General features: G+C 73.2%; 51 protein-coding genes (2 of these 51 running past the window's edge). 26 read left to right on the top strand and 25 right to left on the bottom strand.

Features of this window, described 5'->3' with window-relative positions; all coding sequences use genetic code 11:
* The 4 genes from E8M80_RS11775 to E8M80_RS11790 form a co-directional block, all read left to right on the top strand.
* Positions 1–131, top strand: partial view of a helix-turn-helix domain-containing protein gene (locus E8M80_RS11775; protein ID WP_137125883.1) — the end only. It extends 319 nt beyond the left edge of the window; 131 of the gene's 450 nt are visible here — the last part of the coding sequence; its start codon lies beyond the left edge, outside the window; it ends in the stop codon at positions 129–131.
* A 147-nt stretch (positions 132–278) separates the two neighbouring features.
* Positions 279–1,904 (top strand): ABC transporter substrate-binding protein, encoded by a 1,626-nt coding sequence (locus E8M80_RS11780; RefSeq protein WP_137125884.1) that lies wholly within the window; start codon positions 279–281, stop codon positions 1,902–1,904.
* 77 nt (positions 1,905–1,981) lie between these two features.
* Positions 1,982–2,371, top strand: a complete 390-nt coding sequence (locus tag E8M80_RS11785) for a DUF6152 family protein (RefSeq protein ID WP_137125885.1) — start codon at positions 1,982–1,984, stop codon at positions 2,369–2,371.
* A 9-nt stretch (positions 2,372–2,380) separates the two neighbouring features.
* Complete coding sequence (locus E8M80_RS11790; protein WP_137125886.1) at positions 2,381–2,854, top strand: DUF2214 domain-containing protein; 474 nt, start codon at positions 2,381–2,383, stop codon at positions 2,852–2,854.
* 141 nt (positions 2,855–2,995) lie between these two features.
* Here the strand turns inward: E8M80_RS11790 and E8M80_RS11795 are convergent, their stop codons facing one another.
* Genes E8M80_RS11795 through phnC form a run of 5 tightly spaced genes read right to left on the bottom strand, consistent with a single transcriptional unit; the run spans position 2,996 to position 7,067 of the window.
* Positions 2,996–3,397, bottom strand: a complete 402-nt coding sequence (locus E8M80_RS11795; protein ID WP_206035622.1) for a rhodanese-like domain-containing protein — start codon at positions 3,395–3,397, stop codon at positions 2,996–2,998.
* A gap of 59 nt (positions 3,398–3,456) precedes the next feature.
* Positions 3,457–4,341 (bottom strand): phosphonate ABC transporter, permease protein PhnE, encoded by an 885-nt coding sequence (gene phnE / locus E8M80_RS11800; protein ID WP_240789994.1) that lies wholly within the window; start codon positions 4,339–4,341, stop codon positions 3,457–3,459.
* Positions 4,338–5,243, bottom strand: a complete 906-nt coding sequence (gene phnE / locus E8M80_RS11805) for a phosphonate ABC transporter, permease protein PhnE (RefSeq protein WP_137125887.1) — start codon at positions 5,241–5,243, stop codon at positions 4,338–4,340. Before phnE (E8M80_RS11805) ends, phnE (E8M80_RS11800) begins: the two co-directional genes overlap by 4 nt.
* A complete protein-coding gene (gene phnD / locus E8M80_RS11810; RefSeq protein ID WP_137125888.1) occupies positions 5,240–6,238 on the bottom strand; it encodes a phosphate/phosphite/phosphonate ABC transporter substrate-binding protein in 999 nt (332 codons plus the stop codon). Before phnD ends, phnE (E8M80_RS11805) begins: the two co-directional genes overlap by 4 nt.
* A gap of 25 nt (positions 6,239–6,263) precedes the next feature.
* Complete coding sequence (gene phnC, locus E8M80_RS11815) at positions 6,264–7,067, bottom strand: phosphonate ABC transporter ATP-binding protein (protein WP_137125889.1); 804 nt, start codon at positions 7,065–7,067, stop codon at positions 6,264–6,266.
* 157 nt (positions 7,068–7,224) lie between these two features.
* Here phnC and E8M80_RS11820 point away from each other — a divergent pair, with 157 nt between their 5' ends.
* The 5 genes from E8M80_RS11820 to E8M80_RS11840 all read left to right on the top strand — a co-directional run bounded on the left by E8M80_RS11820 (position 7,225) and on the right by E8M80_RS11840 (position 12,773).
* Complete coding sequence (locus tag E8M80_RS11820) at positions 7,225–8,193, top strand: tripartite tricarboxylate transporter substrate binding protein (protein WP_137125890.1); 969 nt, start codon at positions 7,225–7,227, stop codon at positions 8,191–8,193.
* A gap of 256 nt (positions 8,194–8,449) precedes the next feature.
* Entirely contained in the window at positions 8,450–10,063 is a 1,614-nt protein-coding gene (locus tag E8M80_RS11825; protein ID WP_137125891.1) for an ABC transporter substrate-binding protein, read from the top strand.
* Positions 10,064–10,289: 226 nt separating this feature from the next.
* Complete coding sequence (locus tag E8M80_RS11830; protein WP_137125892.1) at positions 10,290–11,900, top strand: ABC transporter substrate-binding protein; 1,611 nt, start codon at positions 10,290–10,292, stop codon at positions 11,898–11,900.
* 181 nt (positions 11,901–12,081) lie between these two features.
* Positions 12,082–12,408: an NIPSNAP family protein gene (locus E8M80_RS11835; protein WP_137125893.1), complete on the top strand. Its 327-nt coding sequence runs from the start codon at positions 12,082–12,084 to the stop codon at positions 12,406–12,408.
* Positions 12,405–12,773 (top strand): CidA/LrgA family protein, encoded by a 369-nt coding sequence (locus E8M80_RS11840; RefSeq protein ID WP_137125894.1) that lies wholly within the window; start codon positions 12,405–12,407, stop codon positions 12,771–12,773. Before E8M80_RS11835 ends, E8M80_RS11840 begins: the two co-directional genes overlap by 4 nt.
* Before the next feature lie 176 nt (positions 12,774–12,949).
* Here the strand turns inward: E8M80_RS11840 and E8M80_RS11845 are convergent, their stop codons facing one another.
* The 9 genes from E8M80_RS11845 to E8M80_RS11885 form a co-directional block, all read right to left on the bottom strand.
* The gene (locus tag E8M80_RS11845) at positions 12,950–13,855 is read right to left on the bottom strand and encodes an EamA family transporter (RefSeq protein WP_137125895.1); all 906 of its coding nucleotides are present in this window, start codon (positions 13,853–13,855) and stop codon (positions 12,950–12,952) included.
* Positions 13,855–15,006 (bottom strand): mandelate racemase/muconate lactonizing enzyme family protein, encoded by a 1,152-nt coding sequence (locus tag E8M80_RS11850; protein ID WP_137125896.1) that lies wholly within the window; start codon positions 15,004–15,006, stop codon positions 13,855–13,857. The genes E8M80_RS11845 and E8M80_RS11850 overlap by 1 nt, the downstream gene beginning before the upstream one ends.
* Before the next feature lies 1 nt (position 15,007).
* Positions 15,008–15,979, bottom strand: a complete 972-nt coding sequence (locus tag E8M80_RS11855) for a tripartite tricarboxylate transporter substrate binding protein (RefSeq protein ID WP_137125897.1) — start codon at positions 15,977–15,979, stop codon at positions 15,008–15,010.
* 50 nt (positions 15,980–16,029) lie between these two features.
* On the bottom strand, positions 16,030–17,442 hold the full coding sequence (locus tag E8M80_RS11860) for an amidohydrolase family protein (protein WP_137125898.1): 1,413 nt from the start codon (positions 17,440–17,442) through the stop codon (positions 16,030–16,032).
* The gene (locus E8M80_RS11865) at positions 17,442–19,016 is read right to left on the bottom strand and encodes an ABC transporter substrate-binding protein (protein WP_137125899.1); all 1,575 of its coding nucleotides are present in this window, start codon (positions 19,014–19,016) and stop codon (positions 17,442–17,444) included. Before E8M80_RS11865 ends, E8M80_RS11860 begins: the two co-directional genes overlap by 1 nt.
* Positions 19,017–19,071: 55 nt before the next feature.
* The gene (locus E8M80_RS11870; RefSeq protein WP_137125900.1) at positions 19,072–20,055 is read right to left on the bottom strand and encodes a tripartite tricarboxylate transporter substrate binding protein; all 984 of its coding nucleotides are present in this window, start codon (positions 20,053–20,055) and stop codon (positions 19,072–19,074) included.
* 55 nt (positions 20,056–20,110) lie between these two features.
* On the bottom strand, positions 20,111–20,908 hold the full coding sequence (locus E8M80_RS11875; RefSeq protein WP_137125901.1) for a class I SAM-dependent methyltransferase: 798 nt from the start codon (positions 20,906–20,908) through the stop codon (positions 20,111–20,113).
* Between the two features lie 5 nt (positions 20,909–20,913).
* Positions 20,914–21,387 carry an L-2-amino-thiazoline-4-carboxylic acid hydrolase gene (locus E8M80_RS11880; protein ID WP_137125902.1) on the bottom strand — a complete coding sequence of 158 codons (474 nt, stop codon included), beginning with the start codon at positions 21,385–21,387 and terminating at the stop codon, positions 20,914–20,916.
* A gap of 67 nt (positions 21,388–21,454) precedes the next feature.
* Positions 21,455–21,850 (bottom strand): hypothetical protein, encoded by a 396-nt coding sequence (locus tag E8M80_RS11885; RefSeq protein ID WP_137125903.1) that lies wholly within the window; start codon positions 21,848–21,850, stop codon positions 21,455–21,457.
* A 159-nt stretch (positions 21,851–22,009) separates the two neighbouring features.
* On the opposite strand from E8M80_RS11885, the gene E8M80_RS25940 reads away from it, so the two are divergent.
* Positions 22,010–22,786: a DUF805 domain-containing protein gene (locus tag E8M80_RS25940; RefSeq protein WP_170979357.1), complete on the top strand. Its 777-nt coding sequence runs from the start codon at positions 22,010–22,012 to the stop codon at positions 22,784–22,786.
* Between the two features lie 18 nt (positions 22,787–22,804).
* On the opposite strand, the gene E8M80_RS11895 is transcribed toward E8M80_RS25940, so the two are convergent.
* Entirely contained in the window at positions 22,805–24,199 is a 1,395-nt protein-coding gene (locus tag E8M80_RS11895) for an amidase family protein (protein WP_137125904.1), read from the bottom strand.
* 133 nt (positions 24,200–24,332) lie between these two features.
* Between E8M80_RS11895 and E8M80_RS11900 the strand changes: the two genes are divergently transcribed.
* From E8M80_RS11900 to E8M80_RS11965, 14 genes are all read left to right on the top strand, one after another.
* Complete coding sequence (locus E8M80_RS11900) at positions 24,333–25,280, top strand: aldolase/citrate lyase family protein (protein ID WP_170979358.1); 948 nt, start codon at positions 24,333–24,335, stop codon at positions 25,278–25,280.
* 19 nt (positions 25,281–25,299) lie between these two features.
* Positions 25,300–26,460, top strand: coding sequence for an amidase (locus E8M80_RS11905; protein WP_137125906.1), 1,161 nt, complete (start codon positions 25,300–25,302; stop codon positions 26,458–26,460).
* Complete coding sequence (hpxZ, locus tag E8M80_RS11910; RefSeq protein ID WP_206035623.1) at positions 26,457–26,855, top strand: oxalurate catabolism protein HpxZ; 399 nt, start codon at positions 26,457–26,459, stop codon at positions 26,853–26,855. The genes E8M80_RS11905 and hpxZ overlap by 4 nt, the downstream gene beginning before the upstream one ends.
* A 66-nt stretch (positions 26,856–26,921) precedes the next feature.
* Entirely contained in the window at positions 26,922–29,378 is a 2,457-nt protein-coding gene (hrpB, locus tag E8M80_RS11915; RefSeq protein WP_137125907.1) for an ATP-dependent helicase HrpB, read from the top strand.
* A 31-nt stretch (positions 29,379–29,409) separates the two neighbouring features.
* Positions 29,410–30,462: a S1C family serine protease gene (locus tag E8M80_RS11920; RefSeq protein ID WP_137125908.1), complete on the top strand. Its 1,053-nt coding sequence runs from the start codon at positions 29,410–29,412 to the stop codon at positions 30,460–30,462.
* Positions 30,463–30,565: 103 nt separating this feature from the next.
* Complete coding sequence (locus E8M80_RS11925; protein ID WP_137125909.1) at positions 30,566–31,246, top strand: response regulator transcription factor; 681 nt, start codon at positions 30,566–30,568, stop codon at positions 31,244–31,246.
* A gap of 148 nt (positions 31,247–31,394) precedes the next feature.
* Complete coding sequence (locus E8M80_RS11930) at positions 31,395–32,666, top strand: HAMP domain-containing sensor histidine kinase (RefSeq protein WP_240789995.1); 1,272 nt, start codon at positions 31,395–31,397, stop codon at positions 32,664–32,666.
* A gap of 58 nt (positions 32,667–32,724) precedes the next feature.
* Positions 32,725–32,979: a hypothetical protein gene (locus E8M80_RS11935; protein WP_137125911.1), complete on the top strand. Its 255-nt coding sequence runs from the start codon at positions 32,725–32,727 to the stop codon at positions 32,977–32,979.
* Between the two features lie 82 nt (positions 32,980–33,061).
* Positions 33,062–34,639, top strand: coding sequence for a bifunctional phosphoribosylaminoimidazolecarboxamide formyltransferase/IMP cyclohydrolase (gene purH / locus E8M80_RS11940; RefSeq protein WP_137125912.1), 1,578 nt, complete (start codon positions 33,062–33,064; stop codon positions 34,637–34,639).
* Positions 34,640–34,826: 187 nt separating this feature from the next.
* On the top strand, positions 34,827–35,435 hold the full coding sequence (locus E8M80_RS11945; protein ID WP_137125913.1) for a carbonic anhydrase: 609 nt from the start codon (positions 34,827–34,829) through the stop codon (positions 35,433–35,435).
* A 70-nt stretch (positions 35,436–35,505) separates the two neighbouring features.
* On the top strand, positions 35,506–36,729 hold the full coding sequence (locus E8M80_RS11950) for a DNA recombination protein RmuC (RefSeq protein WP_137125914.1): 1,224 nt from the start codon (positions 35,506–35,508) through the stop codon (positions 36,727–36,729).
* Complete coding sequence (locus E8M80_RS11955; protein ID WP_137125915.1) at positions 36,726–37,976, top strand: NupC/NupG family nucleoside CNT transporter; 1,251 nt, start codon at positions 36,726–36,728, stop codon at positions 37,974–37,976. Before E8M80_RS11950 ends, E8M80_RS11955 begins: the two co-directional genes overlap by 4 nt.
* Before the next feature lie 262 nt (positions 37,977–38,238).
* Positions 38,239–39,570: an aspartate aminotransferase family protein gene (locus E8M80_RS11960; protein WP_137125916.1), complete on the top strand. Its 1,332-nt coding sequence runs from the start codon at positions 38,239–38,241 to the stop codon at positions 39,568–39,570.
* A 150-nt stretch (positions 39,571–39,720) separates the two neighbouring features.
* Positions 39,721–40,893, top strand: a complete 1,173-nt coding sequence (locus E8M80_RS11965; protein ID WP_137125917.1) for a M20 aminoacylase family protein — start codon at positions 39,721–39,723, stop codon at positions 40,891–40,893.
* Between the two features lie 321 nt (positions 40,894–41,214).
* On the opposite strand, the gene addA is transcribed toward E8M80_RS11965, so the two are convergent.
* The 5 genes from addA to tsaE all read right to left on the bottom strand — a co-directional run bounded on the left by addA (position 41,215) and on the right by tsaE (position 50,465).
* Positions 41,215–44,679: a double-strand break repair helicase AddA gene (gene addA / locus E8M80_RS11970; RefSeq protein WP_137125918.1), complete on the bottom strand. Its 3,465-nt coding sequence runs from the start codon at positions 44,677–44,679 to the stop codon at positions 41,215–41,217.
* 130 nt (positions 44,680–44,809) lie between these two features.
* A complete protein-coding gene (addB, locus tag E8M80_RS11975; protein WP_240789996.1) occupies positions 44,810–47,836 on the bottom strand; it encodes a double-strand break repair protein AddB in 3,027 nt (1,008 codons plus the stop codon).
* Positions 47,837–48,092: 256 nt separating this feature from the next.
* Positions 48,093–48,821, bottom strand: a complete 729-nt coding sequence (locus E8M80_RS11980; protein ID WP_137125920.1) for a nucleotidyltransferase family protein — start codon at positions 48,819–48,821, stop codon at positions 48,093–48,095.
* Positions 48,818–49,807: an aminoglycoside phosphotransferase family protein gene (locus tag E8M80_RS11985; protein ID WP_137125921.1), complete on the bottom strand. Its 990-nt coding sequence runs from the start codon at positions 49,805–49,807 to the stop codon at positions 48,818–48,820. The genes E8M80_RS11980 and E8M80_RS11985 overlap by 4 nt, the downstream gene beginning before the upstream one ends.
* Before the next feature lie 199 nt (positions 49,808–50,006).
* A complete protein-coding gene (tsaE, locus tag E8M80_RS11990; RefSeq protein ID WP_137125922.1) occupies positions 50,007–50,465 on the bottom strand; it encodes a tRNA (adenosine(37)-N6)-threonylcarbamoyltransferase complex ATPase subunit type 1 TsaE in 459 nt (152 codons plus the stop codon).
* A gap of 72 nt (positions 50,466–50,537) precedes the next feature.
* Between tsaE and E8M80_RS11995 the strand changes: the two genes are divergently transcribed.
* Entirely contained in the window at positions 50,538–51,560 is a 1,023-nt protein-coding gene (locus E8M80_RS11995; protein ID WP_137125923.1) for an NAD(P)/FAD-dependent oxidoreductase, read from the top strand.
* Positions 51,561–51,693: 133 nt separating this feature from the next.
* Here E8M80_RS11995 and E8M80_RS12000 read toward each other — a convergent pair whose 3' ends face one another.
* From E8M80_RS12000 to E8M80_RS12020, 5 genes are all read right to left on the bottom strand, one after another.
* Entirely contained in the window at positions 51,694–52,602 is a 909-nt protein-coding gene (locus E8M80_RS12000) for an MBL fold metallo-hydrolase (protein ID WP_137125924.1), read from the bottom strand.
* Positions 52,603–52,674: 72 nt separating this feature from the next.
* Positions 52,675–53,316, bottom strand: a complete 642-nt coding sequence (locus tag E8M80_RS12005) for a hypothetical protein (RefSeq protein ID WP_137125925.1) — start codon at positions 53,314–53,316, stop codon at positions 52,675–52,677.
* A gap of 10 nt (positions 53,317–53,326) precedes the next feature.
* Entirely contained in the window at positions 53,327–53,995 is a 669-nt protein-coding gene (locus E8M80_RS12010; RefSeq protein WP_137125926.1) for an SDR family NAD(P)-dependent oxidoreductase, read from the bottom strand.
* 25 nt (positions 53,996–54,020) lie between these two features.
* Positions 54,021–54,479 carry a hypothetical protein gene (locus E8M80_RS12015; protein WP_170979359.1) on the bottom strand — a complete coding sequence of 153 codons (459 nt, stop codon included), beginning with the start codon at positions 54,477–54,479 and terminating at the stop codon, positions 54,021–54,023.
* Between the two features lie 71 nt (positions 54,480–54,550).
* Positions 54,551–55,684, bottom strand: coding sequence for a M20 family metallopeptidase (locus E8M80_RS12020; RefSeq protein WP_137125928.1), 1,134 nt, complete (start codon positions 55,682–55,684; stop codon positions 54,551–54,553).
* A gap of 110 nt (positions 55,685–55,794) precedes the next feature.
* Here E8M80_RS12020 and E8M80_RS12025 point away from each other — a divergent pair, with 110 nt between their 5' ends.
* Positions 55,795–55,921, top strand: partial view of a MaoC family dehydratase gene (locus E8M80_RS12025; protein ID WP_137125929.1) — the 5' end (the start) only. 320 nt of this gene lie beyond the right edge of the window; 127 of the gene's 447 nt are visible here — the first part of the coding sequence; its start codon is at positions 55,795–55,797; the stop codon falls past the right edge of the window.

The following is a 55,921-nucleotide window of genomic DNA, read 5'->3' on the forward strand; positions in this document are numbered from 1 at the left end:
AGCGCATGTTCCTCGAACTCGCGCGGAACTTCGCGCTGATCGACAACGACAAGCACCAGGAAGCGCTGAGCCAGATGGCCCGCGCCCTGGCCGCGCAGTCGCAGGCGGCGCAGCGCGACCGGGACGACTGAGCCGCCCCGCCCCAGGCGCAAGAAGTGCCTGTTTTCTGGGCGGACGAAAATTACTTCGCGACTCCCTGCATCAATTCATGTCTGCCCGCACACATGCGGCGCATATCGGGCTAGGGCCGACGCGGGAGACAACCCGCGGAGACCTTGATGACCCATTCGTTCAGCCGCCGCCGCCTGCTCGGCGGCAGCGCCGCGCTTGGCGTTGCGGCCACCCTGCCCTTCGACGTGACCCAGGCGCAGACCGCCTCCGGCACGCTGCGCGTCGGCATGACCGCCGCCGCCATCCCGCTGAGCAACGGCGTGCCCGACCAGGGGGCGGAGGGCCACCGCTTCATGGGCATCACCGTCTATGACCAGTTGGCCATGTGGGACCTGTCGTCCTTCGACAGGCCGCCGGTGATCCGCCCGGGCCTCGCCACCGCCTGGAGCGTGGACCCGGCCGACCCGAAGCGCTGGATCATCACGCTCCGCGAGGGCGTGAAGTTCCATGATGGCAAGGTGCTGACGGCCGAGGACGTGGCGTTCTCCTTCGACCGCGCATTCCGCAGCGACGCGCCGCATTTCGACAACCGCGCCGCGGCGCAGGCGCGCATCCGCATGCCCACCATCGCGTCCTGGCGCGCCGAGGGCGAGAAGACCTTCATCGTCGAGACGCGCACGCCCGACAGCCTGGTGCCCTTCGGCCTGACCTGGATCGGCATCACGCATCGCGGCGCCTGGGAGGCCGCGGGGCGCAGCTGGGACACCTACCTGAACCGGGCGGTCGGCACCGGGCCCTACAAGCTCGAGGCCTTCAGCATCCGCGAACGCGCCGTGCTGGTCCGTAACCCCGACTACTGGGACGTAGCGCGCATTCCCAAACATGAACGCGTGATCCTGCTGCCACTGCCCGAGGCGAACACGCGCGTCGCCGCGCTGAGATCGAACCAGGTGGACTTCATCGAGGCGCCGCCGCCCGATGCCGTGCCCTCGCTGCGCCAGGCCGGCTTTCAGATCGTGACGAACACCTACCCGCACACCTGGACCTGGCATTTCAGCATGGTGGACGGGTCGCCCTGGCGCGACATCCGGGTGCGCCGCGCGGCGAACCTCGCGGTCGACCGGTCGGGCATGAAGACCATGCTGGGCGGGCTGATGGTGGAGGGCGCGGGGCTGCTGCCGCCGGGCCACCCATGGCATGGCCGCCCCTCCGACCCGGTGCGCACCGATGTCGTCGCGGCGCGCCGGCTGATGGCCGAGGCTGGCTTCACGGCGCGCAACCCGCTGCGCACCAAGGTGGCGATCTCGCCTTCGGGCTCGGGCCAGATGCAGCCGCTGCCGATGAACGAGGCGGTGCAGCAGAACCTCAAGGAGATCGGCATCGAGATCGACTTCGAGGTGGTGGAGTGGAACGCGCTGCTCGGTCTGTGGCGCGAGGGCGCGCGCGCGCTGGTGCCGCGCGGCATCACCGCGATCAACGTGTCCTATTCGGTGCACGACCCCTTCGCCGCGCTGGTCCGCTTCCTCAAGACCGAGATGGCGCCGCCGGCGTCGAACAACTGGGGCTTCTTCAGCGACCCCGGCTATGACGCCATCATGGATCGCCTCTACACCACCTTCGATTCGACGGCGCAGGACGCGCTGCTGGCCGAACTGCACGCGAAGGCGGTCGATGACAGGCTGTTCCTGTTCGTCGCGCACGACCTGAACCCGCGCGCCATGTCGCGGCGCGTGCAGGGCTTCGTGCAGGCGCAGTCCTGGTTCCAGGACCTGACGCCGATCGCGATGCGCTGACCTGCGCGCGGCGGGCCGGGGCGATTGACTCCGGCCCGCCGCGACACGACCTCCTGCGCATCCGCAAGGAGGGTCCCATGACGCCTGCCCCCACCCGCTTCCGCCGCCGCGCCCTGCTCGGCGCCGCCGCCGCGGCACTGCCGGCGACCGCCGCGCTCGCCCATCACGGCTGGTCCTGGGCCGAGGGCGAGCAGACCGAACTCCGCGGCACGATCCGCGAGGTCTATATCGGCGCGCCGCACCCGACGCTCCGCGTCGAGGCCGCGGACGGCATGTGGACCGTGGAACTCGGCAATCCGCGCCAGACCGCGGCCGCCGGCTTCAACGCGCAGTCCGCCGCGGCGGGCGATGCGGTGGTGGCGCTCGGCAACCGTTCCATCTCCCCGGCCGAACGCCGGCTCAAGGCCGTGCGCATCACGGTGCGCGAGCGCGCCTACGACATCTACCCGAGCCGCATCCGGTCCTGACGCCGCCCGATGGAGGCCCTGGCGGCGCTCGGGGCCTCGTCACCGGCGATCCTGCTGCGCGGCTCACCCACCGCCTACCTGCTGGTCAATGCGGCGCATGTGCTCGGCATCGGGCTGCTGATCGGCGCGATCGTGACGCTCGACCTGCGGCTGCTCGGCGCCTTCGCGGCGCATCCGCTGGCGCATCTCGGCCCGCCGCTGCGGCGCATGGCGATGGCGGGGCTGGGCCTGGCCGCTGCCACGGGGGCGCTGCTGTTCAGCACGCGGCCGCTGGCCTACGTGGAGAACCCCGCCTTCCTCGCGAAGATGGCGCTGCTCGGCCTGGCCCTGCTGAACGTCGCGCTGCTGCACGCGGGACCGCGCTGGCGGGACGCGATGGCGGGCGGCACGCCGCATGCGCGCCTTCGCGCGGCGGCGCTGGTGTCGCTGCTGGCCTGGCCGGGGGTGCTGCTGGCGGGGCGGTGGATCGGGTTCCTGCAGTAGGCGGGGGGAGAAGGGAACTTCTACCCCCGACCCCCCCCCCACAACCTTCTTTGTCATTTGGCGCCCCACCTCCCAGGACTGGCGCCAGGTGCCAGAGAAGGGAGCGGGATCGGGGGAGGTGCTCCTCCTCCGACCTTCGCATCACCCCTTCGGCGCCGGTACCTCGACCGCGCCGCCCGCCTGACGCCAAGCGCTGAAGCCCCCGCCCAGATGCGCGACGCCGTCCAGACCCATCTCCTGCGCCGTCCGCGCCGCGAGCGCCGAGCGCCAGCCACTCGCACAGTAGAAGACGAAGCGCTTCGGCTCCTGGAAGACAGGCTTGGCGTAGGGGCTGTCCGGATCGATCCAGAATTCCAGCATCCCCCGCGGGCAGGAGAAGGACCCGGGAATGCGCCCTTCGCGCTGGATCTCCCGCGGGTCGCGCAGGTCCACGAAGACCACGCCGTCATCGCCGTGCAGCGGCAGCGCCGCTTCGACCGGCACGGTCTCGACCAGTGCGTTCGCTTCCTCGAGCAGCGCCTTGTAGCCCTTCCTCATCGCCATGCGTCGCGTCTCCTTCGCCCGCCAGCATGCCGCCTGCGGGGCGGCGGCGGCAACCGGGCTCAGGGGCGCGGTCCGATCAGCCGGCGTCGGATGCGCCCCGAGATCCAGTCGATCGCGGCGACCGTCGCGATCATGAGGATGATGATGAAGGCCACCTCATCCCAGTGCCGGACGCGGATGCGCTCGGCGATCTGCAGCCCGATCCCGCCCGCGCCGACGACGCCGAGGATGGTGGCGGACCGCGTGTTGCTCTCGAAGAAATAGAGCGCCTGCGCCAGCAGCACGGGTGCCACCTGCGGCAGGATGCCGAAGCGGATGGCGGAAAGCCGCCCGCCGCCGGCGGCGACCACGCCTTCGGCCTGCCTCTTCTCGGCGTTTTCGATCGCTTCGGCGTAAAGCTTGGCCAGCACTGCGATGTCGGCCGTGAAGATCGCGAGCACGCCCGCCAGCGGCCCGAGCCCGACCGCGCGCACATAGGCCAGCGCCCAGATCAGCTGGTCGACGCCGCGGAACCCGTCCAGCACGCGGCGGAGCGAGAAGCGCCAGAGCGTGGCGGTCACGACGTTGCGCGCGCCGAGGAAGCCGAGCGGCACCGCCACCAGCGCGGCCATGAAGGTGCCGAGGAAGGCCATGGCGACGCTCTCGGCGATGCCCTTCAGGATCTCGACCCACAATTCCCCGGGCGAGGGCGGCACCATGAGGACGATGATGGTGCCGAGCCCCGCAAGCCCGTTCCACACCCGCGCGGGGGAGAAGCCGAACCACCAAAGCGCGCCCGCCAGCCAGGCCAGAAAGACCGCGAGCCCTGCGGCGCGCAGCGCCTGCCGCGTAGGGCTCGCACCGAAGGCCGTCGGCATGCGCGCGCGCCAGGCGGCGACATCCGCGCGGCCACGCGTCACGCCGGGGGCGTGTTCGGTCATCTCGCCGGAGGTGCGGTCGCTCACCGTGCCGCCTCCGCCTGCCCGATCGCCGCGTGGCGCAGCCGTTCCGACAGCAGGTCGACGCTCGCGACGGTCAGGATGATCAGCAGCACGATGGCGCTGACCTCCTCGTAGTAGTTGAAGGAGATCACCTTATAGAGTTCCTCCCCGATCCCGCCCGCGCCGACGAAGCCGATCACGGAGGCGGAGCGGATGTTCACCTCGAAGCGAAGCAGCAGGTAGGACAGCAGGTTCGGCAGCACCTGCGGCAGGATGGCGAAGCGGCAGGCATGCGCCCAGGACCCGCCCGCGGCGCGCACCGCCTCCCAGGGCTTCATGTCGGCGTTCTCGATGGCTTCGGCGAACAGCTTGCCGTTGGCGCCGGCGGTGTGCAGCGTAATCGCCAGGATGCCGGCCAGCGCGCCGACGCCGAAGGCCCAGACGAAGATCAGCGCGTAGACGATCTCGGGGATGGTGCGCAGCGCCTCGAGGATGCGGCGCGTCGCGTGGTAGACGGCGCCGCCGGGTGCCAGGTTGCGCGCGGCCGGGAAGGCCAGCAGCAGCGACAGCGCCGAGCCCGCCAGCGTGGCCAGCGCCGCCATGTTCGCCGTCTCGAACAGGAGCCAGGCCCATTCCGGCAGGCGGTAGAACCAGAAGGCGATCGAGCCCTCGGTCTCCGCATCCGCGAACAGCGCGGCCCAGCGGAGGTCGGGCAGGATGCGCGCGAAGTACTCACCGATACGCGGCAGCCCGTCGCGGATGCTGGAGGGATGCGCCTCACTGACCCAGGCCGCGACGACGAGGCACGCGAGCAGGATGACGCCACCGAGCAGCGCCTGCGCGCGCTTCGCGCGGCGCGCGGCCAGGAAGGCTTCCTCCCCGCGGGTGACCGCGGGGAGGATGGCCAGGACGGCCGGTGAGGTCACGAACGGCGGCGGCGCGCCGCGGCTTCCTCGCGCCGGATCTCGACGATCAGCTCGTAGTCCTGGTGGCGCACCTCGCGGTAGCCGGTGCCCGAGCCGCGCTCGACCTGGCGGTAGATCTCGGCATGCGCCTTGGGCAGCGCGAGGTGGAAGCGCTTCCAATCCTCCTTGAAGGCGGCGGGCAGATCGGTCCGCGCGGTGTGCGGGCCATTCACGATCGGCTCGCTGGTCCAGATGATGCGCATGTCGCGCATGTTGAGCATGCCCTTGTCCACCATCGCGCGCAGATTGCCGCGGGTGTAGCCCTGGATCACGTCGCCCTGGCCAGAGGCCCAGGTGACGGCGGCGTCGTACTGGCGCTGCAGCACGGCGACCACCGCCTGCTCATGCCCGCCGCCGAAGCCGGTGCGCGAGAAGTACTGGCCGCTTTCCACGCCGATGCCCTGGCGACGCAGCGCGAAGCGCGGGATCAGGTAGCCGGAGGTGGAATTGGGGTCGGCCCAGGCGAGCGAGCGGCCGCGCATCTGCTCGAGGCTGGTGATGCCGGTATCGGCGCGCGTGATCATCACCGCGACATAGGAGATGGAGCCGTCCGCCTCCTCGGCCGTGAGCAGCGGCTCGACACCGCCATTGGTGTCGAGCCACGCACCGGCATAGGCCGAGGCGCCCATGCCGGCGACCTCGATCTGCTTCGCGCCGAAAGCCTGCTGAACGCCCGCGTAGTCCGACGCCGGGAACAGCCGCGTCGGCACGCCGAAGGTCGCCTCCAGCAGGTCACGATAGGCGCCGAAGCGGCCCATGCGGTCGGCCTCGTTCTCGCCGCCGAGCAGGCCGACGCGCAGCTGCGGGACCTGTTCCGCCCAGGGGCGGCGGCCAGCAGCGGGGAAGCCTTCCGCGAAGGTTTCCGTGCGGCGGGCCGTCCAGGCCTGCGCGCGCAGCGCGGTCGGCAACAGGGCGGCGCCGGCGGCGAGGCCGGCGAGGTGGCGGCGGGTGATCATGGGGGCTTCTTCCGTTGGGGGTGGGTCAGGCGGGCACGGCAACGAGGCGCGGCGGCGCCGCGCCGACCACGGCGGCCGCTTCCTCGGCGAACTCCTCCTCGGTGACGCCGTAGATGTCGCGGATGCGCGCGGCGGTGAGCGCCGCCGGCAATCCGTCGAACACAACGCGGCCCGCATTCAGCGCGACGATCCGGTCGCAGTAGTCCCGCGCGGTCGTGAGGTCGTGCAGGTTGACCAGCACCGTGATGCCGTCGCGGTTCACGCCGCGCAGCGCGTCCATCACGGTGCGCGCATTGCGCGGGTCGAGGCTCGCGATCGGCTCGTCGGCCAGGATGATGCGCGGTTCCTGCAGCAGCGCGCGCGCGATGGCGACGCGCTGTTGCTGCCCGCCGGACAGCGTGTCGGCGCGCTGCAGCGCCGTCTCGGCCAGATCGAAGCGGTCCAGTGCGGCCAGCGCCATCGCCCGCTCCTCGGCCGTGAACATCCGCATCAGTGAGGTCATCAGCGGGCGGCGGTTCAGCCGCCCGACGAGCACATTGGTCAGCACGTCGAGCCGCTGTACCAGGTTGAACTGCTGGAAGATCATGGCGCAGCGCATGCGCCAGTCGCGCAGCGCGCGCCCCTTCAGCGCCGTGACCGCGACGCCCTCGAAGCGCACCGTGCCGGCGGAGGGCTCGGTCAACCGGTTCAGCATACGCAGCAGCGTGGACTTGCCGGCGCCAGAGCGACCGATCACGCCCACCATCTGCCCGGCGGGCACGACGAGATGCACGTCCTGCACCGCGGCCCTGTCGCCGAAACGGCGCGTCAGCCCTTCGATCTCCAGCATCGCCCACCCGCCTGTTCGTCCCGCCGACCTAGCAGCGCCGCGTGACGGGCGCGTGACGGATGCCTGACAGGCGGGTTGCAGTGGCGGCTTGATCCCGGCACGGCAACGCGGCGAGTATCCCGGCCGCAAGAAAGCCACGTCCACGGGAGGACACGCCATGACCCCCACGCGCCGCACGGCGATGCTCGCCGCCGCCGCCTTCGTCGCACCTGCTGTCGCGCGCGCGCAGCCGCGCTGGCCGGACCGCCCGGTGACGCTCGTCAACCCCTATGCGCCCGGCGGCTCGACCGATTTCTCGACGCGCCTGGTGGCAGCGCGGATGGAGGCGGTGCTCGGCCAGTCCGTGGTCGTGGAGGCCCGCCCCGGCGCCGGCACCGCGGTCGCCAACGCGCATGTCGCGGCGCAGCGGCCGGACGGCTACACGCTGCTGATGGGGACGACTTCGCTCGCGGTGCTGCCGGCGCTGCAGCCGGCCTCCCAGCCGCGGGACCCGGTCGCCGCCTTCGCGCCCTGCGGCCCGGCCACGAAATCCTACTTCGTGCTGCACGTGCACCCCGACCTGCCGGCGCGCACGACCGCCGAGCTGATCGCCTATGCCCGCGCCAACCCCGGCAAGCTGAGCTGGGGCAGTTCCGGCACCGGCGCGATCAACCACATGTCCTTCGAGCTGTTCCGCGCGCAGACGCGGATCGACGCCGTGCACGTGCCCTATCGCGGCGGCGCCCCGGCGCTGATCGACCTGCAGGCGGGACGCATCCAGGCCATGTTCTCGGCCACGCAGGAAGCCGGACCGTCGATGGAGGCGGGCAAGACGCGCGGCATCGCCGTGACCGCGCCGCGCGCCATTGCACGCCTGCCGAACCTGCCGCCGATCGCCGACGCGGTGCCCGGCTACGAGACGGTGTTCTGGCAGGGCGTCTTCGCCCCCGCCGGCACCCCCGCACCCGTCGTCGCGCAGATCGAGGCGGCGCTGAAGGCCGCGACCGCCGACGCCGGCGTCATCGAGCGCCTGGCCGGCGCCGGTATCGAGACCTGGCCGGGCGATGCGGCGACACTGCGCACGACACTGGCCCGCGACGTCGAGACCTGGACGCGCATCATCCGCGAGGCGAACATCCAGGCCTGATGGTTGGCGCGCGAAGGTTCACTTTCGTGCCCCTCGGGCGCCGGGCGGGCCGCAGGTCGGAACTCGTACGCTTGGCGTGGGGCGAGGCCAGGGCGGGGAGAAGGGACCTTCCCCCCCCCGTCCCCCCGACCTTCTTTGGGACCTGGGGCTCCGAGGTGCGGGGCAGCCGCGTGGGCTTGGCGCCGGCGCGGCACTTGCTAGGCTCCCGATCCGGGGCGGCGCGACCTATGCCGGCCCGCCACAACGGGAGAGGCCGATGACAACGACATCACGCCTGCTGGGCGGCGCCGTCGCCGCCGCCGTCGCGCTGGGCGCGACCGCCGCGGACGCGCAGCAACCGCGCACCCTGCGCATCGCCATGACCGCGACCGACGTGCCAACCACCACCGGCATGCCGAACAACGGCTTCGAGGGCATGCGCTTCCTCGGCTACCCGATCTTCGAATCCCTGGTGCTCTGGGACCTGTCGAACCCGCGCGAGCCCGCAGGGCTGCGCCCGGGGCTCGCGGAACGCTGGGAACAGGATGCCGCCGACCCCAAGGTCTGGCGCTTCCACCTCCGCCGCGGCGTAACCTTCCATGACGGCACCGCCTTCAACGCCGACGCCGTCGTCTGGAACCTCGACCGGTTCTTCCGCAACGACAGCCCGCAATTCGACGCGACGGGCAGCGCCATCACGCGCGGGCGAATCCCGGTGATGGAATCGTACCGCAAGATCGACGACCACACGGTCGAGCTGGTGACGACGCGACCCGTCTCCTACTGGCCCTACCTCGTCACCTACATCCTGATGACCTCGCCCAATTCCTGGGAACAGGGCGGGCGGGACTGGGGCCGGGTGGCGGCGCTGCCGCCGGCGGGCACCGGGCCGTTCCGCCTCAGCCGCTTCACGCCGCGGCAATCGGCGGAACTGACGCGCAACGACACCTACTGGAACGCGAACGGCCGCGCGCGGCTCGACCGCGTCCTGCTGCTGCCGATGCCCGAGGCGACGACGCGGCTCGCCGCGCTGCGCTCCGGCCAGGTGGACTGGATCGAGGTGCCGCCGCCCGACGCCATCGCGTCCCTGCGGTCCGCGGGCTTCACCATCAGCACCGGCTCCTATCCGCATGTCTGGCCCTGGGTCTTCGCCGCCGGGCGGGACGGCAGCGCCGTGCAGGACGTGCGCGTGCGCCAGGCGCTGAACTACTGCTTCGACCGTGCCGGCATGGTGCAGCTGCTGAACGGCACGGGCGAGCCATCGGTCGGCTTCTTCAAGGCGAACGACCCGAATTTCGGCAACCCGCAGAACCGCTACCGGCTCGACCCGGCGCGCGGCCGCGCGCTGCTGGCCGAGGCCGGCTTCACGGCGCAGCGGCCGCTGTCGATCCGCATCGGCATCTCGACCTCGGGCTCGGGGCAGATGCTGCCGCTGCCGATGAACGAGTTCCTGCAGCAGTCGCTGAAGGAGAATTGCGGCGTCGATGTCGCCTTCGAGGTGGTGGAGTGGAACACGCTGCTGGGCGCGCTGCGCGTCGCGCCCGACCAGCCGCAATGGCTGCGCGCGGATGCGGTGAACATCTCGCTGGTCTCCTCCGACCCGTCGCAGATGGCGCGCTGGTTCATGTCGGCCAACTTTTCCCCACGGGGCTCGAATTCGGGCCATTGGCGGGACGCGCAGTTCGACGCGGCCTTCGCGGCCCTCGAGACCGAGCGCGATCCCGCGCGCATCACGCAACTGCTGCGCACCGCGCATGAGCGGCTGGTGGACAACCCGCCCTGGCTCTGGATCGTGCACGACCTGAACCCGCGGGCGATGAGCCGGCGCGTGCGCGGCTTCACCCCGGCGCAGTCCTGGTTCCAGGACCTGACGACGGTGGAAGTGCAGTAGCGGGCCCGCTTTTTCGCCCTCAGGCGCCGGCGCCGCCATCCGGCGGCTTGGCTATCGCGCCGCGCACTGCCGCGCCGGGCGGACGTGTCGGCCTGGGCGCGGTCGCGCCTTGCGCTCCCGGATCGCGGCAGGGCCGCGATCCGCCTCCGACGGTGCGGCCCGCTTCTTGCGTCATCCCGTTGCGACGGGCGGCACCCCGCCGCCCCTGCAGCGGGGAGACCATTCCATGAGCAGGTTCCGGCGGATATCCGCCTATGCGCTGGGCGGGGCGATGCTCGTCGCGGCCGGCACGGCGCTGGCGCAGCAGCCGCGCACGCTCCGCATCGCCATGACGGCCTCCGACGTGCCGACCACGACCGGCATGCCGAACAACGGCTTCGAGGGCATGCGCTTCCTCGGCTACCCGATCTTCGAATCCATGGTGCTCTGGGACCTCTCGGATCCCTCGAAGCCCGCGGGGCTCCGCCCGGGCCTCGCGGAACGCTGGGAACAGGACCCGAACGACCCAAAGACCTGGATCTTCCATCTGCGCCGCGGCGTGACGTTCCATGACGGCACGCCGGTCAACGCCGATGCGGTGATCTGGAACTACGACCGCTTCTTCCGCAACGACAGCCCGCAATTCGAGCCGGCCGCGTCGGGCATCACGCGCGCGCGCACGCCGATCATGGCGTCCTACCGCAAGATCGACGAATTCACCGTCGCGCTGACGACGAACCGCGTCGCCTCCTACTTCCCCTACATGGTGGTCTACCACCTGCTCGCCTCCCCGCAGGCGTGGGAGACGGCTGGGCGGGACTGGGCGCGCGTCGCCAACGCGCCGGCCGGCACCGGCCCCTTCCGCCTGTCGCGCTTCGTGCCGCGGCAATCGGTGGAGCTGGCGCGCCATGACGGCTACTGGGACACGGCGCGCCGCGCGCGTCTCGACCGCATCCTTCTGCAGCCGATGCCCGAGGCGAACACCCGCCTCGCGGCGCTGCGCTCCGGCCAGGTGGATTGGATCGAGGTGCCGCCGCCCGATGCCATCCCCTCGCTCCGCGCCGCCGGCTTCAACGTCACCACCGGCTCCTACCCGCATGTCTGGCCGTGGTTCTTCCAGATGAACGGCGACCGCACGCCATTCCGCGACGTGCGCGTGCGCCAGGGGCTGAACTACTGCGTCGACCGCGCAGGCCTCGTGCAGCTGCTGAACGGCACGGCGGAGCCCTCGGTCGGCTGGCTGAAGCCGAACGACCCCGCCTTCGGCACGCCGGAGCACCGCTACCGGCTCGACCCCGCGCGCGGCCGCGCGCTGCTCGCCGAAGCGGGCTTCAACGCGCAGAACCCGCTCCGCTTCCGCGTCATGATCTCGACCAGCGGATCGGGCCAGATGCTGCCGCTGCCGATGAACGAGTTCCTGCAACAGAACCTGCGGGAGGCCTGCGGCGTCCAGGTCGAATTCGAGGTGACCGACTGGCAGAACCTGCTCAACGCCACACGGAGCGCCTGGGACGGGCCGATCGTGGCGAACATCCAGTCGCTCAACCCGTCCTCGCCGTCCTCGGACCCGTCGGTGATGGCGCGCTACTTCCTGCGTGCGTTTCAGCCGCCCAACGGCTTCAACTGGCCGGGCTTCTCGGACGACCGCTTCGAGGCCGCCTTCGCGCGGCTGGAAGCGGCGCGCACGCCGGCCGAGACCCAGGCCGCCTATGCCGAGGCGCATGCCCGCGTGGTCGACAACCCGCCCTGGTTGTTCATCGTGCACGACCTCAACCCGCGTGCGATGCATCGGCGGGTGACGGGCTTTACCTCGGCGCAGTCCTGGTTCCAGGACCTGGTTCCCGTGGGTCTTCAGTAGGCCCTCAGGCGCCGGGCGGGAAGGCTGGCCTGGGCGCGGTCGCGCCATGCGCTCCCGGCCCGAGGCGATGCCTCGGGCCGAGGTAGCGTTCGCCCTCACGCGCCCGGGGGTCGCATCCGCAGGGTCCGGCTTCCCCATCGGTGCGCGACGCGACACGATGCCGCCGAAGGAGGACCCGCCCATGATCGTCGACCTGCGCATCTACACATGCCTGCCCAACCGCGTGGCGGAATTCGTCGCGCTGTATGAGGACAAGGGCTGGCCGATCCAGCAGAAGCACCTCGGCAACTGCGTCGGCTGGTACACCACCATCGAGGGCGCGCTGAACACCATCGTCCACATGTGGGGCTACCAGGACCAGGCCGACCGCGAGCGGCGCCGCGCCGCCATGGCCGCCGATCCCGCCTGGGCCGACTACCTGGCCGAGGTCGGCAGGCGCGGCATCCTCGTCAACATGGAAAACCGCATCGTGAAGCCCGCACCCTTCTTCGCCGCACAGCGCGGATGATCTGCGGGCTCGCGGCGCTCCTTCTCTGCCAATTGGCTGGGGAGGCGCTGGCACGCGCCCTCGCGCTGCCCGTCCCCGGGCCCGTCATCGGCATGGCGCTGCTGTTCGCCGCGCTGCTTGCGCACCGCAGGCCCGGCCCGCCGGAGGATGTCGCGCGTGTCGCCGACGGCCTGCTCGCGCATCTCGGCCTGCTCTTCGTGCCGGCCTGCCGCGGCGTCGTGCTGCATCTGCCGCTGCTGGCGCGGGACCGGGCGCCGCTGTCGCTCACGATCCTCGTCGGTACGCTGGCGGCGATCGGCGCGACGGGACTGCTGGCGCAGGCGCTGCTGCTGCCGCTGCTCTGGCGCGTGTTCGGCGGGACGTGACGGCGGCGCCAGGCTCTGGGAGCGCGGCGGGAAGGTCGGGGGAGGTGAACCTCCCCCAAGCCCCCTCCCTTCCTTGGAACCTGGCGCCACACCTGGGAGGCCCGGCGCCAAGTGCGAAAGAAGGTTGAGGGGGGTGCGGGGGGAGAAGTTCTCTTCTCCCCTCGCCGCTTGCCCCGTCACCGCCCCAGCAGCACCAGCACCACCCCCGCCACCACCACCAGCGCGCCGATCACGTCGCTGCGCTTCATGCGTTCCTTTAGGAAGAAGCGGCTGAACAGCAGGGTGAACAGGATCTCGACTTGCCCCACCGCGCGCACCAGCGCCACGGGGGCGTAGGCGAAGCCCGTGAACCAGCAGGCCGAGCCGCAGGCCGACAGCGCCCCCACCTGCGCCGACGACCGCCAGCTGCGGAACAGCATCGGCACCGAGGCGGGCTCGCGCGCCAGCAGCCAGGACCCCTGCATCAGCGTCTGCAGCGTGTTGATCACGACCAGCGTCTCGAGCGCGCGCAGCGTCGCGTCCGGCCCGTCCAGCTCCTGCGTCGCCGCGCGGATGGCGATCGCGCAGAGCGCGAAGGCGAAGCCCGCGCCAAGCCCATAGACCGCCGAGGGCTGCGCCGTCGCCGCCAGCATGTCCCGCAGCGAGGAGACCCGCCCGGCGAGCGACAGGTACAGCGTGCCGCCCACCGACACCGCGATTCCCGCCCAGGCCAGCGCCGTGAATCCCTCGCCCAGGAAGATCAGCGCGATGAAGGCTGCCTGCACCGCCTCGGTCTTGGAATAGGCCGTGCCCACCGCGAAGCCGCGCTGCGCGAAGGACATGATCAGCAGGTTGGTGCCGATGATCTGCCCGAGCCCGCCCAGCACGCAATACAGCAGGTAGGTCCAGGACGGCGCCGAGAGGCTGCCGCCCATCAGCGCGAGATAGAGCACCACCAGCAGGACGCCGACCGGCACGCCATAGAGGTAGCGCACCACCGCCGCCGCATTGACCGACATCTGCCCGCGCAGTCGCTGCTGCAACGCGGTGCGCCAGGTCTGGAACAGCCCGGCGAGGAGAGTCGCGGCAACCCAGATCGGCATCAGCCCAGCCGCGGGTCCAGCCAGGGCCGCGGCATCGGTTGCCAGGGCGTGAGCCGCGCGCCGGCCTCGTCGATCGCGTTGCCGAGGCCCGGCGCCGCGGAAAGTGTCGCGGCCCCGCGCGCGAAGCGAAGGTCGTGGCCGGCCGCCAGCGTGAAGAAGCGCTCGGTCTCGCCGAACTGCACCTCGAGCGGCAGCAGGTTCGGGATGGTGGCGCAGAGATGCACGGAATGCGCGTGGCAGACCGGCCCCGTCGGGTTGTGCGGCGCGACCTCGACGCCCGCGGTCTGCGCGAGCGCCGCGATGCGTCGGATCTCCTCGTGCCCGCCCGCGTATTTCATGTCGGGCATCACCACGTCGTAGCAGCCGGCCTCGATGATGGTCCGATAGGCGCCGATGCCGGCCAGCGATTCCGCGCCCGCCAGCCGCATGCCGCGGTCATTCGCCATGGCGCGCAGGCGACGGATCGCGGCGTGGTTCGCCTCGGCCACCGGGCATTCCAGCCAGAACAGGCCGAAGGGCGCGACATCCTGCACGAGACGCGCCGCGCCGCCGGGGGAAAAGCGCCAATGCGCATCGACCATCACGTCGACCTCGCGCCCGACCGCATCGCGCACCGCGGCGATGCGATCGAGGCCCTGCGCATAGGCCGCGCGCATGGCGGGATCGGCCGCATCCTCCCACACGAAGGGTTCGAACGGGGCGAGCTTCACGGCGCGGAAGCCCTCGGCCACGGCGCGCCGCGCGGCGGCGGCGAAGCCCTCCGGCGTGCGCGGATTGGCGCCGCGGTTGATGTTGGCATAGAGCGGCACTGCGTCCCGCAGCGCGCCGCCCAGCATGGCGTGGATCGGCCGCCCCGCCGCCTGCCCCGCCAGGTCCCAGAGCGCCTGCTCGAAGGCCGAGAGCACGGCATGCGCGACGAGCCCGCCCGGCGCATGCGGGATCAACCGCGCGAGCCGGTTGCGGTTGCCCGCATCCTCGCCCGCGACATTCGCCGCAAGCCGCGCGGCCTCGGCCTCCAGCAGCGCCTCCTGGTTCGCCAGCGTGCATTCGCCGGTGCCGGTGCGCCCGCATTCCGTGCGCACCAGAAGGAAGGACCAGTTGGTCTTAGGCGTGACGTTGACGCCGAGGAATTCGAGCGCGGCGATGCGCATCCTACTGCGCCGTGATGTTCGCGGCGGCGGCCAGGCGCTTCCACTGCGCGATGTCGCGCTCGATCCGCTGCTGGAATTCCGCCGGCGTCGAGACCACCAGGGAGCCGCCCAGCAGCCGCACGCGGTCGCGCAGCTGCGCGTTGTCGCGCAGCTTCACGAGTTCTGCGAGCAGCCGCTCGCGCGCGGCCGCCGGGGTGCCCTTCGGCGCCAGGATGCCGTTCCAGGCGACGGTCTCGAAGCCGGGCAGGCCGCTTTCGTGCACCGTCGGCGTGTCGGGCAGGTCGCCCAGGCGCGTCATCGAGGTCACGGCCAGCAGCTTCACCTCGCCGCTGCGCACCTGCGGCATGACGTTGACCAGGTTGGCGAAGGCGACCGGCGCCTCGCCCGCGATCACCGCCTGCACCAGCGCCGGCGCGCCGCGATACGGCACGTGGACGATGTCGAGCCCGGCCTGGTTCTTGAACAGCTCCATGTTCATGTGCGCCGAGGAGCCGACGCCGGCCGAGGCGTAGTTCAGCGCACCGGGGCGCGCGCGAATGGCCGCGATCAGCCCCGCCACGTCCGCCACCGGCAGCACGCGGCTGTTCACGATCAGCGCATTCGGCCCGATCACCAGCAGCGACACCGGGTCGAAGGCGTTGGTCAGGTCGTAGGGCAGGTCCCGGTAGATGGCGGCGTTGATCCCGTTCGAACCCGCATTGCCGAGCAGGAAGGAATAGCCGTCCGGGGGCGCGCGGAAGGCGGCCTCGACGCCGATGCGCCCGCCGGCGCCGCCACGGTTCTCGATCACGAAGGGCTGGCCGAGCGCGCCTTCGAGCAGCGGCGCCACCAGCCGCGCGGTGGTGTCGTTCCCGGTGCCCGGCGTGTCGGGCAGGATCAGGCGCACGGGGCGCGCGGGCCACGCGGGCTGGGCCAGTGCCGGCGCGGCGAGCGCGGCGGACGCGGCCGCAAGCAGGTGGCGGCGATGGATCATGGCTTGTTCCTCCCGAACTGCGCGCAGCGTGGCCTGAACCGCGCCGCGCATCAACGGCGCGTGCGGCCCCAGCCCGGGTCCTCCTCGACCATCGCGGACAGGCCGGCCCGGGCCAGCATCTGCGCCGTCTCGCGCTCCGCCGCCGCACGCATCGGGGCCTCCTCCACATGCGCCACCACGCGCTCGCGCATCAGCACCTGGCCGCCCACCACCACGTCCCGTACATCGTGGCCATTGGCGAAGAACACGACGCGGTGCACCGGCATGTTCATGGGCAGCATGTGCGGCGCCGTGAGGTCCACCGTGACGATGTCGGCTTCCTTGCCGACTTCCAGGCTGCCGACGCGGTCCGCCATGCCGAGTCCCCGCGCGGCATCGATGGTGATCATCTCGAGCGCCTTGCCCGGCGGCATCAGCGCCTCGTCGCGCGCATGCCGCTGGTGGTAGCGGATCGCCTGGAACATGTGCCGGAACATGTCCGTGCTGCGGTCGGGCGCGGTGCCGTCGGAGCCCAGCATGACCGTCACGCCCCGGTCCATCATCGCGATGGCCGGGCAATGCCCGCGCACGGCCGCGATGGCCGAGGGGTTGTGCACCACCGACGTGCCCGTGCGGACCAGCGTGTCGATGTCGTCCTCGGTCAGGTCGGTGCAGTGCGACAACCAGGCATCGGGGCCGAGCAGCCCGAACATCCGGTCCGCCATGCCGACCGAGCCGTTGCGGTGCCCGTCCTGGTGGAACAGCGTGCCGGCCTTCTTCCCCAGGTCGCGGATCACGCGGCCCTGGGCCTCGATCTCCTTCACCTTCGCGGCGTCGTGCGTCGCCTCCCGGTACACTGGCATCAGGGTCGCGCAGGCGATGCGGCCCTGGCCGTGGTGGCGCTCGATCAGCGTGCCGATCGTCTCGGCCTGCTGCGCGAAGGGCACGTCGCGGACTTCGCCATCCAGCCCGCGATAGGGCCGCGGGAAGGGCGGGCGCGTCGGGCCCAGCACCATGATGCGGCGGATGCCGACATCATTCGTGCCCGCCACATGCGCGTCGCCATGCGCGGGGTCGTCCACGCGCCCGATGGAATCGCCGCCGCCCAGCAGCATGACCGAGGTGGTGATGCCGAAGCGCAGCTGCTCGAGCGCCGAGAGCGCCGCCTCCGCCCGCCAGAAGGATGGCGGGGAGGCCAGCGTGTAGATCACGCGGCAGGCCTCCGACCAGGCCGCGGAATCGCCGCTGCCCATGGTCTTGACCAGGCCGTGCCCGGCATGGGCGTGGCCGTCGATCAGCCCGGGCAGGATGGCGCGGCCGCGCGCGTCGATCCGCTGCTTCGCATCGTGCGCCGCCTCGACCTCCGCGCGCGGGCCGACCGCCACGATCTTTCCGCCCGTCACCGCCACCGCGCCATCGGCGATGACGCGCCGGCCAGGGTCCATCGTGATGACGACCCCGCCGGAGACGATGAGCTCGGCCATCAGTTCACCCTCACGTAGCGCAGGCGCAGCCGGTTGTCGGGCGACTGCGACAGCTCGATGTTGCGACGCCCCGCCCAGACCACCGGCTGCTGGTGCAGCGGCACGTGCGCGACCTCCCGCTTCTCGATCAGCAGGGCGTCCCGGATCAGCGCGCGGCGACGCGCCTCGTCGCCTTCCTCGGCGATGCGGTCGACCAGCGCGTCGAATTCGGCATTGGACCAGCGGCCGACATTGAGGCCGGCGGTGCGCTCGGTGCGCGTGCGCAGCACCTCCGACAGCGTGGAATAGGCATCGGCCAGCGGCAGCCCCGCATGGCCCAGCATGAACATCGACGCATCGAGCGAGTTGATCCGCCGCGACCACAGCGCCAGCGTCTCGAACTGCGGGATGACGCGGATGCCGATGCGGCTCAGCATGCCCGATATCGCGATGCAGAGCCGCTCGTCGTAGACATACCGGTCGTTCGGGCAGGCGAGGCCGACCGAGAAACCGTCCGGATACCCCGCTTCCGCCAGCAGCCGCTTCGCGGCGTCCGGGTCGTAGGGGAAGGTGCGGGTGTTGATGTCCTCCGGCGCGCCGCGCAGGAACGGGCTCGCCATGGTGCCGGCGATCCAGGCATTGCCACGCATGACGGAACGCCGCAGCGCCTCGACGTCGATCGCCTGGTAGATGGCGCGGCGCACGCGGATGTCGCGCAGCGGGTTGCGCCCGCGCACGTCGGAATGCGTGAGCTCGTCACGGAAATGGTCGAAGCCAAGGTAGATGGTGCGCAGCTCCGGGCCCTGCACCACCTGCAGGTTCGGGTTGGCCTCGATGCGCGGGATGTCCTGCAGCGGGAGTTCCACCAGCGCGTCCACCTGGCCGCCGAGCAGCGCCGCGGTGCGCGTCGCGGCCGAGCGGATCGGCTGGAAGGTCACCTCGGTCAGGTTGTGCTGCGGCCGGTCCCACCATTGCGCATGGGGCTCGAGCACGGTCGGCCCGTCGATCTGCCGGCTGCGCACGCGGAAGGGGCCGGTGCCGTTGGCGCTGCGCGACGCCGCGCTTTCCTCGCGCTGCTGCAGGTTGGTGGCCGCGGTCGCGTTGTTCGCCGCCGCCCAGCCGCTGTCCATGATGTGCATCTGGGTCAGCGCGTTGAGCAGGATCGGAAAGGGGCGCTGCGTCTCGATCTCGACGGTCAGTGGGCCGGTGGCGCGCACTTCCTTGACGATGCCGCCCAGCACGCCGCGGGCGAGTGCGCCCGGCGTGTTCAGCCGCTGCCAGGAGAATACGACATCCTCGGCGCCCAGCGTCTCCCCGCCGTGGAAGCGGACGCCGTCCCGCAGGTGGAAGCGCCAGACGGTCGGCGAGACCGTCTCCCACCGCACGGCGAGCGACGGCTCGAGCTCGAGCCGCTGGTTGTGCCGCACCAGGCTCTCATAGACGTTGTCGAGGAAGGCGTTGGTGAAGGTGTTGTTCGACGAATGCGGGTCGAGCGTCAGCAGGTCCGCGGCGAAGGACCAGGACAGCGACCGCGCGAGCGCGGGCGGCGCCGCGGCAAGCATCGCGGCGGCCGCGGCGGCATGGATCAGGCGCATGGCGGAACTCCGGGGAAGGACGGCCCGGGAAGGCTGCGGCGCCCGCGGGGCGGCGTCAACCGGCGTCGAGCTGCAGCCCCTCGCGGCGGATCACCTCCGCCCATTTCGCCGTCTCGGCGCGCACGAAGGCGGCGAACTCCTCGGGCCCGCCGGTCAGCGCCACGCCCCCGAGCTCGGCGAAGCGGCGCGTGGTCTCGGGCAGCGCCAGCATCGCCATGGTGGCGGCGTTCAGCGCGGCGACCGCCGCCGGCGGCATCGCGGCCGGGCCGAAGACGCCGAACCAGGTGTTGACGTCGTAGGGGGCGAGCTCGGGCATGGTCTCGCGCATCGCCGGCACCTCCGGTAGCAGCGGGTGGCGCTCGCGGCTCGTGACCGCCAGCGCGCGCACGCGCCCCGACTGGATGTGGCCGATGATGCCGGTCAGGTTGTCGATCAGGAAGGCGACGTTGCCGGCCAGGATGTCGAGCTGCGCGGGGGCGGATCCGCGATGCGGCACGTGGATGGCCTGCGCGTCCATCAGCTGCAGCATCCAGACCGGCGAGAGGTGCGTCGATTGCCCGACGCCGGTCGAGGCGAAGGGGATCTGCCCCGGCCGCGCCCGCAGCAGCGCCGCCAGCTCCGCCACCGTGTTCGCCTGCACCGAGGGATGCACGACCAGCACGTTCGGCCCGCGGATGGTGCCCGCGATCGGGACCAGCTGCTCGGCGCGATAGGGCAGGTTGCGGAACAGCGAATAGCCGATCGCCTGCGGCCCGATATTGCCCATCAGCAGCGTGCCGCCGTCGGGCCGCGCGCGCACCACCTCGAGCGTGCCGATGGTGCCGCCTCCGCCGGCGCGGTTTTCGACCACGAAGGGGCTGCCCCAGCGCACCTGCAGGAACTGCGCGAGCAGCCGTGCCATGATGTCCGTGGTGCCGCCCGCGGCGGCGGGCACGACGATGCGCGACGGGCCGGCCGGGCGCCAGTCCTGCGCATGGGCGACGAGCGGCGCGGCAGCGATCGGCAGCGCGAGCGCGGCGCGGCGGGTCAGGCGGGGCATCTGGTTTTTCTCCGGGGCGTTTCCGCGGGCAGCATGGCGCGCCGGCGCGGCGCCGTCACGCCCCCCGCCGCGCCGTGGCCAGCCGCGCGACCGCGACGAAGGACCGCGGCCCGTCGGCGCCCCCGGCCAGGTAGGCGCGGCGCGCCAGCGCCTCCACCCGGGGCCGGCGGGCGGGCGGCAGCGCGGCCACGAAGGCGCCGGCGATCCCCTGCCCGCCCTCGGCCCAGGGCGACCACCAGTCGGCGAAGTCCGCGAAATCCTGGCGGATCATGATGTCGCGCTCGGCCACCTCGACAAGCCCAGCGCCGGCCAGCAGCGCGCCGAGCCGCCCCGGCGCGCCGACCGGGTCCGCCCAATAGCGGGCGCGGAAGGCCTCCCCGTCAGGCTCCGTGGCGGCGACGGTGTCGGCGAAGGCGCGCAGGAAGGGAAAGCCGCCGGTGAAGTCCCACATCGCGGCCGCCACCAGGCCGCCGGGCCGCGTGACGCGCGCCATCTCGGCCACCGCCGCGGCGCGGTCCGGCACGAATTGCAGCACGAGCAGCGACAGCGCGGCGTCGAAGGCGGCATCGGGCAGGGGCAGGCGCGTCACGTCCGCCACCAGGAGACGCGCAGCCGGCGCCTGCGCGCGCGCGGCGGAGACGAAGGCTGGGCTGAGATCGACGCCGGTGACGCGCGCCGCGGCATCGCGCGCGGCGATCGCGCCCGCCAGCGCGCCGGTGCCGCACCCGGCATCCAGGACATCGCCGCCCGCGGGCAACGGCAGCACGTCGAGCACCGCCTCCGCGAGACGCCGGCTCCAGCGCCCCATGCTCCGCTCATAGGCCGCGGGCGCGGTGGCGACGTAGCCGGCCACGCGGGCTATTCCTCCATCGTGTAGCGGAAGTCGCAATGCGAGGCTCCGCCCATGATGGTCTGGGTGCGTTCCAGCTTCATCTTCGGGTGGTAGCCCTCGCAGAAGGCGCCGTCGCGGTTGCAGGAGAGCACGGCGCCGAGATCGGCCAGCCCCATCTCGCGGTACATCTCGGCGTAGCGGCAGCGCGTGACGTTGAAGTCGTAGCGCGTGGCATCCTGGCGCAGCGTCTCGATCTCGAGCGCGTCGTCCTTCGTCCAGAGCGGCTGCAGCGCGATGAAATGCGCGAGCGAGGGCGCGCCGCCCGGCGCGTCCTTCGCCATGGCCGCGGCCGTCTCCTTCGCCATCTTCACCACGGCGCGGGACAGGATGGCCTTGGCTGCGGCCTCGCCGATCGCGGCCTTCATCTCGTCGTACACGCCGCGCGCGAAGGCGGCCTCGATACGACGCTGACGCAGGATGCCGAGCTGGTCGCCAGACATGAAAAACCTCCCCGACGGTGATGCCGCCGGGGAGGCTATCGCGGCGCGGCGCTGCCGGCGAGACGCATCAGCGCGCGAAGAGGCCCTGGTTCGTCACGACGATCCGACTGGCGGCGCAGATGTTGACGCGGCGCAGCTCCGCCGCGCGGCCATTCGCCCAGACGATGCGGAAATCGTAGTTGCCGGCGTTGTTGGCACGGTAGGTCGTGACGCGGCCCGGCGGCAGCACGTTCTGGCCCAGCTGGTCGACGCCCCAGGCCGCCAGGCTGGAATGGCTGAAATAGAGCTGCATCACGGTCTGCGAGGACTGGTTGACCACCTGGAACCGCGTGTCGCAGCCGACCGCCGCGGGCGGCTGCGCGACCGCGACCGGCTGCGGCACATAGACGGTCTGCGGCGCGCAGGCGGCGACCGAGCCGGCGCCGAGCAGGGCCAGGAGCGAGAGGATCTTGCGGCGGAACATGCGGTGCGGTCTCCGGCGGGCTCTCGGCGGGCCGAGGCGCGCCGTGTTTCGATCCTGCGACGATATGCAACGAATATTACGCCGGCAAGCCACGCCGGCCTTGCGCGCGGGTTCCGGCGCATGGTGCTCTGAAACGCTTCGTGCGCGGGGAGAGGTGCGATGACGATCGGGCAATGGCTGAGCTTCCGGGGTCGGATCGGCCGCAAGACCTTCTGGCTCGGCTACGTGCTGCCGCTGTTCGTGGCGAGCATCGTGGCCTCCGTGATCGACGCCGCGCTCGGCCTGGCGCCGCGCGGCGACGCCATGCCGATGGACGGGGCGGAGGTCGGCGTGGTCGGCGGCATCGTCTCGGTGCTTTCGCTCTGGCCCTCGCTCGCAGGCGGGATCAAGCGGCTGCACGACCGCGACCGGTCGGGCTGGTGGATCGGCGGTTTCTACCTGCTGGGGGCGATCGTCGTCGCGGTCACGCTGGGCAGCATGATGGCGACGATGGTGACGCGCTCGCCCGAGCAGGGCGGGCCGATGGTGGTCGCGATCAGCGTGGGCGGCGGCCTGCTTCTGATCGGCTACGGCCTCTGGCTGCTGGTCGAGACCGGCTTCCTGCGCGGCACGCCGGGGCCGAACCGCTTCGGCCCGGATCCGCTGGGTGGCATGGGCCCGGCGAACTGGCAGCAGGGCGTGCCGCCGCAGGGGTGGCAGCAGCAGCCCCAGTGGCAGCCGCCCCCGCCGCAGGGCTGGCAACCGCCGCCGGCGCCGGGCTGGCAGCCGCCGCCGCAATGGCAGCCACCGCCGCAGCCGGGCTACGGGCAACCGCCCGCCGGATACGGACAGCCGCAGCCACCGCCGGGCTATGGCCAGCCGCCGCAGCCGCCGCCCGGCCAATGGGGCGGGCCGTCGCCGGGCGGCGGCAGCGTCCCGCCGGTGCGCCGCGACTGACGTCCGGCGCCGGCCTGCTCAGGCGGGGTCCACCGGGGCGGTCGGCACGCCCGCCGCCTCGATGACCGCGCCGGCCTGCAGCAGCAGGTCTTCCCGGTAGCGGCCGGCCAGCAGCTGCACGCCGACCGGCACGGTGCCGACCAGCCCCGTGGCGACCGCCAGGCCCGGCAGCCCCATCAGCGGCAGGCCGACCTGCGTCAGCTGCGCGTCCATGATGCGGCGGAAGGCCTCTGGGCTTTCCACATCCTCCTGGTCGCGGAAGGGCAGCTCGCCCGAAACCGGCGTGATCGCGACAGGGAACCGCTCGAAGAACTCCATCCAAAGCCGCACGAAGGTCGCGCGCTTCTGCAGCCCGTCCATGAAGGCGTTGAGGTCGGGTGCCGGGCACATCTCCTCCATCTGCGCGAAGATGAAGCTGGCATCCGGGTCGGCTTCCTGCCGCAGCGCGGCGTTCAGGCCGCGGCGCGATTCCGCGAGCCACAGCATCGCCTGCAGCGCGGCGGGCTCGCGCAGCGGCGGCGTGTCGGCCTCCTCGATCGTCCAGCCGGCGGCTTCCAGGCGGCGGGCGGCGTCGCGCAGCGCATCCTGCACGGCCGGCTGCACCGCCATCCCGTCCGGACTGAGGCAGAGCGCGGCGCGCTTCGGCACCGGCGGGCCGTCCAGCGGCACGCCCGTCCACCAGGGATCGCGGATGTCGCGCGCGGCCATCGCCGCGAAGCCCAGGCGCACGTCCTGGATAGTGCGCGCGATCGGCCCGCTCACGGCCATCAGCTGCCCGCCGACGTGGCGCTCGGCACCGCTCGCGTTCCAGGCCGGGATGCGCCCGAGCGTCGGTCGCAGCCCATGCACGCCGCAGGCATAGGCCGGGTAGCGGATCGAGCCGCCGATATCCGTGCCGTGCCCGATGGCGCCGATGCCCGCCGCTACCGCCGCCGCCGCGCCGCCCGACGACCCGCCCGGCGTGATGGACGGATCGCGCGGATTGCGCGTGTGCCCATGCAGCCCGTTGCGCGTGAACCAGCGCAGCGAGAAGGCCGGCGTGTTCGTGCGCCCGAGCAACACCGCGCCGGCGCGCCGCAGGTTCGCCACCACCGGGCTGTCCTGCTGCGCCACCAGGTCCTTCTGCAGGCGCAGCCCGTTCGTCGTCGCGAAGCCCGCCTGGTCAGCATTCACCTTGATCGTCACCGGCACGCCGGCGAGCGGCCCGGGGTCCTCGCCGCGCGCGATCGTGGCGTCGACCGACACGGCCTGCGCCAGCACCTCCTCCGGCCGGTGGTCGACCACGGCGTTGATGCGCGGGTTCGCGGCATCCAGCCGCGCCAGCGCGTCGCGCGCGGTCTCGACGGCCGAGACCTGGCGCGACCGGATGCGGTGGGCGAGGTCGGAGGCAGGCAGGCGCCAGAGGTCGGTCATGCGGGCGGGTCCGTCGTCGGTGGCAGGGAACGGGCAGTCTCGGCGGGCCGCGCCGCCGCGTCGAGGGGCCGGGCGGTTCCCCCCGGCCCGCCCCTGCCCTAGCCTCGCCCCGCAACGGCCCGGCGAGGCGAGCATGGCGAAGCGCATCAACAGGGCGATCGAGCTGCTGGAAGCGGGCCAGGCGATCTACTACGCCGGCCACCACACCGGGCACGTCCTGACCGAGACGCAGGGCCGCGCGGATGCCGTCACATGGGCCGACTACATCAACATCGGCATGGAGCACGGCGCCTTCGACATGGCCGGGCTCGCCGCCTACATGGCGGGCCTCGTCGCCGGCGGGCCGACGCGTTCGGGCCACCGCACGCCCGCCGTGGTGGTCGAGGCACCGGTCAACGGCATCGACGCCGCGCATGTGCGCCATTGCGCCTGGCAGTTCCGCCAGATCCTCGGCCGCGGCGTGCATGGCGTGCTCCTCTGCCAGGCCGAGACGCCGGAGGCAGCGCGCGCCTTCGTCGAGGCCTGCCGCTACCCGCACCGCGCAGCGGGGCTCGACCCCTCGCTGCCGTCGCCGCTCGCGCGCGCCGAAGGCGCCGCCTCCCTCGCGCCGGGGCCGGGCTTCCTGGGCCGCGGCACGCGCGGGCGCGGCTCGGAGGCGACCGCCGCGCCGATCTGGGGCGTGAGCGAGGCGGACTATTTCAGCCGCTGCGACCCCTGGCCGCTCAACCCCGCGGGCGAGCTGCTGCTCGGCGTCAAGATCGAAAGCCCCGAGGGCGTCGCCCGCTGCGAGGAGATCCTGGCTGTCCCCGGCCTCGGCTTCGCGGAGATGGGGCCGGGCGATCTGACACTGTCGCTGCTGGGGGAGACCGCGCTCCACCTGGACCCCTACCCGCCCGCCATCGCCGCGGCGCGCGCGCGCGTCTTCGCCGCTTGCCGCGCGAACGGGCTCGCCTTCCTCGAAGCCTGCACGCCCGCCAATATCACCGCGCGGCTGGACGAGGGCGTGCGCGTCATCGCCGGCGGGCGGGAGGACACCGCCCGCATCGGCCGCGCCCACCAGCGGCGCGCCGTGCCCGCCTGACCACCACGACAGGAACGCCATGTCCCCCTTCGTCCCCGGCCCCGCCATCCGCATCGAGGGCCGCGCCGGCGGCCCGCTCTCGGGCCTCGCCTTCGCCGCCAAGGACCTGTTCGACGTGGCCGGCCACCCGACCGGCGGCGGCAACCCCGACTGGGCCCGGCAGAACCCCATCCCCGACCGCCACGCCTGGGCGGTGCAGACGCTGCTCGACGCCGGCGCGACACTCATCGGCAAGACCATCACGGACGAGGTCTCGCTCGGCATCCTCGGCGAGAACGCCTTCGACGGCACGCCGGAGAACCCCGCCGCGCCCGGGCACGTGCCCGGCGGGTCCTCCTCCGGCTCGGCCAGCGCGGTCGCGGCGGGGCTCTGCGACATCGCGCTCGGCACCGATACCGGCGGCTCGGTGCGCGTGCCGGCCTCCTTCTGCGGGCTGCACGGCATCCGGCCGACGCATGGTCGGCTCGACCTCACGGGCATGCTGCCGCAGGCGCCGTCCTCCGACACCACGGGCTGGTTCGCACGAGACGCCGGGACATTCGCCCGCGCGTCGACCGTGCTGCTGCAGGAGACGATGCCCGCGGACCTGCCCGCGCGCCTCGTCGTCGCGACCGATGCCTTCGGCTTCGCCGAACCTGCGACCGCCGCGGCGCTGCAGCCCCTGCTCGACCGCCTGAAGCGCCTCGTTCCCGTCTGGCGGGAAGACGTGATGGCGCCGCCCGGCCTGGTCGCCTGGGCGCGCGCGCAGCGCACGCTGCAACCGGTCGAGGCCTGGGCCACCTTTCGCACCTGGGTCGAGCGCGACAACCCACGCTTCGCCTTCTCGGTGGCCAAGGGGCTCGTCATGGGCGCCATGACGCCGGAGGCCGATCAGGGCTGGGCGGCGCTCACGCGGCAGGAGGCGCGCGGCCGCCTCGCCCAGCTGCTGCCGCCCGGCACCATCCTGGTGATGCCGACCACTCCCTTCCCCGCGCCACCGACCGGCCTGCCCCTGCCGGCGCTGACGCCGCTCCGCGACGCCATCCTCTGCCTCTGCGCGCAGGGCGGGCTCGCGGGGCATCCGCAGATCAGCGTCCCCGGCGCGACGGTCGACGGCCGGCCCGTCGGCCTGTCCCTGCTCGCCGCCCGCGGCGCCGACACGCTGCTCATCCGCACAGCCCTGGCCCTGGAGACCGCATGATGGAAGCCAACATCCCCGAAATTGTGGAGGAAGTCCGCGCCCTGTTCGAACGCTACGAACAGGCGCTGATCGACAAGGACGTCGACGTGCTCGACGCCACCTTCTGGAACTCGCCGCTGACGATCCGCTACGCCATCCACGAGAACGGCTACGGCTTCGACGAGATCCACGCCCACCGCGTCCGCCGCCCGCCAGGGCCGGGCATCAAGCTGGCGCGCCGGCGCCTGGTGATCACGACCCTCGGGCGCGACATCGCGACCGTGAACCTGGAATTCGACATGCGCGGCCGCGACACGCCCGGCCGGCAGAGCCAGACCTGGGTGCGCTTCCCCGACGTCGGTTGGAAGGTGGTCTCGGCCCATGTGTCTGTGACGGAGGCGAGCCCGGCGTATTGAGCGGGCCGGCGCGCGGGGCAGCGCCGGGGGTTACGGGCGCCGCCCCCGCGCCCTACACCGCGTCCCGTGTTCGACCTTCCCGTCGCCGAGGCCCTGCCCGCCCTGACCGCCGCCCTGCGCGCGGGCCCGAATGCCGTGCTGGTCGCCCCGCCCGGTGCCGGCAAGACCACGCTCGTGCCGCTGATCCTGAAGGACGAACCCTGGGCTGCCGGCGCCCGCATCCTGGTGCTGGAGCCCCGCCGCGTCGCCGCCCGGGCCGCCGCGCGGCGTATGGCCCAGATGCTGGGCGAGGCGCAGCCCGGGGGCATCGTGGGCCTGGCCACGCGGCTCGACCGCATGGTCTCGGACGCCACGCGGGTCGAGGTCGTGACCGAGGGCCTGCTGGTCCGCCGACTGCAATCCGACCCCGGGCTGGATGGCGTCGCTGCCGTGCTGTTCGACGAGGCGCATGAGCGTAACCTCGACACCGACCTCGCGTTGGCGCTCTGCCTCGACCTGCAGGCGAACCTGCGGCCGGAACTGCGCCTGCTGGCGATGTCGGCCACGCTGGACGGCGCCGCCTTCGCCGGGCTGCTCGGCGGCGCGCCGGTCATCGAGAGCCTGGGCCGGGCCTGGCCGGTGGAGCTGCGCCACCGCGCGCGCGACCTCAAGGACCATCGCGAGCTGCCCGATGCCATGGCCGGCGCCGTGCGCGACGCGCTGCGCGAGCATCCGGGCGACGTGCTCTGCTTCCTGCCCGGCTGGGGGGAGATCCGGCGCACGCAGGAGAGGCTCGCCGGCCTCGATGCGCTGGTCGTGCCGCTGCATGGGGAGATGCCGCCGGCCGAGCAGGACGTGGCGCTGAACCCGGCGCCGGACGGGCGGCGGAAGGTGGTACTGGCGACCTCGATCGCCGAAACCTCGCTGACCGTGCCCGGCGTGCGGATCGTGGTGGATGGCGGCTTCCGCCGCGCGCCGCGGCTGGATGCCGCGACGGGGCTGGCACGGCTCGCGACGCTGCGCATCGGACGCGCGGCGGCCGAGCAGCGCGCGGGGCGGGCCGGGCGGCAGGCGCCGGGTGTCGCGATCCGGTTGTGGAGCGAGGCGCTGCATCGCGGCCTGCCGCTCGCGGACCGACCCGAGATGCTGGAGGCGGAGCTGTCCGCGCTGGTGCTGGATTGTGCGGCCTGGGGGGCGGCGCCGGGCGATCTCGCCTTCCTCGACCCACCGCCGGCCGGGGCGGTCAAGGCCGCGCAGGCGTTGCTGCGGGACCTCGATGCGCTCGACGCCGCCGGGCGGATCACCGAGGCTGGGCGGCGCATGGCGCGGATGGGCGCGCATCCGCGGCTTGCGCGCATGATGATCGCGGCGGCCGATGACGGGGAGCGGGCACTGGCCGCCGACCTCGCCGCGCTGTTGGAAGAACGCGACCCGATCCGACGCGGCGGGCCCGGGGCGCGGGACGTGCCGGCGGATGTGCAGCTGCGGCTCGACCTGCTGCATGGCGGCGACCGGGCAGATGCCGATGGCGCGGCCATCCACCGCATCCGCCGCGCCGCCGCGCTGCACCGGCGGCGGCTGCGCGTCCATGGCACGGTGCGGGCGGAGGGCGATGCCGGCGCCCTGCTGGCCGCGGGCTTCCCCGACCGCATCGCGGCGCGGCGCGGGACGATGGACGGCGCCTTCCGCCTTGCCTCGGGCCAGGGCGCGCGGCTGGCGACGACGGACCCGCTCGGCAAGTCGGCGCTGCTGGCGGTGGCCGACCTCGAATTGCAGGGCACCGAGGCGCGCATCCGCATGGCGGCGCGGATCGACCGCGCGGTGCTGGAAGCCCGCTTCCCCGAGCGCGTTCGGCGGGAGGAAGGGGCGGCCTTCGACGCCCGCGCCGGCGCCGTGGTCGCGCGCCGGCGCCTGATGTTCGGCCCGCTGGTGCTGGAGGAAGCGCCGCTGCCCCATGCCGACCCCGCGGCGGTGGCGGTCGCGCTGGCCGAGGCGGCAGCCGGGCGGGGCTTGCGGGACCTCGACTGGTCCGGGGCGGCGCGCCAGGTGCAGGCGCGGATCCTCTGGATGCGGCGCGTCGAGGGGGAGGCCTGGCCGGATGTCTCGGACGCCGCGCTCGCGGCCTCGGCGCGGGACTGGCTGGCGCCCCGGCTGCACGGCAAGGCGCGGCTGGCGGAGCTCGGCGGGCTGGACGTGGCCGCGCTGCTGCTCGATGCCCTGCCCTGGGACCGGCGTCGCGCGCTTGAGGCGGCGCTGCCGGCGCGGCTCGCGCTGCCGGCCGGGCGCTCGGCGGCGATCGACTACACGGGGGAGGTACCGACGCTAGAGGCCCGCGCGCAGCACCTGTTCGGCCTGGCCGCGCTGCCGCCGCTGGCCGGCGGGCGGGTGAAGCTGCAGGTCGCGCTGCTCTCACCGGCCGGGCGGCCGGTGGCGGTCACGGGGGACCTCGCCGGCTTCTGGGCCGGCGCCTGGGCCGAGGTGCGGCGCGAGATGCGCGGCCGCTACCCGAAGCACCCCTGGCCGGAGGACCCGACCCTTGGTTGAACCCCGGGCGGCGGCAGCGCAGATTGACGCCGTGACGCACACCCCGACCGCCCCCGATTCCCAGGTCCTGCCGCGCCGGCTGGCCCTGCTGCTGCCGGCGGCGCTGGCGGCCTGTTCGCAGCCGGCCGTGGCGCAGCGTGGCCTGCCCGACTTCGCCGACTTGGCCGAACGCGTGCTGCCCGCCGTCGTCAGCATCCAGACCACGAGCCGCGAGCGCGCCACGCCCGACCCGCGCCGCGGGCCGCTCGACCGCGGGCGGCGCGGGCAATTGGTGCAGGGGGCGGGGTCGGGCTTCATCGTCGAGCCATCCGGCGTGGTCGTGACCAACGGCCACGTGGTCGGCGAAGCGACGCGCGTGACGGTGACGACGCAGGACGGCACGGAATACCCCGCCCGCGTCGTCGGCGTGGACGAGCTGACCGACATCGCGCTGCTGCGCATCACGCCGCGCGCGCCGCTCGCCGCCGTCTCCCTCGGCGTGTCGCAGACGCTGCGCGTCGGGCAATGGGTGCTGGCGGCGGGCAATCCCTTCGGCCTCGGCGGCAGCGTGACCAGCGGCATCGTCTCGGCGCGCGGGCGCGACATCGGCGCCGGGCCCTTCGACGACTTCATCCAGACCGACGCGCCCATCAATCCGGGCAATTCCGGCGGGCCGCTGTTCAACATGGCGGGCGAGGTGATCGGCATCAACACGGCGATCTATTCGCCGTCGGGCGCCAGCGCGGGGATCGGCTTCGCGGTGCCGTCGGACCTCGCGCGGCCGGTGGTGGAATCGCTCCTGCGCGACGGGCGCGTCGATCGCGGCTGGCTCGGCGTGTCGGTCGCCGATGCCGACGAGCAGGGCCGCGGCCGGCGCGGCGCGGTGATCATGGGGGTGGAGCGCGGCAGCCCCGCCGCGCGGGCCGGGCTGCGCCAGGGGGACCTGGTGACGGCCCTGAACGGGGAGGCGGTCGCGACGTCCCGCGCCCTGGTGCGCGGCGTCGCGGGCCTGCCGCCCGGGGAGACCGTGCGCCTGACGCTGAGCCGCGGCGGACGGAACCAGGAAGTGGCCGTGCAGATCGGCCGCCGGCCGGACCCCCCGTGAGGCCGGCGGCGCGCTGCGCGGGCGATTTCAACCGCACCGGAACTGGTCTAGGAGGGGGCTTCGTCATCCTTCGGGCGGAAGCCCTGCCGGGACCCCCGCTGCCATGAGACTGCTGCTGGTCGAGGACGACGCCGAGGTCGCCCGCTTCGTGCGCAAGGGGCTGCAGGAGGCCGGGCACGTCGTCGAGCATGCGGCGAACGGGCGGGACGGCCTGTTCCTCGCAGCATCCGAGCAGTTTGACGTGCTGGTGCTGGACCGCATGCTGCCCGGCGGCGTGGACGGGGTACGCCTGGTCGAGACGCTGCGCGCGCAGGAGAACCGGACGCCCGTGCTGTTCCTCTCGGCGCTGTCGGCGGTGGATGAACGCGTGCGCGGCCTCAAGGCCGGCGGCGACGATTATCTGGTGAAGCCCTTCGCCTTCGCGGAACTTCTGGCGCGCGTCGAAGCGCTGGGGCGGCGGCCGAGCGGGGATGCGCCGGCCACCCGCCTCAGGATCGCGGATCTCGAGATGGACCTGCTGTCACGCACCGTCACGCGGGGCGGCAAGCGGCTCGAGATCCAGCCGCGGGAGTTCCGCCTGCTCGAGCACCTGCTGCGCCATGCGGGCCAGGTCGTCACGCGCACCATGCTGCTCGAAAAGGTGTGGGACTACCATTTCGACCCCCAGACCAATGTGATCGACGTGCATGTCAGCCGGCTGCGGCAGAAACTCGACAAGGGCTTCGACAGGCCGCTCATCCACACGGTGCGCAACGCCGGCTACATGATCCGCGCCGAGGCCTGAGGGTCGCGCGATCCCGCCGCCCCCCCTCCCGCGCGCGGAGATTGCGCCCAGCCTCGACCCGCTGCTGCGTTTCCTGCGCAGTGCCGGCTTCCGCTTCGCCGCCCTGTTCGCCGGCATCTTCATCGGTGCCTCGGGCCTGTTCGCCGTGGTGCTGTGGTACGCGACGGCGGGCTCGCTCGACCGTCAGACCGATGCGGCGCTGCGCACCGATGCGCTCGGCCTGATCGAAAGCTGGCGCGGCGCCGGCGCCCGCGGCGTGGCCGAGGCGGTCGCCGAACGCCTGGCCAACGATGTCGAGGGCACCGCGATCTATGTCTTCCTGGACCCCGCGGGGCGGCGCGTCGCGGGCAACCTCGACCGCTGGCCGCGCGGCGTCGAGCCCGACCTGTCCTGGACCTTCACGACGGTGCAGCGCGAGGGCACGGAGGCCGAGGCGCGCGTCTTCGCCGTCGAGTTCGGCGACGGCCATCGCGTTGCCGTCGGCCGCGACGTGGCCGAGAAGAACCGCCTGCGCGAATTGCTGGCCGAGGGCATCGCCTGGTCCGCCGTGACGGCGACGCTGTTCGCGCTGGCCGGCGCCGCGCTGCTGCGCCGTGCGGTCGAGGCGCGGCTCCGGCCGGCGGCGCAGACGGCGCAGGCGATCGCCGCCGGCGACCTGTCGCGCCGCGTGCCGTTGTCCCGCCGGGAGGACGAGTTCGACCGCCTGGGCGAGAGCATGAACGCCATGCTGGACCGCATCGACCGGCTGATGGAGGGCGTGCGCGGCGTGTCGGACTCGATCGCGCACGACCTGCGCACGCCGATCGCGCGCGCGCGGGCCAAGCTCGAGGAGGCGCTGGGCGGCCCGGGCGAGCCGGAGGCGCTGCGCGCCGCGATGGAGCAGGGGATCGCCGACCTCGACCACATCACCCGCGTGTTCGGCGCGCTGCTGCGCATCGCCGAGGCCGAGGCGGGGGCGCGGCGCGCCGCCTTCGCGCCGCTCGACCTTGCGGCAGTGCTGCGCGACGTCGCGGAATTCTATGCGGCGGTGGCGGAAAGCCGCGGCCAGGCGCTGGACCTCGGACTGCCGCCGCGGCTCGAGATGGTGGGGGACCGCGACCTGCTCGCGCAGGCGGTGGGAAACCTGCTCGACAACGCGCTGAAATTCACGCCGCCGGGCGGGCGGGTGCGGCTCCTGGCCCGGGCCCTGCCGCGCGAGGGCGTCGAGATCGTGGTCGAGGACACCGGACCGGGCCTGTCGCCGGAGGACCGGGCGCGGGCGGGGGAGCGCTTCTTCCGCGCCGATTCCTCGCGGGCCACGCCGGGCTCGGGGCTCGGCCTCTCGCTGGTGCTGGCGGTGGCGCGCCTGCATGGGGGCGACCTCACGCTCGAGGACGCGGCACCGGGGCTGCGGGCGGCGCTGCGGCTCGGTCCCGGATGAACGCATGGTCATCGCCGGGCCACCGCCCGGCGATGCGTCGCGCGCCAGGATCAGGCCCATGCGCGCGCTGCTGCCCGCCCTGCTGCTCCTTGCCCCGACCACGGCGGCCCTCGAGCCTGCCGCACGCGTGACCACCGACAGCCGCGAATATTGCGCCGAGCTGGCCCGCCGCTTCGCCACGCTGCCCAACGCGGAGGCCGAGCCGGCCCGCAGCCTCGCCGCGGAAGGCGTCCGGCTCTGCGACGCGGGCCATCCGCGCACCGGGGTGGCGAAGCTGCGGCGCGCGATCCGCGCCGCGCGCATGGGGCAATAGCGCGATCTTCGCGTGACCGGCACCGGCCCGCGGCCCCGCCCCCGATTGCGGCCCTCGCCCCCCGGGTCTATGCGCCTGCCCCATGAGCGACATCCTGCCCATCCGCCGCGCCCTTCTCTCGGTCTCCGACAAGGCGGGCCTCGTCGAGTTCGGCCGCTTCCTCGCAGAAGCCGGGGTCGAGGTCCTGTCCACCGGCGGCACCGCCCGCGCGCTACGCGAGGCCGGTGTGCCGGTGAAGGACGTGAGCGAGCACACGGGCTTCCCCGAGATCCTGGACGGCCGCGTCAAGACGCTGGTGCCGCAGGTCCATGGCGGCATCCTCGGCCGCCGCGACAGCACGGAACACCTGGCGCAGATGGCGGCGCACGCGATCGCGCCGATCGACCTGGTGGCGGTGAACCTCTACCCCTTCGAGGCGACGGTCGCGAACGGCGCGTCCTTCGAGGACTGCATCGAGAACATCGACATCGGCGGGCCGGCGATGATCCGCTCCGCGGCCAAGAACCACGCGGGCGTGGCCGTTCTGACCGAGCCCGCCCACTTCGCCGAAATCCGGGCCGAGATCGAGGCGCGGGGCGGCACGACGCTGGCGACGCGCCGGCGCCTCGCGGCCGCGGCCTATGCCCGGACGGCGGCCTACGATGCGGCCATCGCGGCCTGGTTCGCGCGCCAGGAAGGGCAGGACTTCCCGCCGCGCCTGGCGCTGCCCGGCGTGCTGCGCCAGGGGCTGCGCTACGGCGAGAACCCGCACCAGCAGGCTGCCTTCTACGTGGACGGAAGCGCGCGCCCGGGTATCGCCACGGCGCGGCAGGTGCAGGGCAAGGAGCTGTCGTACAACAACCTGAACGATACCGACGCCGCCTTCGAGTGCGTGGCCGAGTTCGACAAGCCGGCGATCGTCATCGTGAAGCACGCCAACCCCTGCGGCGTGGCGGTGGCGGGCGACCTCGCGTCGGCCTGGGACAGGGCGTTGCTCTGCGACCCCGTCTCGGCCTTCGGCGGCATCGTCGCGGCGAACCGCACCCTCGATGCCGCGGCGGCCGAGAAGATCGCGGCCATCTTCACCGAGGTGGTGATCGCCCCCGATGCCGACGAGGGCGCGCAGGCAGTCTTCGCCCGGAAGAAGAACCTGAGGCTGCTGCTGACCGGCGCGCTGCCGGACCCGGCGGCGGCGGGGCTCGCGTTCAAGTCCGTCGCGGGCGGCTTCCTCGCGCAGTCGCGCGACGCCGGGCGCGTGGCGGAGGACGCGCTGAAGGTCGTGACGCAGCGCGCGCCGTCCCGCGCCGAGATGGCCGACCTGATCTTCGCCTTCCGCGTCTGCAAGCACGTGAAGTCGAATGCCATCGTCTATGCGAAGGGGCTGGCCACGACCGGCATCGGCGCGGGGCAGATGAACCGCGCGGAATCGTCGCGCATCGCCGCCTGGAAGGGTGAGGCAGCGGCGAAGGCGGCGGGGCTCGAGCGGCCGTTGGCGGAAGGTTCCGTCGTGGCTTCCGACGCCTTCTTCCCCTTCGCCGACGGTCTCGAGATCGCGGCGTCCGCCGGCGCCACCGCCGTGATCCAGCCGGGCGGATCGATCCGCGACGCTGAGGTGATCGCGGCGGCGGACAAGGCGGGGCTTGCGATGGTGTTCACGGGGATGCGGCACTTCCGGCACTGATGCACGGGAGGGACGCCGCCCCTTCCGGACCCTCCCCGCCAAGGGCCGAAGGGCCTCTGGAAACCATCACCCGGCGCCCCGCCATGGGGTCGGCGCGGTGACGGTGTCCGAAGGCCCTTCGGCCCCTGGTGGGGGAGTTCGAGGGGGCAAGGCCCCGTCGACCCACCTCTCGGATATGGCACGAAGCATGGACGAACTGATCGCCGGCTACCGCCGCTTCCGCGCCGAGACCTGGCCGCGCGAGCGCGCGCGCTTCGAGGCGCTGGCGGCCGCCGGCCAGCGCCCGCGCACCATGGTCATCGCGTGTTCGGACAGTCGGGTCGATCCGCAGATGATCTTCTCGGCTGCGCCGGGGGAGCTTTTCGTGCTGCGCAACGTCGCCAACCTGGTGCCGCCCTACCTGCCGGACGCGCTGTTCCACGGCACCAGCGCCGCGGTCGAGTTCGCGGTGCGCGTGCTGGGCGTGGAGCGCATCGTGGTGATGGGCCATGCGCTTTGCGGCGGCATCCGCGCGCTGCTGGACGGCGCGCCGCCCGAGGCGCGGGACTTCGTGGCCGGCTGGATGGGAATCGCGGCCCGCGCGCGCGCCGTCGCGCTGCGCTGCGACGTGCCGGAGGACCGCCAGGAGGTGGCCGAGCACGAGGCGGTCCGCATCTCGCTTGCCAACCTGATGACCTTCCCCTGGGTGGCGGAGGCGGTGGCGGCGGGGCGGCTCGCGCTGCACGGGGCGCATTTCGGCGTGGCCACCGGGCGGCTCGTGGTGGTGCCCGCGGAGGGGCCGGCGGCGCCGGCATGAGCAGCCTCGCCTGCCGGGATGCGGGGTGCCAGACTTTCCGCAGACTTCACCGATTCGCGTCCGGGGGCGCATGGACGACCGCCTGATCCTCGGCTTGCTGCCACCTGATGCCGTGCTGCCCGTGGCGGTGCTGCTGGCGGCTGCGATCCTTGTCCTCGCGATCCTGCTGCGCCGACCGCAGCAGGACCCGCTGCTCGGGCAGATCCTCGGCCGCGTCGATGCCGTGGCGGCGGCGCAGGACCGCCAGGCGGAGCGCGTGGCGGCGCTCGAAGGCGACATCGCCGAGCGCGTCAATGCCGTGGTGCTCGACCAGACGCGCGTGCTGGGGGATGCGGTGAAGGAGCAGGTCGCGCGCATCTCGGCACAGGAGGCCGCGCTCGCCGACCGCATGGCCGGCGCCGAGCGCAGCCTGACCGAAGCCATCAAGGCGCAGAACGAGAGCCTGACGCTCGCACTGTCCGGCCAGACCGAGCGCGTGACGAAGTCGCTCGGCGACACCGCGACCGAGATCCGCGAGCGGCTCGCCGTGATCGACGCCGCGCGCGGCAACATCGAGGCGCTGGGCGTGCAGGTCACGACGCTCTCCTCCATCCTCGGCAACAAGCAGGCGCGCGGGGCGTTCGGGGAGGCGCAGATGGAGCAGATCATTGCCGACCGCCTGCCGGCCGAGGCCTATGCGCTGCAGGCGACGCTGTCGAACGGCAAGCGCGCCGACTGCCTGATCCACCTGCCCAACCCGCCGGGCCCGATCGCGATCGATTCGAAGTTCCCGCTGGAATCCTGGCTCGCGCTGCGCGAGGCGCCCGACGATGCGGGGCGCGCGGCGGCGCTGAAGCGGCTCGCGGCCGATGTTCAGAAGCACGTGAAGGACGTAGCGGAACGCTACGTCATCCCCGGCGAGACGGCCGAGGGCGCGCTGATCTTCGTGCCCTCCGAGGCGATCTACGCCGAGCTGCACACCACGCTCGTCGCCGTGGTGAGCGAGGCGACGCGGCGCGGCGTCTACATCGTCTCGCCCACCACGCTCTGGGCGGTGCTCGGCACGATGCGCGCGCTGATGCGCGACGTGCGGCTGCGCCAGGAGGCTGGGCGGATCAGGGGCGAGCTGGACCGGCTGCTCGCGGATGTCGGGCGGCTCGACGACCGGGTGGAGAGCCTGCGCCGGCATTTCGGCCAGGCGGAGAAGGATATCGCGATGATCGAGACCTCCTCGGCGGCCATCAAGCGCGGCGGGCAAAGGCTGGCGGACCTCGAGATGGACGACGCCACGCCGCCGCGGACGCTGCCGCTGTGAGCGCACTGCAGGCGCAATCGGCCGCGGGACTGCTGCTGCTGCCCGCCCTGGCCTGGGCGCTGGGCGGGTTCCGGCGCAATGCCTCCCTGCGCGTGGTCGCGGTGGGGATCGCGCTGCAGCTCGGCCTGGCCGCCGCGCTGCTCAACGTGCCGCTGCTGCGCCGCGCCTTCGCGCTGATCGGCGACGGCGTGAACGCGCTGGCGACGGCGACCAGGGCGGGCACCTCGCTGGTCTTCGGCTATCTCGGCGGCGGGCCGTTACCCTTCCCGGAGCCCTTCCCCGGTGCGTCCTTCATCCTGTTCTTCCAGGCGCTGCCGCTGGTGCTCGTGGTCGGCGCACTGTCCTCCGTGCTGTACCACTGGGGCGTGCTGCCGGCGATCGTGAAGGGCATGGCGCGCGTGCTGCGGGCGCTGTTCGGCCTGGGCGGCGCAACCGGCTTCGGCGTCGCCGCCAATGTCTTCGTCGGCATGGTCGAGGCGCCGCTGATGATCCGCGCCTGGCTCGCGAAGCTCACGCGGTCCGAGCTGTTCGTGGTGATGACGGCGGGGCTCGCCACCATCAGCGGCAACACGCTCGTGGTCTATGCGCTGATCATCTCCCCCGTCGTGCCGGATGCGGCGGGGCAGCTGCTGGTCGCATCGCTCGTCTCGGCGCCGGCGGCGATCCTGGCCGCGCTGCTCATGATCCCGCCGGCGGAGGGCGACGCGGCGACCGAAGGCGGCGAAGGCATCCCCGAGAAGCTCTACGACAGCAGCATGGACGCGCTGGTGCGCGGCACGCAGGACGGGCTTGCGCTCCTGCTCGGCATCATGGCGTCGCTCATCGTGTTCGTGGCGCTGGTGGCGCTGATGAACCTGGCGCTCGAACCCGTCACCGGCGTGACGCTGCAGAAGATCATGGGCTGGGTGCTGTGGCCCGTCGCGTGGGCCATGGGCGTGCCCGCCAGCGAGGCCACGACGGTCGGCGCCTCGCTCGGCGTCAAGATGGTGGTGAACGAGTTCGTCTCCTACCTCGAACTCGCGCAGTCGGGCGGCGCGGGGCTGAGCGAAAGGTCGCGGCTGATCCTCACCTATGCGCTCTGCGGCTTCACCAACCTCGGCTCGATCGGGATCATGGTGGGGGGCATGACGGCGATGTGCCCGGAGCGGCGGCGCGACATCGTGGCGTTGGGATTCCCGGCGCTGGTCTCGGGGACCATCGCCTGCTGCATGACGGGGGCGGTGGTGGGGGTGCTGACGGCGCCGTAGCGGCGGGCGTCACCTCGGGGAGGGCTCCGCCCTCCCTAAACCCCTAACGTCACCTCGGGGAGGGCTCCGCCCTCCCCAAACCCCTCCGGCCAAAGGCCGAAAGGCCTTTGTAAACCAACATCTGTCACCCGACCGCCGGGGTTGGCGCGGTATTGGGTTCTGAGGGCCTTTCGGCCCTCGGTGGGGGTGTTCGGGGGGGCAAGGCCCCCTCGGCCGCTTGCCGAAACCGCCCCGCGCGTCAGGATGCCCCCAAGGAGCCGCCATGACCCACATCGTCCACCGCAATCTCCACGAAGCCCCGCCCATTGCCGCCTCCGGGCGCGGCATCTGGCTGCGCGACGCATCGGGCCACGACGTGATCGACGGATCGGGCGGCGCCGCCGTCGCCTGCCTCGGCCACGGGCACCCGCATGTCATCGCGGCGATGAAGGCGCAGATCGACCGGCTCTGCTACGCCCATACCGCGCTGTTCACCGCCGAGAGCGCGGAACGCCTGGCCGACATGCTGGTGGGCCACGCGCCGGGCGGGCTGACGCACGCCTACTTCGTCTCCTCCGGCTCCGAGGGCATGGAGGCGGCGCTCAAGATCGCGCGGCAATGGGCGATCGAGAGCGGCCAGCCGCAGCGGACGAAATTCATCGCGCGGCGGCAATCCTACCACGGCAACACGCTGGGCGCGCTGGCGGCCGGCGGCAACGCCATGCGCCGCGCGCCCTATGCGCCCATCCTGTCGGACGCCTTCAGCCACGTCTCGCCCTGCTACGCCTATCGCGACCGGCACGCCGAGGAATCAGACACGGACTACGTCGCGCGGCTGGCGGCGGAACTCGAAGCGGAATTCCAGCGCCTCGGCCCTTCGACCGTCATCGCCTTCTGTGCCGAGACGGTGGTGGGCGCGACACTCGGCTGCGCCACCGCGCTGCCCGGCTACTTCCCGGCCATGAAGGCGGTCTGCGAGCGCCACGGCGCGCTCCTGATCCTGGACGAGGTGATGTCCGGCATGGGCCGCACCGGCACGCTGCACGCCTGGGAACAGGAGGGCGTCTCGCCCGACATCCAGGTCATCGCGAAGGGCCTCGGCGGCGGCTACCAGCCGATCGGCGGCATCCTGGTGCATGGCCGGGTGATCGAGGCGCTGACGCGCGGTTCCGGCACCTTCAAGCACGGCCATACCTACCAGGCGCATCCGGTCGCCTGCGCCGCGGCGCTGGCTGTGCAGGAAGCGATCCGCGACGAGAACCTGCTCGACAACGTGCAGGCGATGGGCGCGCTGCTCGAACAGCGGCTGACGGACCGGCTCGGCAACCACGCGAAGGTCGGCGACATCCGTGGCCGGGGCCTGTTCTGGGCGGTGGAACTGGTCACCGACCGCGCCACCAAGGCGACCTTCGACCCGGCGCTGGCCGTGAACGAACGCGTGAAGCGCGAAGCCTTCGCCCGTGGCCTCGCCTGCTACCCGATGGGCGGGACGATCGACGGCAGGCACGGCGACCACGTCATCCTGGCGCCGCCCTACATCTGCACCGCATCCGAGATCGACATGATCGTGGAGCGCTTCGGGGATGCCGTGGATGCCGCCGTCGCCGGCGCATGACCGCCCCTGGACCGCCCGGGCCGACATGGCGCGGCGGCCCGTGATGCCGGTCACCCCCGCGCCATCGTGAGCGCCGCCCGCCGCATTCCTGCCCTGTCGCCCTGCGCAATCTGCACGACCTGACACCCATCGCCTGACGGGATCGCCACCTTGCCCATCATCAACCGCATCGCCGATTTCCAGCCCGAGCTCGCCGCCACGCGGCAGGACATCCACGCGCATCCGGAACTCGGCTTCCAGGAACGCCGCACCTCGGACCTCGTGGCGCGCATGCTCGAATCCTGGGGTGTCGAGGTGCATCGCGGCATCGCCGGCACCGGCCTCGTCGGCGTGCTGCGGAACGGGTCCTCGAAGCGCAGCATCGGGCTGCGCGCCGACATGGACTGCCTGCCGATGCAGGAGACCTCCGACGTGCCGCATCGCTCGACCGTCGCCGGCCAGATGCATGCCTGCGGCCATGACGGGCACACCACCATGCTGCTCGGCGCCGCGCGGTATCTCGCCGAGACGCGCAACTTCGACGGCACCGTCCACTTCATCTTCCAGCCGGCCGAGGAAGGCGGCGGCGGCGGCCGCGTGATGGTCGAGGAAGGGCTGTTCGAGCGCTTCCCGACCGACCAGGTCTATGCCCTGCACAACGACCCGGAACTGCCGCTGGGCGAAGCGCGCGTCACCGCGGGCCCGGTTCTGGCCGCGGCCGACCGCATCAGCATCACCGTGCACGGCAAGGGCGGCCACGCGTCGCGCCCGCACATCTGCATCGACCCGGTGCTGGTGGGCGCGCAGATCGTGGTCGCGGCGCAGTCGGTCGTGGCGCGCTCGATGGACCCGATCGACACGGCGGTGGTCAGCCTCTGCATGTTCCATGCGGGCTCGGCCGGCAACGTCATCCCCGAGGTCGCGGAACTGACCGGCACGGTGCGCACCTTCAAGCCGGAGGTGCAGGACATGGTAGAGCGGCGGCTCGGTGCCATCGTCCGTTCGATCGCGGAAGCCCATGGCGCGCAGGCGGAACTCGCCTTCACGCGCGGCTACCCGCCCACCGTCAACCACGAGGCCGAGACGCTGCGCGCCCAGAAGGCCGCGGCGCATGTGCTGGGCGAAGCGCGCATCCACCGCAACGCGCCGCCGCGCATGGGGGCCGAGGATTTCTCCTACATGCTGCAGCGCTGCCCCGGCGCCTTCATCGGCATCGGGCAGGGCGATGGCGGGCGGCACTCCGTCGGGCTGCACAATCCGCGCTTCGACTTCAACGACGACCTGATCCCGCTCGGCGCCTCGGTCTTCGCGCGGCTGGTGGAACAGGAACTGGTGCGCGGGTGACAGGCGGAGGGGCGCCGCCCCTCCGGACCTCCCCGGCAAAGGCCGAACGGCCTTTGCGAACCATCACCGGGTGCTGTCCGTGACCGCGCGCCGAACCTCGGCGCGAACGCCGGGCCGGGTGCCAGGACGAATTCCCCACCCGCGCGACCCGGCGCAAGCGAAACCGTAGCGCGACGCCTGCCGAGCCCGACGCCAAGTATGGGTTTCCAAAGGCCTTTCGGCCTTTGGCGGGTCCAGGGCAGAGCCCTGGCCAGGGAGGTCCGGAGGGGCGGAGCCCCTCCGGGGCAACGGATGGTCCGGAGGGGCGCCGCCCCTCCACGGCTACGGCGCGTGCCGATCCAGCAGTGCGTCCGGCAGTGCCATGACGCGCGCCCCGTAGGTCCAGACCAGCGCGCAGTCCACTGGCCGTCCCGGGAAGGCCGCCCGCAACAGAGCGCGGTAGGCCGCCATCTGCCGCAGGTAGATCGGCGCGACCTGCGCCACCTCCGCCGGTGGCGGCCGATTCGTCTTGTAGTCCAGCACCAGCACGCGGTCGGGCGCCACCAACAGCCGGTCCACCTGGCCGGCGATCAGGCGTTCGCCCAGGCGCCCGGCGAGCGGCGCCTCGGCCAGGCTGCCGGGGCCGAGTGCGGCGGCGACCAGCGGCTGGTCCAGCAGCGCCAGCACCTCGGCCAGCACCGCCTCCCGCTCGGCCGCCTCCAGCCCGTGCCCGGGGCGCGCCAGGAAGCGGCGCGCCACGTCCTCCCGTGCCGCCGGCGGATGGTCGGGCAGGTGCTGGAGCAGCGCGTGGACCAGGCGGCCGCGGCGGAAGCGCAGGCCGCGCGGATCGTCGGCGGGGCGGGGCGGGGCGCTCGGCGTCTCCTCCTCGCCCGGCAGTGCGGATGGGGCGACGGCGCCCGCGGGCGCCTCCGGCGGCGCGGGCCGGCGGGCCCAGGCGGGCAGGGCGATCGCGGCCATGCCGGCGCGGGCGGGGCCTTCCGGCTTCGGCGGCGCCGCCTGCGGGCAGGCCAGGCGGCGGATGGCGGCATCCGCGGGGAAGGGCTCGCGCGGCGGGTCGAAGGAGACCTCCGCCGCACCGCCGAGCCGGTCGAAGCCCTGTTCGACCAGGCGGTACCAGCAGCCTTCCGGCACCTCGCGCTTGCCCTGCCAGCCGCAGACGACGAGCCGGTCCTCGGCGCGCGTCAGCGCGACATAGAGCAGGCGGTGCTGCTCCTCGGCCTCGCGGTCGCGGTCGTCCTGCCGCTGCGCGGTCAGGGCGGGGGCGGCGAAGCCGTCCTGCCGCGGCGCCCAGGCGGGCAGGTCGCCGTCCAGCCAGCGCAGTGTCGTGCGGTCGGGCGGCGCGCCGGTGGTGTCGGGCAGGATGACAATGGGCGCCTGCAAACCCTTGGCACCGTGCACGGTCATGATGCGCACGGCGCCGCCGGCGCCTTCCATCTCGCGCTTCACCTCTGCACCGCCCTGGCGCAGCGCATGCACGAAATCCTGCAGGGAGGGCGGGCCGGCGCGCTCGTGCTCCAGCGCGGCGTTCAGCAGCTCGTCCATCGGGTCGGCCGCATCGGGACCGAGGCGCGCCAGCATCCGCGCCCGGCCCGCGCGCGCATCGAGCGGCCCCGCGCCGCCCAGCACCGCGGCGAGCAGCGCATGCGGGCTCGCCTGGTCGGCCAGCGCCATCAGCCGCGCGAGCCAGCCCGCCACGGCGCCAAGCCGCCCCTCCGCACCGATATGCGCCGCCAGCGCCGACCAGAGCGAGCCCGTGCGCCCATGGGCGAGCGCGAAAAGCTCGTCCTCCCCGAGCCCCACCAGCGGCGATTTCAGCAGCGCGGCGAGGGTGAGGTCGTCGTCGGGCAGCAGCAGCGCATCCAGCAGCGCGAGCAGGTCCTGCACCGCGATCTGCTCGGCCAGCACCATGCGATCGACGCCGCCGACCGGGATGCGGAGGTCCTTCAAGGCGCGCACCAGGGCGGCGAAGAAGCCGCCTCGGGCGCGCGCGCGCACCAGCACCAGGATGTCCCCCGGACGGACCGGGCGGCCCCGGGGCTGGTCATGTCCGGCCTCGACGCGCGCGGGCAGCGTGTCGTGGTCCAGCATGTGGCGGATGCGCGCGGCGATCAGCACTGCGAGCCGCTGCGCCGCGCCTTCCCCGTCCACGGGCCGCTCGGGCGGCGCCCAGGCGGGCGGCGCCTCGGCCTCGGCCACCTGCAGCAGCGGCCAGAGCTCGACGCTGCCCGCCTGGCCGGCGCGGTCCGCGTAGTGGCGGAGCGTGGCACCCTGCGGCACCACGCCGTCGCGCGCCGCGCCCGCCTCGAACACCGCATCCACCAGCGCCAGCACCGGCGCGGTCGAGCGGAAGGAGACATCGAGAGGCACGGCGCGGAAATCGAGCCCGGCCTCGGGCACCACGCGGCCGTAATGCGCGCGTTCGCGCCCGAAGCCGTCGGGGTCGGCGCCCTGGAAGCGATAGATCGACTGCTTCACGTCACCGACCGCGAAGACGGTGCGGCCCGCGTCGCGCGCGCCCTCGCCTGCGAAGAACTCGCCGGTCAGCGCGCGCACGATGCCCCATTGGTCGGGGTTGGAATCCTGCGCCTCGTCGAGCAGCACGTGGTCCAGGCCGCCATCGAGCTTGAACAGCACCCAGGCGCTGCCCGGGTCCTCCAGCAGCCGCTGCGCACCGCGGATCAGGTCGTCGTAGTCGAGCATGCCGGCGCGCGCCTTGGCATCCTCGTACCGCCGCAGCACGGGGGTGCCGATGGTCAGCAGCGCCATGGTGGCGGCGAGCACGCGGGCGCCGGCGCGGGCGTTCTCGGCCTCCAGCACGCGCTCGCCCTCGGCGGTCAGCGTGTCCTGGATGCTCGCCATGGCGGCGCCGGCCTGCTTCGTCGCGAAGCGCTTGCGGACCTCGTTCTTGTCGGTCAGCAACAGGCCGCGCCAATCGTCCCAGTGCGCGACGCGGCCGTCCAGGTCGCGCGCCAGCCAGGCGGCGATCCCGGCGCCGCGCGACTGGTCGTTGGCGTTGCCCGACAGCCGCAGCGCGGCACCGGCGCGGCCGGCCTCCGACAGGTCGAGGTTGCAGGCGGCGCGCAGGATGTCGTCCTCCCGCATATCGTCCGGCGGCAGGCCGAGGGCGTGGGCGAGCGCAGTCTCGAACCCCGCCAGCCCCTGGCGCCCCTCGACCGCGCGCAGCAGCCGCCCGCGCGTCGCGGCGAGTGCGCCAAGGGTCTCGGCGAAGCGGTCGGGCGGCACCAGGCGAGCGAGGGCCGCGAGCGCCACGCGGTCGGGCGCGCGGGCCAGCACGGCTTCCCGTTCCCGGGCCAGCATGGCGCGCGCCTCGCGGTCCTCGACCACGCCGAATTGGGGTGCGAGCCCCGCCTCCAGCGGGAAGGCGCGCAGCAGGGACTGCGCGAAGGCGTGGATGGTGGAGATGCGCATGCCGCCCGGCTGCTCCAGCACGCGCACGAACAGCGCGCGCGCCGCCCGCAATTCGTCGGGCCCCGGCGCGCGGCCGGTGAGTGCCGCCAGCGCCGGCGCCAGCGCCACATCCTCGGCCGTGGCCCAGGCACCCAGCGCGCGCGCCAGGCGCGTCGCCATCTCGGCGGCCGCCGCCTTGGTGAAGGTGAGGCAGAGGATGCGCCCGGGCTCGACACCGGCCAGCAGCAGGCGCAGCACGCGGTCGGTCAGCAGCTTGGTCTTGCCGGAGCCGGCCGAGGCCTCGACCCAGGCGGAAGCCGCGGGGTCGGAGGCCAGCGACTGGGCGTGTTCGGCGCGTTGGCGGGGGGACTCGGTCATGGGGGAGTGAACTCCCCCAAACCCCCTCCTTTTTTTGTCACCTGGCGCCAGCCCGGGGAGGTGGGGCGCCAAATGGCATAAAGCGGTGGGGGATTCGGGGGAGGTGTCCTCCCCCGACCTTCCTTGTTCGTCACGCCTCGCCCTCCCCCGCCGACCATTCCTCGACCCGCGCCAGGTGGTCGTAGTCCCCGCCCGCGGCGCTGCGCGCCGGATGCGGGCGGGATGCGAAGGGCGCGGTGCCGAGCAGCCAGCGCGCCGCGAGATGATCGAGCCGTGCGCGCGCGAGTGCGGCGTAGTCCTCCTCGGCCGGCATGGCGCGCACCTCGCCGGGCACGTCGCCGCCGGTCAGGCGCCAGTAGACCAGGTCCGTCGCCTGGCCCTGCGCGTCGGGAAAGGCGCCCTCGGCCAGCAGCCAGGCCTCGATCGGCAGTTGCGGCGCGCCGCCGTCCAGCAGTTCCCGCGCCTTGGGCACGGTGCCGGTCTTGTAGTCCACGACGCGCCAACCGCCCTGGCTCAGGTGGTCGAGCCGGTCGGCGCGCGCCTCGATCTCGACCTCGCCTTCCGGCAGGCGCAGCATGGCCTTGCCCTTCACCTCCACCAGGCAGGCGAGCAGCGCGCCGCCCTGGCGCAGCGTCGCTTCCTCGGCGATGACGAAGGCGCCGATATTGGCGAGCCGCGGCCCCCAGAAGGCCAGGATGCCGGGCCGGTCGGCATGGCGTGCGAGCGCCCTCTCGCTGGCGCGGTCCCAGGCGGCGCGGGCGGCGTCCTCCCCCGGCCAGCCGGTGCCGAGCGTGCGCAGGAAGCCGGCCAGCGCGTCATGCACCAGCGTGCCGTATTCGATCGCCCCGACATCGAGGTCGAGCGCCTTCAGCGCATCGAGGCGAAGGATGCGCTTGGCGTAGAAGGCGTAGGGGTCCGCGATCAGCAATTGCGCGTCGGAGACCGTCAGGCGGCGCGGGCGCAGCGCGGGCGGCGGCGCGGGCATGGGGCGCGGCGCGGGCGCCACGGCGGCGGGCGCATCGAGCGCCGCGGCCCAGCCGGCCGCCGGGGAGGCCGCCAGCAACAGCCCGCCCTGGCCCGCGAGGAAGGTGTCGAGCCGCGTCAGCCAGCGTGCCTGCACGGTGGGCGCGCCGCCGCGCCGGGCGGCGGAGGAGAGCACCGCCTCCGGCGCCGCCGCGGCGGCGGTCAGGAAATCGGCGGCGACGCGGCCGATGCGGGCCTCGGCCTCGGGCAGGCCGAACTGCGCGCGCATCGGGCGGCTCATCCAGGGCCCGGGCTCGGTCGCCTGCGGCCAGACGCTCTCCTCCAGCGCCCCGAGCACGACGCGATCGAAGGATTGCAGCCGCGCCTCCAGCAGGCCAAGGATGGCGATGCGCGGATGCGCGGCATCGCCCCGGCTGCGCACGGCGCGGAGCGAGGGCGCGACAGGGCCGGCGAGGCTCGCCTCGAACAGGTCGGGCCAGTCGGCCGGCGCCATCGGGGGCAGTTCGGCCAGCGCCTCCCCCAGATCGTGCAGGTGGCGGACGAGCGGCTCGCCCTCCTCCCCCGCGTAGAGGCGGAGGCCGCCGGGCAGGCCGGGGGTGGCGGCCAGCGCCTCGGCCGCCTGCATATGGGCGGCGAGCAGGTCGGCCGGCGGCCGGGCCGGCGCCGGCGGCAGCGCGGCGAAGCCTGCGAGCGCGTCTTCCAATGCGGCCAGCAGCGCGGCGACCTGGGCGGGGGCGTCGCCGCGGGCCGTCACGGCGGCGCGCAGCCCCGCGACGCCCGGCGCCGGGCGCGGGCCGCGCAGCGCGTCCCGTTCCAGCCGCCGTGCCGCGGCGAGCCAATCCGCCCGTTCCATCCCGCCGGCGCAAAGCGGGTGCTTCAGCACGGCCAGCAGCGCGACCGGCGCGAAATCCTCCGCCACCATGCGCGCGAGCAGCCGGAGGAAGGCGGCGGCCGGCGTGCCGGCCAGCGGTTCGCCGGCGGAATCATCGGCGGTGATGCCGTGGCGGGACAACTCCGCCGAGACACGGCGCGCCAGGTCCCGGTCGGGCGTGACGAGCGCGGCGGTGCGGCCGGGCGTCTCGATGGCCTCGCGCAACAGCAGCGCGATCGCCGCCGCCTCCTGCTGCGCATCGGCGGCGGTGAGGCGCGCGAGGCCCTGCGCGGCCGCCTGCCAGCGCGGGGGATCGCGCTCGGTCCAGGCGCCGAGGCCCTCGGCCGGGTGCAGTGCGCGGCCGAGCAGCACGGCCCGGTCGGGCGCCGCGCCGGCCGGCGCCGCCGCGTGCCAGGGGAGCAGGTCCGCGGGCACCGCGCCGAGCGCCGCCAGCAGCCGCGCCTGGCCGGCCAGCGGATGCGTGGGCGCGCTGCGGATCGCCTGCCACAGCGCGTCATCCACCGGTTCGGGCAGGCCCTGCAGCACCACGAATCCCTGCAGCGTCTCGGCCAGCACGCGCAGCAGCGCCGCCGCCGCCGGGATGGTGCCGCCCGCGCCGATGCCGGCGGCGATGGTCGGATGCTCCGGCGGCGCGCGGCGCCAGGCCGCCGCCTGTGCGGCCAGCGCCTTGACACGCCGCACGCCGAGGTCGAGCAGCCCGCGATCGTTCAGCCAGGCGTTCCAGTGCTCGGCGGCGACGCGCAGCACGCGGGTCGTGATCTGCCAATGCGTGGCATGGCGGTCGGGCACCAGCGCATCGAGCCGCGCCAGCCAGGCCGCGGCGAATTCCGCCGGCGGCGCGCAGTCGAGCATGGCGAGGTCGGCTTCCTCGAGCGCGATCTCGTCGAACAGGCGGCCGAGTTCGCCAGCCAGCAGCCAGGCCTGCTCGGGCGTGGCGGGGCCGCCGATGCTGCGCGGGATGCGCTGCGCCGTCGCCGCCAGCACCGCCTGGCGCGTCAGCGGCGCGACCGCGGGCGGCAGGTCGAGCAGGTCGGGGAGTGCCAGCTCGTCCGCTTCCTCGGTGGACAGGCCCGCCAGTGCGCGCATGCGCGGCAGCAGCAGCGCGCGACCGCCGGCTTCGCGCAGGAAGGCTTCCCGCAGGGCGCGCGCGGCGCGGCGCGTGGGCAACAGGATCGTCACGCGCGCCAGGGTCTCGGGCGCGTCAGGCGGCAGGCGCGCCAGCACGCCGGCGGCCAGCGCGTCGAGGAACGGCACATGCGGCGGGATGGCGTGGAGGGTCACGGTCGGGAGCGCGACGCGGAGGAGGGCTCTGCCCTCCCCCGGACCCCCACCCGCCAAAGGCCGAAAGGCCTTTGGAAACCATAAGATACATCGGGGAATCCGGGGAGGGGGCTCATCGGAACGCACGTCGCTGCGGGGGCCGTCGTCCCCTGCCCGCATTCGCCGCCCAGGTCCCGGTGTCCAGAGGCCCCTCGGCCTCTGGTGGGGTAGGGTCCGGGGAGGGGCAAAGCCCCTCTCCGGCGCCGCGCCGCCCGCATCAGAACAGCGCCCGCGTCAGCCCCGCCTGCAGGGTCTCCTCCGCATTGCGGAGGTCTTCGGGGGTCGAGAGGTGGAACCACACCCCGTCATGCACGAGGCCATAGAGCCGCCCGGCCTCCAGCGCCCGGTCGTACAGGCGATTGAGGCTGAACGCGCCCTCGGGCGCGTCGGCGAACAGGGCGGGGGAGAGGATCTGCACGCCGGCATAGAGATAGGGCGCGATTTCCCGTTCCTCCGGCCGGCGCATCCGCCCGATGGGGTCGAGCAGGAAGTCACCGTGCCCGACCGCGCCGTCGACCTGCGTTGTGCGCACCATGAGCAGCAGCGCGTCCATCTCGGCCGGGTCGAAGGCGGCGGCCAGGCGGGTCAGCGCGGGCGTCGGGCCATCGAGCCAGAAGGCGTCCCCGTTCACCACCGCGAAGGGCCCGGGGCCAAAGCGCGGCAACGCCAGGGCGACGCCGCCGCCGGTCTCGAGCAGCCGGTCCTCGTGCTGCAGGATGATGGCCGGGTCGTCGCGGCGCGCCATGGCGGCGGCGATCTGTTCCCCCCGCCAGTGCGCATTCACCACCGCCTGGCGCACGCCGGCGGCCTGCAGGCGGTCCAGCGCGTGATCGAGCAGCGAGCGGCCCGCCAGGTCGAGCAGCGGCTTCGGCCGGTCGTCGGTCAGCGGGCGCATGCGCGTGCCGAGCCCCGCGGCGAGGACCATGGCGTGGGTGAGCGTGATCATGCGGGCTCCGTCAGGACAGCCGGCGTGCGGCGCAGCGCGGGGGGGATTCGGTCGTCGAGGAAGTCGCGCAGCGGCTCCGTCGCGGGGTGGCGCAGCGCGCGGTCCAGCAGGCGCCAGCAGCGCGGCCCGTGCGCCAGGTAGCCGGGCTTGGCGTCCCGCCGCGCGAGCCGCACCCAGAGCGCGGCCACGCGCAGGTGCCGCTGCGCCGCGCAGGCGGCCATGGCGGCGGCGAATTGATCGCGGTCGAGGCCAGGGCGCGCCGCGAGGTAGCGGCCGATGGCAGCGTTCCGCACGGCGGGGGCGACGTCGCGGCGCGCGTCCTCGACCAGGGAGACGAGGTCGTAGGCGGGGCTGCCGAGGGCGGCGTCCTGAAAGTCGATCAACCCGGTGCGGCGGGGCGAGGGCCGGGCCTCCAGCCGCAGCAGGTTGGCCGGGAAGTAGTCACGATGGACGAAGCAGCCGGCGCCGGCGAAGGGTGCCAGCATCGCGGCCAGCGCGACATCGAGATGCGCGCGCACATCGGCATCCGCGGCGCTGCCGAAGGCGGCCGGCCACCACCAGTCGAGGAAGGTGGCGGCGGTGGCCCGCGCCATCTCGGCCGGCCCCCAGGGGGGCAGGTGTGCGGGCGGCGGCGCGGCGTGCAGCGCGGCCAGCGTCTCGGCGGCCTCGAGATAAAGCGGCAACGGATCGGCGCCGGCGTCGAGCAGCGCGGCATGGGTGGCGTCGCCGAAATCCTCGATCAGCAGGAAGCCCGAAGCCTCGTCGGCTGCGAGGATCTCGGGCGCCGAGAGGCCGATCGCCGCAATGTGGCGCTGCACCGCGAGGAAGGGACGGACATCCTCGGGCGGCGGCGCATCCATGAGCAGCGCGGGGCGCGGACCGCCCTCCAGGCGCGCGTAGCGGCGGTGGGAGGCGTCGGAGGGGAGCGGGACGAGGCGCGCGGCGGCGAAGCCGGCGGACTGCAGGAAGGACGTGGTGTCTCTCATGGCGACGCGGGGGGGAGAAGGGATCTTCTCCCCCCCGGACCCCCCCTCAACCTTCTTTGGGACTTGGGGAATGGCCGCGACGGGCCGCGCCACGAATCAGGGAAGGGGGGGGCCTGGGGGTCCCCGCGGCGGTGCGCGGCAACGACGTGGGGTCCCGGTGCGACGGGGGTTCCCCTCCACCGCGCTTCCTGCGCCGCGCTCATGCCGCCAGCGCCTCCAACCGTTCGTCCCAGCCCGACAGCGTTGCCCGCCGGGCCTCCTCGGCGGGTTGGGGTTCGAGGGCGATGGTGAGCGCGTCAACCGGGCGTTCACCCCCCAGCCGGTCCGGCCATTCCACAAGCACGATGCCCTCCCGCGCTTCGTCCCAGCCGAGTTCCGCCAGGCCGTCCGGCCCGTCCAGGCGGTAGAGGTCGAAGTGATGCGCGGTGCCGGCCGGCAGGTCGTAGGACTGCACCAGGGTGAAGGTCGGGCTCGGCACCTCGAGCGCCGGGTCGCCCGCCGCGGCACGCAGCAGGGCGCGGGCGAATTCCGACTTCCCGGCGCCCAGCGGCCCTTCCAGCAGCACCGCGTCCCCGGCGCGCAGAAGCCGCGCGAGACCCGCGGCGAGGGCATGGGTGGCGGGAAGGTCGGGCAGGTCCAGCGTGATGGTCCGCGGCATGGGAAGGGTGTGCCCGCTTTGATCCCGGGGCGGTTCCGTCTATCACGCCCGCCCAGAGTCGGGGGAGTGGCCATGGCGGCCGTCATCGAAACGGATGTCGCGATCGTGGGCGCGGGGCCGGTCGGCCTGTTCGCGGTGTTCGAATGCGGCATGCTGCGCATGAAATCGGTCGTGATCGACGCGCTCGACGCGATCGGCGGGCAATGCAGCGCGCTCTATCCCGAGAAGCCGATCTTCGACATCCCGGCGCATCCGCAGATCGACGCGCAGGACCTGATCGCGGCGCTCGAGAAGCAGGCGGCGCCCTTCACGCCGATCCACCTGCTCGGGCGCCGGGTGGAGCGGCTCGCGCGGGATGCGGACGGGACGCTCGTGCTCGGCACCTCGGCCGGTGACACGGTGCGCTGCAAGGCCGTGATCATCGCCGCCGGCGCCGGCGCCTTCGGGCCGAACCGACCGCCACTCGACGGGCTCGCGGGATACGAGGCGTCCGGCGCCGTGCGCTACCTGGTCACGCGGCGGGAGGATTTCCGCGGCAAGCGCGTGGTGATCGCGGGCGGCGGCGACAGCGCGGTGGACTGGGCGCTGAGCCTCAAGCAGGTGGCGGCGAAGGTGACGGTGGTGCATCGCCGGCCGAAATTCCGCGCCGCCCCCGAGACCGCCGCGCAACTCGACGCCGCCGCGGCGCGGGGCGAGGTGGAGATGGCGATCCCGTACCAGCTGCACGGGCTGAAGGGCGACGGGTCGAAGCTGGAGGCCGTGGTGGTCGCGACGCTGAAGGGCGAGGAGCGCGACATCCCGGCGGATGTCCTGCTGCCCTTCTACGGGCTGTCGATGGAGCTTGGCCCGATCGCGGAATGGGGCCTCGGGCTCGAGAAGCACCACATCGCGGTGGAGCCCGCCACCTGCGCCACGAACATCGACGGCGTCTACGCCATCGGCGACATCGCGACCTATCCGGGCAAGCTGAAGCTGATCCTGCAGGGCTTCAGCGAGGCGGCGATGGCGGCGCATGCGATTCATCCCCGGGTGTTCCCGGGGGAGGCGCTGCATTTCGAGTATTCGACGTCGAAGGGCGTGCCGGCCGGGGCCTAGGGGAAGGTCGGGGGAGGAGAACCTCCCCCGAGCCCCCTCCCTTCCTTGGAACCTGGCGCCGGTCCGGGGACGTGGGGTGCCAGGTGACAAAGAAGGTTGGGGGCTCAGGGGAAGTTCCCTTCCCTCCGCCGTCCTATTCGACCGCCGCGGCCGTCTTCGCCGTGACCGGCACCTTCAGGTAGCGCACGCCGTTGCTCTCCGCCGGCGGGAAGCGTCCTGCGCGGATGTTCACCTGGATCGAGGGCAGCAGCAGCAGCGGCGCCGCCAGCGTCGCGTCGCGCGCGGTGCGGAAGGCCACGAATTCCTCCTCCGTCACGCCGTCCTTCACATGCGGGTTGTGTGCGCGCTGCTCGGCGACCGTCGATTGCCACGCGAATTCGTTGCGCCCCGGCGCCTTGTAGTCGTGGCAGATCCAGAGCCGGGTTTCCGGCGGCAGGGCGAGCAGGCGCTTCATGGAACGGAACAGCGTGCGCGCGTCCCCGCCCGGGAAGTCCGCGCGGGCGCTGCCGTAGTCGTGCATGAACAGCGTGTCGCCCACGAAGACGTCCGATGGCCCTTCCTCGTTGCGCGGCGGCGCCACGCGGTAGGAGATGCAGGCGGGGGTATGGCCGGGGGTGTGGATCACCTCGACGTCGAGGGCGCCGAGCCGGAAGTGCTCGCCGTCGCGGAACAGGCAGTCGAAGTCGCCGCCGTCGGGCTTCACGTCGTCGGCCGCGAAGACGGGTCGGAAGATCGCCTGCACGTCGCGGATGTGTTCGCCGATGCCGATGGGCGCGCCAGTCCGCGCCTTGATGTAGGGCGCGGCGGTCAGGTGGTCGGCATGGGCGTGGGTTTCGAGCACCCAGTCGATCGTCAGGCCTTCCTCGGCCGCGGCGGCCAGGATGCGGTCGGCGAAGGCGACATCGGCGCTGCCCGAGCGGTTGTCCCAGTCGAGCACGGGGTCGATCACCGCGCCGCGCTTCGTCGCGGGGTCCCACACCAGGTAGGAGACCGTGTTGGTCGGTTCGTCGAAGAAGGCGCGGATCGTCGCATGTCCCGTCATCGCAATGGTCCCTTCCACCCTGACCGCCCATGTGGTGCCGCGGCGGCGGCGGTGCAGCCCCTGCGGCGCGCCTCAGCGTCCTGCCGCATCCCAGTCCACGCCGGACAGCGCGGCGACCGTGCCTGCGATGCGCTCGACCAGGAGCGCGGCCTCGTCATCCAGCGCGTCACGCCGCATCCGGTCCCAGCCGCTGGCGCCGAGGGTGATCCCGAGCAGCGAGTCGCTGGATGCCGAATAGCGTGTCCGTTGCTCCGGCAGTCGCACCACCTGCACCGCCCAGCGCAGGCCCTGGCCGCGGCTGGCGGTGTCCATCCACAGCCGCATCGGCACCGGCGCGCGCGCGGCGATCATCAGGAACTCGGCGCGGCCCGCTGCGACCGGTGCCTCTCCGAACCGCGCCTGCAGCAGGGGGAACAGCGCCTTGCGCAGCGCCGCCGTGCCGGGCAGGTCGGCCACTCCCGCGAGCGGGCCGCCCGTCTGGCGCCGCGCGCAGGCCGCCATGAAGGTCACGCGGTCCTCGGCCGGCAATTCGAGCATGCCGAAGCGCGTCAGGAAGCCGAGGTCGCGCCGTGCGGGATCCGCGGCGAGTTCGGCCGCCACGCCGCGCACCGCGGCGCAGGGCGTGCGCGCAAGCTCCGCCAGGCCGTCATCGAGGTGGCGGCGCCATTCGGCCGCGACGACGCCGCGCAGGGCCTCGGGCACGGTAGCGGTCACGGCGGCGGCCTCAGAAGCGTTCCATCCACGGCCGGACCTCGACCTCCCACGACCAGCAGGACCGGTGCTGGCCGATGAGATGCAGGCAGGTCTCGGCGATCGCGTCGGGGTCGAGCAGCGCGTCGTCCCCCGCATCCGGGCGGCGGGCGCCGCGGATGCCGCCATCGACCACGATGTGCGCGATATGGATGCCCTGCGGATGAAGTTCCCGCGCGAGGGACTGCGCCAGGCCGCGCAGCGCGAACTTGCCCATGGCGAAAGGCGCTGATTGCGCGAAGCCCTTCACGCCGGCGCTGGCGCCGGTCAGCAGGATGGTGCCGACGCCGCGCGGCAGCATCCGCCGGGCGGCCTGCTGCGCCACGAGGAACGCACCGAAGGCGCAGACCTGCAGGGACTTCTGCACGTCGGCCGGCATGAGGTCCGTGACCGGCCCGCGGGTGCGGAAGGACGGGTTGTAGAGCACCACCTCGGCGTCGCCCTCGGCGTCGAACAGGGCGGCAACGTCGGCCTCGGATGCTGCGTCGCAGACGTGCGCAGCGGCGCCGGTCTCGGCCACCAGCGCATCGAGCTTGGCGACGTTGCGCGCGGCCAGGGCGACGGCGTAGCCCCGCCTCGCCAACAGCCGCGCCAGCGAGGCCGAGAGTCCGTCTCCGGCGCCGATGATGAGGGCCTTGGGCATGGTCTCGCTCCCCGCTGTGCAGGCATCAGCCGTTGACGTTGATGTGGACGTTGTAGCGACCCTTCTTCGCGCCGCCCTTGTTACGGATGAAGTTTGCCTGGACCTGGCCGTCCCGGCCGCCGGAGTACTTCGCCGATGGCCCCATCATGTGGATGCGCAGCGTCACCACGCTTCCCCGCTGCCGTGCCTCATGGAGCTGCTTCCACAGGTCGAAGGCGAGCGTCACCTCCGTGGTCTTCCAGCGCCCCGCGACCGTGAACTGATCGTCGTAGATGTAGTTGCTGCTGATGTTGCCGCCGCCGGTGATGCACCCCTCGACCTTGTCGCGCAGGTCCTCGGCGCGCTTGCGCAGCGCCGCGGCCGCCTCGCGGGCCTTGCGCTCGGCCTCGGCGAGCCGGTTCGCCTGCTGCTGCTCCGGCGTCAGCGGCGCGGCGGTCGACTTCAGTGCCGATACGCCGCCGGCGTTTCCCCAGGCTCCGGACATCCCAGACTCCACGTCTTGCGCGATCACGGCATTGAGGCGCGGCTCCTCGCGCGGCGCAAGCGCCCGGTGGCCTATTGGTCGATCGTCTCGAGCAATTCGCAGAGCGTCGACCCGCGCGGTGCCAGATCCTGCCACAGGATATGCTCGAACGGCGCATGCGCGCCCGCACCCGTGCAGCCGAGCCCGTCCAGCGTCGGCACGCCCATCGCCGCCGTGAAGTTGCCGTCCGAGCCGCCGCCGCGGTGCATCTTGGGCAGGTCGTAGCCGTGCCGAGCCGCGATGCCGCGCGCCGTCTCGTGCAGCGCCGTGATCTCCGGCGTCTCGACCATGGGCGGGCGGTTCATGCCGCCGGTGACCTCGATGCGGATGCCCTCCGCCTCGCCGGCCATGCCGAGGATGAGGCGCTCGATGCGCTCGCCCTCCGCGATGCTGGTCACGCGGCAGTCGATCTCGCAGCCGGCCTCGGGCGGCACGACGTTCGGGCGCGTGCCGCCCCAGATCGGCGCGACGTTGGTGGTGGTGCCGCCGGCGAGGTCGGTCAGCGCGTGGATCTCGAGGATCTTCCGCGCCAGTGCCACCACGGCCGAACGCCCGTCCTGCCAGTTGCCGCCGGCATGGGCCGAGACGCCGTGGATGCGCATGACAAACCGGCCCACCCCCTTGCGCGCGGTGACGCAGGCGCCGTGCGGCGCGCCGGCCGGCTCCGGGATCAGCACGGCGCGCGCGCCGGCGGCGGCGCGCTCGATGGGCGCGCGGGAGGTCGGGCTGCCCACTTCCTCGTCCGGCGTCAGCAGCAGGATGATCGGGCGCTTCGTGGCCACCTTCTGGCGCAGGATCTCCCGCACCGCATGGAAGGCGAGGAAGGAGCCCGCCTTCATGTCGTAGATGCCCGGGCCGTGCGCCTTCGCGCCGGCCACCTTCCAGGGCATGGAGGCGGCGAGCGTGCCGTGGTCCCAGACCGTGTCGAGATGGCCGGCGACGACGACGGGTGCGCCCTGCCCCGGCGTGCGGGCGACCAGCGTGTCGCCATAGCCGTCGCGGCCGGGCAGGCGCTCCAGCGCCGCGCCGACGGCACGGAGTTCCGCCTCGGCCCGGTCGAGCAGGCCGTTGACCGCGGCCCCGTCGGTGGTCGGCGTCTCGTGCTCGACCCAGCCGCGCAGTTCGGCAAGCAGGCGTTCGGAGGTGCCGATCTCGGTCGCGGGCATGGGGCGGGTCCTCGGGCTGGAAGGGCTTCGTTCTCGCCGCCGGCTTTTCGCTTGTCCATCCCGGCCGGCGCCGGTAACGACCCTGTTGCAGCGCAGCAGACGGGGCAGCCATGCCGGAACTCTATTTCTTCGAGGACCTCTCGGTCGGCCTGACGGCCAAGTTCTCCAAGACCATCACGGAAGCCGACATCGTGCTGTTCGCGGCGGTCACCGGGGACACCAACCCGATGCACCTCG

This window comes from Roseomonas sp. HF4 (assembly GCF_005222755.1).
Taxonomy (GTDB): domain Bacteria; phylum Pseudomonadota; class Alphaproteobacteria; order Acetobacterales; family Acetobacteraceae; genus Neoroseomonas.

Excerpts from the sequence above, each read along its gene's own strand:
- E8M80_RS11785 (WP_137125885.1), top strand. The coding sequence starts at position 1,982 with ATGACGCCTGCCCCCACCCGCTTCCGCCGCCGCGCCCTGCTCGGCGCC.
- E8M80_RS11885 (WP_137125903.1), bottom strand. The coding sequence starts at position 21,850 with ATGTTCCGCCGCAAGATCCTCTCGCTCCTGGCCCTGCTCGGCGCCGGC.
- E8M80_RS11780 (WP_137125884.1), top strand. The coding sequence starts at position 279 with ATGACCCATTCGTTCAGCCGCCGCCGCCTGCTCGGCGGCAGCGCCGCG.
- E8M80_RS11905 (WP_137125906.1), top strand. The coding sequence starts at position 25,300 with ATGTCCCCCTTCGTCCCCGGCCCCGCCATCCGCATCGAGGGCCGCGCC.
- E8M80_RS12000 (WP_137125924.1), bottom strand. The coding sequence starts at position 52,602 with ATGACGGGACATGCGACGATCCGCGCCTTCTTCGACGAACCGACCAAC.
- E8M80_RS11950 (WP_137125914.1), top strand. The coding sequence starts at position 35,506 with ATGGACGACCGCCTGATCCTCGGCTTGCTGCCACCTGATGCCGTGCTG.
- phnC (WP_137125889.1), bottom strand. The coding sequence starts at position 7,067 with ATGCTGGAGATCGAAGGGCTGACGCGCCGTTTCGGCGACAGGGCCGCG.
- addA (WP_137125918.1), bottom strand. The coding sequence starts at position 44,679 with ATGACCGAGTCCCCCCGCCAACGCGCCGAACACGCCCAGTCGCTGGCC.
- E8M80_RS11880 (WP_137125902.1), bottom strand. The coding sequence starts at position 21,387 with ATGTCTGGCGACCAGCTCGGCATCCTGCGTCAGCGTCGTATCGAGGCC.
- E8M80_RS11895 (WP_137125904.1), bottom strand. The coding sequence starts at position 24,199 with ATGACCGACCTCTGGCGCCTGCCTGCCTCCGACCTCGCCCACCGCATC.
- E8M80_RS11900 (WP_170979358.1), top strand. The coding sequence starts at position 24,333 with ATGGCGAAGCGCATCAACAGGGCGATCGAGCTGCTGGAAGCGGGCCAG.
- E8M80_RS11835 (WP_137125893.1), top strand. The coding sequence starts at position 12,082 with ATGATCGTCGACCTGCGCATCTACACATGCCTGCCCAACCGCGTGGCG.
- purH (WP_137125912.1), top strand. The coding sequence starts at position 33,062 with ATGAGCGACATCCTGCCCATCCGCCGCGCCCTTCTCTCGGTCTCCGAC.
- E8M80_RS11985 (WP_137125921.1), bottom strand. The coding sequence starts at position 49,807 with ATGAGAGACACCACGTCCTTCCTGCAGTCCGCCGGCTTCGCCGCCGCG.
- E8M80_RS25940 (WP_170979357.1), top strand. The coding sequence starts at position 22,010 with ATGACGATCGGGCAATGGCTGAGCTTCCGGGGTCGGATCGGCCGCAAG.
- E8M80_RS11925 (WP_137125909.1), top strand. The coding sequence starts at position 30,566 with ATGAGACTGCTGCTGGTCGAGGACGACGCCGAGGTCGCCCGCTTCGTG.
- E8M80_RS11840 (WP_137125894.1), top strand. The coding sequence starts at position 12,405 with ATGATCTGCGGGCTCGCGGCGCTCCTTCTCTGCCAATTGGCTGGGGAG.
- E8M80_RS11865 (WP_137125899.1), bottom strand. The coding sequence starts at position 19,016 with ATGCGCCTGATCCATGCCGCCGCGGCCGCCGCGATGCTTGCCGCGGCG.
- E8M80_RS12010 (WP_137125926.1), bottom strand. The coding sequence starts at position 53,995 with ATGCCCAAGGCCCTCATCATCGGCGCCGGAGACGGACTCTCGGCCTCG.
- E8M80_RS11935 (WP_137125911.1), top strand. The coding sequence starts at position 32,725 with ATGCGCGCGCTGCTGCCCGCCCTGCTGCTCCTTGCCCCGACCACGGCG.
- E8M80_RS11855 (WP_137125897.1), bottom strand. The coding sequence starts at position 15,979 with ATGATCCATCGCCGCCACCTGCTTGCGGCCGCGTCCGCCGCGCTCGCC.
- hpxZ (WP_206035623.1), top strand. The coding sequence starts at position 26,457 with ATGATGGAAGCCAACATCCCCGAAATTGTGGAGGAAGTCCGCGCCCTG.
- E8M80_RS11980 (WP_137125920.1), bottom strand. The coding sequence starts at position 48,821 with ATGATCACGCTCACCCACGCCATGGTCCTCGCCGCGGGGCTCGGCACG.
- E8M80_RS11945 (WP_137125913.1), top strand. The coding sequence starts at position 34,827 with ATGGACGAACTGATCGCCGGCTACCGCCGCTTCCGCGCCGAGACCTGG.
- E8M80_RS11820 (WP_137125890.1), top strand. The coding sequence starts at position 7,225 with ATGACCCCCACGCGCCGCACGGCGATGCTCGCCGCCGCCGCCTTCGTC.
- E8M80_RS11795 (WP_206035622.1), bottom strand. The coding sequence starts at position 3,397 with ATGGCGATGAGGAAGGGCTACAAGGCGCTGCTCGAGGAAGCGAACGCA.
- phnD (WP_137125888.1), bottom strand. The coding sequence starts at position 6,238 with ATGATCACCCGCCGCCACCTCGCCGGCCTCGCCGCCGGCGCCGCCCTG.
- E8M80_RS11845 (WP_137125895.1), bottom strand. The coding sequence starts at position 13,855 with ATGCCGATCTGGGTTGCCGCGACTCTCCTCGCCGGGCTGTTCCAGACC.
- E8M80_RS11830 (WP_137125892.1), top strand. The coding sequence starts at position 10,290 with ATGAGCAGGTTCCGGCGGATATCCGCCTATGCGCTGGGCGGGGCGATG.
- E8M80_RS11960 (WP_137125916.1), top strand. The coding sequence starts at position 38,239 with ATGACCCACATCGTCCACCGCAATCTCCACGAAGCCCCGCCCATTGCC.
- E8M80_RS11790 (WP_137125886.1), top strand. The coding sequence starts at position 2,381 with ATGGAGGCCCTGGCGGCGCTCGGGGCCTCGTCACCGGCGATCCTGCTG.
- E8M80_RS11825 (WP_137125891.1), top strand. The coding sequence starts at position 8,450 with ATGACAACGACATCACGCCTGCTGGGCGGCGCCGTCGCCGCCGCCGTC.
- E8M80_RS11860 (WP_137125898.1), bottom strand. The coding sequence starts at position 17,442 with ATGGCCGAGCTCATCGTCTCCGGCGGGGTCGTCATCACGATGGACCCT.
- E8M80_RS12015 (WP_170979359.1), bottom strand. The coding sequence starts at position 54,479 with ATGTCCGGAGCCTGGGGAAACGCCGGCGGCGTATCGGCACTGAAGTCG.
- E8M80_RS12020 (WP_137125928.1), bottom strand. The coding sequence starts at position 55,684 with ATGCCCGCGACCGAGATCGGCACCTCCGAACGCCTGCTTGCCGAACTG.
- E8M80_RS11870 (WP_137125900.1), bottom strand. The coding sequence starts at position 20,055 with ATGCCCCGCCTGACCCGCCGCGCCGCGCTCGCGCTGCCGATCGCTGCC.
- tsaE (WP_137125922.1), bottom strand. The coding sequence starts at position 50,465 with ATGCCGCGGACCATCACGCTGGACCTGCCCGACCTTCCCGCCACCCAT.
- E8M80_RS11850 (WP_137125896.1), bottom strand. The coding sequence starts at position 15,006 with ATGCGCATCGCCGCGCTCGAATTCCTCGGCGTCAACGTCACGCCTAAG.
- E8M80_RS11995 (WP_137125923.1), top strand. The coding sequence starts at position 50,538 with ATGGCGGCCGTCATCGAAACGGATGTCGCGATCGTGGGCGCGGGGCCG.